This window comes from Deltaproteobacteria bacterium (assembly GCA_016178705.1).
Lineage (GTDB): Bacteria > Desulfobacterota > Binatia > HRBIN30 > JACQVA1 > JACOST01.
In genome coordinates, this window is record JACOST010000024.1 from 1 (window position 1) to 57,671 (window position 57,671).

Sequence of the window (57,671 nt, forward strand, 5' to 3'; positions counted from 1 at the left end):
GGTCGCAAAACGAGGGGAGCTGCGCATCGACGTAAAAGCAGTGGACGTGCACCATCTGCTGTGACCGGTTGGTGATCTGAATGATCGTGTCGGTAGCCGGGTGACCGTTGCCAGTCGTGTTGAGCACCTTCGGGAAGATCAAGATGGACGCCCCTTGCTCGGTCACGACATCCGCGCGCGCGATCGTGGCCATACCAAGCGCCATCGCGAACCCGCACAGGCTTGAGAGAACCGCAGTCCACTTCACCATACGCATTGCCCTCCTCCTTTCAAAAACGACCGAGACTCATCGCCGCGCTGGAGGCGCGATTCGCAACGAGCGTGACCACAGATTCGGAGATATTCGATCGAAGCGTGCAGCCCTTCATCCAACCCATTGACCCTCACCACCATCCTCTGCCCACGCTACGGCTCCCCCAGCGTGTCGGTAGCGCACAATCTCACAAAACGCCACAAGCTTCCACCCCGTCCGCTCGCATCGAAGAACGGGTCGTTGTAGACCACTTTCGCCCCCTGGTCGTCAAACGCGAAAGACATCTCCCGCGCCCCGGCCGCCGCCAAGGCGGTGCGCAGGCCGGTCTGCCACACCTCGGGACAATCGAGGAGCAGAAACCCGCCGCCGCCCGCGCCGGTGATTTTCCCCCCGGTGGCACCGTTGGCGCGCGCCAGCGCGTAGAGTTCATCGATCCGCGGCGAGCTGACCCGCGGCGACCACCGCTTCTTGATCTCCCAGTCTTCGTGCAGCAAGCGCCCGCAGTGTTCCAACTCGCCACGCACGAGGCAGTCGTGAAACTCGTCGGCCACCTGGCGCAGGCCGTCCGGCGTCCCCATCCCGTTGCTTCCCACCGTGCGCATGGCCTCGTCCATCTCGCGCAAGATCGCCTCGGAGTTGCGCGCGCTGCCGGTGAAAAACAGCAGCAAGCGCGCCTCGAACGCGCGCAGGGTCTCGCGATCAACCGGCACCGGCTCGATGCGCACGCCGGCACGCGTGAAGCGGAAGCGGTTGAGTCCACCGAAGGCGGCGGCGTACTCATCTTGCTTGCCCACCGGCTTGCCCAAGCGCTCGCTGGCGATGTGAAAGGCACGCTCGGCCAACTCGGTGCGACTCAGCGACTGCCCCAGCAGCGTGCTCAGCGCTTTGATGACGTTGACGCACACCGACGCCGACGAGCCCAAGCCCGTCCCGGGGGGCACCTCCGACGCCAAAAACAAATTCAACCCGCGCGGCGGCCGCAACTCGCGCAGCACTTGCAGCGGAATGTCCAACTCGCTCTGTCCCGCCGGTAACTCGTCGAGTCGCGCCACGTTAGTCAGCGTTTGCAAGTCGGCCGAAATCACCTGCACGTTGTCATCGTCGCGCTCGGTCAAGATCGTGTAGAAATATTTGTTGATGGTGGTGCTGATCACCATCCCTTCGTGTTGCGAATAGTACGCGGGCAGGTCGGTACCTCCACCGGCGAAGCTCACGCGCACGGGAGTTCGCACGATCAGCATGGCAGTCGGCGCGGATCGCCCGGCAACGCCGTCGTCGGTGCGGTCGACGTATGCGTGGTGGACTCCGGCGGTGGATCAACGCGCTGGCGACCGCGCTGCGCCAGCGTCCAGACGGTCTGCAGCAGTAGCTTGAGATCGAACAGCAGCGATTGCCGCTCGATGTATTGCAGATCGAAGCGCGTCTTCTCGTCGGTCGAGTCGAAGCCACGCAAGCCGTTGACCTGCGCCAGGCCGGTGATGCCGGGCGGCACCAGCAAACGCCGCCGATGCCACGCGCTGTAGCGCTCGGCGCGCTCGGGCTCTTCCGGCCGCGGGCCGACGAGACTCATCTCGCCACGTAAAACATTCAACAGTTGCGGTAGCTCGCTCACGCTGTAGCGCGCCAACCAGGTCGGCGCGCTCGCCGGCACGGCGAAGCGCAGCAACGTAAACGGCCGTCCCATCCGCCCCACCCGCGCGTGACGCTCCAGCGCCGCTTGACCCGTCCGTCGACGCAACATCAGCGCGACCGCCGACCACAGCGAACACGTCGCCACCAGCAGCAGCGCCGCCACACTCACATCCAACGCGCGCTTGGCCGCCCGTTCCCATCCCCGCATCGAGGCGCGGCGAAACGCCAGCAGCGGAATGCCTTCGATGCCATCGAGGTGCATGCTGCTGGAGTACAGCTCGTACAGATCGGGCACCAAGCGCACCTCGATGCCGGCCGTCTGACAGGCGGTGATGAACTCGCGCAGCTCTTCGTTCTGCCCGACCGGCACGGTAAGCACGATATCGCGCACCTGCTCGCGTGCGAGCACGGCCAGCGTGTCACGCAACCCCCAATGATCCGCGCTCGCGCGCGCGCCATCGCCGCTCGACTCCTGTTGCAGCGCCCCGACCACGCGATAACCCAACTCCGGATGCAGCGTGGCGGTCTTCACCAGACTCGCCGCTGCTTCGGTGTCGCCCACCACCACCATCCGACGCACGCCGATGCCCCGCCGATACGCCCACATCAACGCGCGCTTCATCCCGACGCGCACCACCACCATGGCGATGATGTTCACCAGCCACAGGTAGAGCAGCAGCAAGCGCGAGTAGAAGAACCACTTGAGCAAGTACGACAGCGCCAGGAAGAACACCATGCCGAGGGTGACCGCGGCGAAACCGGTGAACAGCAGATCGCTGACGCGCCAGCCGCGGCGCAGTTCGTAGAGCCCGAAGTACGCGAAGATGGCGACCCACGTGCCACTCACCAGCAACACCGCCTGAGCATAGGCGAGCAACCCGGGACCGGCGCCGATGTCGCCAATGCCAGGGGCGCGGTAGCGCAGCCAGTAGGCGGTGGCGAAGCAGATGAAGATGCTGAGCACGTCACCCGCAACCAGTGCACCGACGAACAGCGTCTGCCGCCACTCACGCGTGCGACCGTTCATGACGCCACCCGGCGCACCACGCCCTGTGCGCGCATCTGGCGATCAGCTTCCGCGAAGTACGCGCCCACCTCGCCGTGCTCGCGAATCCATCCCAAGAAGTCGCGGAAAATGTCGTCCAGCGTGCATCGCGGGCGCCAGCCCAACGCTTCCAGTCGCGTGATGCTCGACACGCTGTGACGATTGTCGCCCAAGCGATACTCACCCGGCAGCACCGGCTCGATGTCCGCGCCGATCGCCCGGAGCAACGCGGCGGCATACTCGCGCACGGTTGTCGCGCGGCCGCTGCCGACGTTGAACGCCTGATAGTCCGCGCGCGCGTCGTTGAGCACCAGCCAATTGGCGTCGACGACATCGGCAATGTGGACATAATCGCGCCGCTGCGCGCCGTCCTCGAAGATCACCGGCGGCTGGCCGTTGAATGCGCGCGCCGAAAAAATGCGACAGATCCCCGAATAGCCGTTGAACAATGACTGTCGCGGCCCCTGCGTGATCGAGTAGCGTAGCGCCACCGCCGGGATGTCGTGCAACTGCCCCAACCGCAGCGCGGTCAACTCTTCGGCCAGCTTCGACACCGCGTACGCATTGCACGGGTTGTGGTCTCGCTCGTCGAGCCACAACGCTTCCGCAGGCAGTCCGCACTGCGCACAGACGACATCCCACTGCCCCGCGGCCAATCGCTCGGCTTCGCGGCCGAGCGGTTGGAAGTCCCCGTGGCGCGCGCAGCGATACTGCCCTTCGCCATAGACGGCCTGCGACGAGGCGACGATGAGTTTACGAAGCGGCCAGCGTTCTTCGACGAGGATCTCGAGGATCAGCGCCGTGCTCACCGCGTTGGTCGAAAAGAACGTGCTGAAGTCCGGCATGTAGTCTTGATACGCCGCCTCGTGAAAGACCACGTCGACGCCGCGCAGCGCGGCACGCAGGGTCGGCTTATCGCGCACGTCACCTTCAACGAACTCCACCTCGCGCGACACATGACGCGGCTTTCCCAACGGATGGACGCGCGGTTGCAGGTTGTCGAGGACGCGCACGGCGTAGCCCTCAGCCAGCAGGCGATCGCTGATGTGCGAGCCGATGAAGCCCGCGCCGCCTGTCACGAGCGCGCGCATCACACCGACCCCACTTCGCTCAAGCTCACGCTGACCGAACCCCGCGCGAGCGACTGTTCGGCGGCAGCCAGCACGCGCACCACGCGCACGCCGCTGGCGCCGTCGGCAAGCGGCGCGCTGCCGGTGCGAATGGCGCGGGCGAACTCTTCGCACTCCAGACGCAGCGGCTCGTCGTTGCTGAGCAGCGGCACTTCGACCTTCGCCGGCCGGTAGAACAACGCGTGCGCGTCGTCGTCTGTGGCCCCCGCGCGGCTGTCGAAACCCTGATCGAAGATGCGTACCTTCTCCGGCACCGTGTCGTCGTACAGCATCGAGCCCCGCGTCCCCATCACGAACAGCCGGCGGGTCTTGTGCGGCGACAGCCAGCTCACATGCACGTGGCCCATGCGGCCACTGGCGAAACCGAGGTGAACGAACGCCGCATCGAGCAAGCCATCGCGCGTGAAGCTACCGGCAAACGCAGTCACCGTTTGCGGCGCCTCACCCGCCAAGAGGATCTGCATCGAGAGGTCGTGCGGCGCGAGATCCCACAGAACGTTCACCTCGCTCGTGGGCGGGCCCAAGTTGATGCGCACCGCGTCCATGTACGCGAGATCCCCGATCAGGCCGTCGGCGAGAGCGGTGCGCAGTGCGGTCACCGCCGGGTGATATTCGAACAGGTGGCCGACGCCGACGACGAGTCCCCTCTGCGCCGCGAGCGCGACAATCTCCTCGGCCTCGGCCGCGGTCATCGCCAACGGCTTCTCGATGAACACGTGCTTGCCGGCGCGCAACGCCGCCAGCGCCAGCTCATGATGCGTCGACACGGGGGTTACGACACAGACCGCGTCGATGGCGGGATCGCTCAGGATCGGCTGATGATCCTCCGACAACGTGACGTCGGGAAACTGCTCCGCCACGAAACGCCGCCGCCCGGCGCGGCGATCGGCAGCACGGAGTACGCGACACCCCTGCACCGTGTTGAAACTGCGCAGCACGTTCGGCCCCCAGTAGCCGCAACCGATCACGCCGATGCCGAGCTCGCGCATCACGTGCCCCCACGGCCGCCGACCACCACGCGCACTGTTTCCCACAGCACGCGCAGATCGGTGCGCCACGTCCGTCCGAGCGCGTAACAGATATCCATGAAGGCCATCTCGTCGGCCAGCACGTGCCCGCGGCCGCGCACCTGCCACAAGCCGGTCAGGCCCGGCCGCACCGCCAAGCGGGCGCGCTGCCACCGCTTGAGCAATTCGTACTCGTACACCAGGCACGGACGCGGCCCGATCAGCGTCATGTCGCCGACCAGCACCGAGAACAACTCCGGCAACTCATCGAGACTGTGTCGCCGCAAGACACGCCCGATCGCGGTCACGCGCGACTCATCGACAATCTTGCCCGCCACGTTGTCTCCATCAACAAACTCCGCGAAGCGTTGACGCCGCTGCGCTTCGTCTTCACCCTCCAGTCGCATCGTGCGGAACTTGTACCACGTGAACCGCCGCCCGTCTTGCCCGACCACCTCCGCCCGGTGCAGCGCGGAGCCGGACGACGACATTCTGACTAGCAGCGCGATCAACAGCAGCGCCGGCGAGAGCAGCAGCAGCCCCATGGCCGCCACGACGATGTCGAGACCACGAGTAAGTGAGCCCGGGACGCGCGCGCCCGAGAACACCACACCGGCGAGTCCGCCAATGGATTCGTTGCGCAGCAAATCACTGATCGTCGGCAGCGCGGAGGCTTCCAACCACACCGACACGCCGCGCTCGGCGCAACGTCGCGCCAGTTGCGCCAGCCGGTCGCGCGAGATTCCAGTGGCAGCCACCAGCACACGATCGACACCAGGCGGCGGGTCCATCGCGATCGAATCGGGTGCAAGCACGTCGCCCACTACCTCGAAATTTGCCGCGCGTGCCGCGCGCATGACCGCGTGCGCTGCGTCCCCCACTCCCACGATCACAACCGCGGACACCGAGTCGCTCAACCTCCGCAGGCATCCCGCACGGCGGCGATCACCGCATCACTGTGCGCTTCGGTCATGTGCGCCCACAGCGGCAGCGACACGACTTCGCGCGCGCAGCGCTCGGCCACCGGGAACGTGCCCTCGAGTAACTCCAGGTATGCGAACCCGGGCTGACGGTGCACCGGGACCGGATAGTGCACGCCTGTCGCAATCCCACGTGACGCGAGCGCATCGCGGAAGTGTTCGCGATCCGGCACGCGCACGACGTATTGATGATAGACCGACTCGCGACCCTCGGCGTGGCGAGGCAACTGGACGCGCAAGCCGGCCAGCCGCTCGTCATAGCGCTGCGCCCAACGCCGACGCGCCACGTTCCACTCATCGAGTCGGCGCAACTTGACGCGCAACACTGCCGCTTGCAGCGCGTCGAGCCGCGAGTTGCCGCCGTCGGGCAGCACGTGGGTGTACTTCTCCGTCTGCCCGTGATCGGCGAGCAAGCGGATTTGTTCGGCGACGGCGGCATCGTTGGTCGTCACTATGCCGGCGTCGCCCATCGCACCGAGATTCTTTGACGGGAACAAACTGAAGCCGGCAACGTCGCCGAGCCGACCGACACGACGCGACGCGCCCGCCACTATGCAGCGCGCGCCGACCGCTTGCGCGGCGTCTTCGATGATCCGCAGCCCGTGCTGCCCGGCCAAGCGCATCAGCCCCTGGATGTTCGCCGGCAAGCCATACAAATGGACCGGCATGATGGCGCGCAACGTCGCACCGCTGCCCTTGACCACGCGCCGGCCCCCGCGCGCTTCGGTCTGCTCGCGTACGAAGCGCTCGGCGGCAACGACATCGAGCGTGAAGTCGGCGTCGGCGATGTCGACGAATACCGGCTGCGCACCGACTTGGATGATCGCCTCGACGCTCGCGACGAACGTGAACGGTACCGTGAGCACCGCATCGCCGCGGCCGATGCGGCAGGCTTGCAGCGCCAAGCGTAACGCATCAGTGCCGTTGCCGACGCCGACCGCGAAGCGCGCTCCGCAGTAGTCCGCGAATTCTTCCTCGAAGCCCGCAACCTCCTCGCCGCCGATGAATCGCGAAGAGCGCAGTACGCCGGCGATCGCGGCGTCGATCTCAGTGCGCAATTCTTCGTACTGCGCGTGCAAGTCGGTGATGGGGACGTGCGTCATCGCCGGGCCTCTTCAATCCCACCGCGAATCTTCCGATACTGCCGGCCACACTCACACAGGGCGCGCTGGCGCACAAACCGCAACGGTGCGGCGCAACGACAGACCGAGCCACGGCTGCGTGCAGGGTTGCCGATCACCAACGTGAAGGCCGGCACCGACTTGGTGACCACGGCGCCGGCACCCACCAGCGCGTAGCGCCCGACTTCGAGTCCGCTCAGCAACGTGGCATTCGCGCCGATGCTGGCGCCCTCGCGCACCACCGTGCGGCTCGGCTCATGGTGGTACACGCGGCTGCGCGGTCGCGTGTCATTGGTAAACGCCACGTTGGGACCGATGAAGGCTGCGGATTCGATCGTGACCCCGGCCCAGATCGACACGCCATTCTTGATCACGACGCCGTCACCGATCGTCACCCCCGTTTCGACAAAGCACTGTTCGCCAATGTTGCAATCGGCGCCGATCCGCACGCCGGCCTGGACGTGGGCGAAAGCCCACACTCGTGTGCCCGCGCCGATCGTGCTCGACTCCACCAGCGCGCGCGGATGCACATACGGCGCCGCGGAGCGCGCGGCTACCAGCCCAACTCGCCGCGGTCCAGTCGGATTACGCCGGGTCGCAACTCGTTGCGCCATGTACCCCATTCAATCGTCGTGTCGATCGTCCCATCCGTCTGCCAATGCGCCGCGGCGCGGGCGCGCCACCATTGGGCGACCTCGCGCGGCAACGCGTGCCAGCACTTTGCTTGTTTGGCGACCCATTGCAAGGTGCGCGCGTAGGCGTCACGTCGCTCAGGCCGATTCAGATAGTCGGGATGCGTCAGCATCAGCGCCATGCCGCGATAGCGCTCGATCAGCTCCAGCTTCTCGATCCACAGCGCCGCCGCATCGAGCCGCAACTTCTCGAACAGCGTAAAATCCTGCGGCAACGTGTACGGCAACTCGACCAGCCGGCCGAGGAAGAACGGCCACCAACTGCACGTGCCGCCCGGCTGCGGTTCGAACGGGTCGGTGTCGAAGTATGAGGCGTCGTAGTCGACCGCAATCTCCTGCAGCCAATCGGCGCGCCGCAGCGTCGCCGGACTGCGGAAGCCGACAGCGCCACAGCGGCGAACGTATTCGTTGATGCGCGGCAGACGGGCGTCGAAGATTGCGCGCGACGCGAACAGCCGGCCATCGTGCCTGAGTCCGTGAACGCCGACCTCGAATCCGTCTTCCACCAAGCGCGCCAACTTCTCCCAATCGACCGGATACAGTTCCGGCACCACGAACCACGCCGAGCGAAAGCCGAGGTCGCGCTCGATGCGCGCGATCTCGCCGATGCGCGCAAAGCCGTCGGCACTATCCACGTCGTGGGTGAGGACGAAGGCGAACTGACGATCGCCCGGCCACAATCCGATGTACCGCAGTTCCGCGCGATCGGCCATCACCGAACTCAACGCGCGCTGATGAAATCGGATCAGACTCAGCTCGACCGGCCAGCGCGGGAAACGCGTCACATCGCAACGCCGCGCTTGCCAACGCTGCAGCGCGCGCCGCAGCGCCACGGGAATGATCGGCCGCAGCCGATAGTACGCATGACGCAGCGACGGCATCGGCGGCACGTGACGTTCGAGCAAGTAACCCTCGAACGCATCGTCGACCTCCGATCCGAACGGCCCCCCGTCGCGCACCTTCCAAAAGCCCGCGAGCGTGTTCGCGTCTTCAGGCATGGCTCAGAATCCGCGCGACAACGACCTCGACCAAGTCGCTCCGTCGTGGTGGCAGTGTACGTTGCGCTCGCGCCGCGACGATCGGCGTCGAGTTCAATTCGCTCGCGGCGCGAATACGCCGCAGCCGCCCGAGCGATTCGAGATGCGCATCGAGCACACCTGGCGTTCCTCGAAAGATGCTGATCGCCGGGACGCCGAGCAACGCGGCTTCGCGCGCCATTGTGCCGCCACCGGAAATCACCAGATCGGAGTGCCAGATCAGATTGAGCCCGTCCACTGGCCGCTCGGGAGTGCGCACGCTCGGATCTCCGCCACACACCGACGCGATCTGGGCGCGCTGCGTCGCATCGCGGGCGGTGATCACGAGTTGCGTCTCCGGATTGCGGCGCAGTGTCACCAACACATCGAAGAACAACGCATTGCCTTCATCGCTGGCGTAGTGCGCATGAAACGACGGCGGACGGATCGTCACGATCGGACGCGTCGGATCGAGGGTCAGCGCCGCGTAGATCGCGTTGTCAGGACTGAAGTCGGTGAGGTACAGCTCCTCCTTGAAGCCATCGTACGGCGTGACCTTGGTGAGATCCGCGCCGACTGGACGGAGGTACTGTTCCAACAACACGCGCGGCACCAACACTTCGCAGGCGAGCCGATGCACCAGCAACTTCGACGCGTGTTCGTAGTCGTAGCCGGTGAGACACGGAATGCGCAGCAGCGCCGCCGCCGCCAGATGCGGGCGGACGCCATGGCTGACCGCGACGTCGACCCCGCGGCCGCGCGCGAAGCGCGCAAGGGCCAGTGCCCGCGTCGCCACCGCCGCCGTGCGCGCCAACCGCGAGCCGCCGGCAACGCCGCCCACGACCGTGAACCGTTCACTCGCCGCCTCCAGCAGCGCCACCGCCTCGCCATAGTCACGAACCGTGATCAGCGTTTCGGCGCCACGCGCCCGCAAGGCTGGCAGCAGCGGCCGAAAGAACCACGCCTGTGGCGCGTTCTCGATGTCGATCCAGACTCGCAGGGCTACACCAACGGTTTCGCCGGCACGCCGGCCACCACCGCTTCATCCGGGACGTCCTTCGTCACCACCGCACCTGCGCCCACAATCGCGGCGCGACCGATCGTCACGTTGGGCAGGATGATCACGCCGGTGCCGATCCACGCGTCGTCTTTGATCTCGATGCGGCCGCGAATCGGCTTGAGGCGCTCCATCAGGCGCGAGAAGTTGGCGTCGGACGAGGTGACCAGCGTGACGCGTGGTGCGATGGCCACGCGATCGCCGATGACGAGCTTCTCCGAGAAGTCGGAGAGTTCTTCGATGACCAACAATTCCTCGCCGATGTAGACGTCACGGCCGATGCGATGACCGCACGCGCGCAGCAATGCGATGCGCAGCCGGAAGCCAGGCAACCAGCGCGCCATCCACTTGCAGAGTCGTTTAACGAAGACGCTCATCGTGGTCCGTGCTCGTGGCTCGTGGTCGTCCGAAGTTCCCATTCCGCAATCCCCAATCCGCATTCCGCAATTCCGCAACATTCCGCATTCCGCAATCCGCAATCCGCACTGGCAAACTATTTCACCACCACATCCGTCGCGCCGGTGTTGTACACGTCATCCGTGCGGGCGTTCCACTCGTTGCCATCGAGGTGCACGTCAGTGATGGCACCGGGACGCTCGGCGTCGAAGATGACGCCGTAGCGCAGGTGCGGCGGCGCGCTCTCGTCGGTCACTTGATTGGAGCGCAGGCGATGGCCGGCGCTGGTCGTGCCGATGCCGTCGATCATGAAGCGAAACGCGGCCCCCACGGGGTGACGCCCGTCCATCCAGCGGTCAGAGAGATTCAAGTTGCGGAACACGTTGTCGCTGGCGGTGAGCCGCTGCGGCACCGGCACGCCGACCATACTGAAGTCGGTCACCAACACGCCGTCGCCGCCGCAATCGCCGATCACGTTGCCGTGCAGCACCGTGTCGGTCACGTCGCCCGACAGATGAACGCCGAGACTATTCGGCGTGCGCTCGCAATCGATGCGATTGTGCGCCAGCGTCAGCGACGTGATCGGTGCGGCCCCATTGACGTATACACCGACGGGCGGCTGCGCGTGGGTCGCGGCGCCGAGGGCGATGACGTTGTCGGCAACGAGCAGGTTGCGCGTGCCCGCCCGCGTTGCGGCGCCGGACGGGCGCGGCGGCGTGATCAGGATGCAGCCGCTCGCGGTCCCATCGAACTGGCAACCATCGACGACGTTGCCGCTGACTGTGGTATTGCTCGAACTCACGGCGATGCCCGCGGCGCGACTTGCACTGACGGTGTTACCGGTGATTGTCACCGCGCGCATCTCGGTGTCCGCCAGTCCGCCGCTCGCGTTGTCACTGATGATCCCACCGGTGTCGCTGCAGGTGTTGCCGCTGATCGTTGTGCGACCGCTGTCGTGCGCGTTCTGCCCTTCGAGCGCGATGCAGGCACCACGCAGATGGCTGATGGTGTTGCCGGTGATCGTGTTCTCACTGGCGCCGCCGGCGGCCACGACGATGCCGTACATCTCGCCGTAGCCGTCGCCGACGATCAGATTGTTGGCGATGATCGTGCGAGTCTGTTGCGCGTCACCGACTGGATCGGAAAACGGCGCGTTGCGCGCCACGTTGATGGCGTTACCGACGCCGCGACCCGGGAGCAATCGGCCGTGATCATCGCTCTGCGCGCGGCCGCGGGTGCGCTCGATGCGAGAGTCCTCGATCCGCACATCGGAGCAACTCAGCGCACTGAGCCCGCCGCGCAAATTGTTGCGGATCGTCAGACCGCGCAACGTCAGCTCGTCGGTGCTCCAGGCCATGATGGAAAAATTCCTCACGTCATCGGGCGGCGGCGTGGCTGCGGTTTCGATCTGTCCGCTCATGTCCCAGGTACACCCTTCGATCGTCACATCGTGCAAGCGATGGATGCCTACGTTGTCGCCACTCCCGCCAAGAATCGCAGGGTTCACCAGCACCGCCGCCTGACTAAAGCCGTGCGTCACCCGAATCGTCGTCGGAGTCGCGCAGGCCAGCGTGACCTCGGGTCGATCGATGACGATCATCGTCGCCTGCTCGTAGTCGCCCGGCGCAATCTCAATGCGCTGGGCGGGTGACGGCAGCAGCTCGCCGTCGTCATGCAACGCGCCGAGCGTGTACGCGCTCCCCGGCGGCAGCCCATGCACCTGCAAGCGTTCGCGGTTCGGACCCGTGCTCGCAAACACAGCGAACGTCAGCCCGGACAGGTCCGGCGGCGCGACGCGCAGGCTCTGCATCGCGGCAACGTGGAGTTCTTGTTCCGCGCCTAGCATCACTAGCCGCTCGCCGGAGTAAGCCGCCACGAGAACGCGGACGATCACCGGCGGGCCCGGTCCGTTAGGATAGTAGGGCACCTCGCTGGTGCGGCGATTGAAGAACTCCGTCGGATCAATCAGCCGGACGATCGCGCCCGGCGCGAGTTCTTGCGCTTGCAGCGTCTCTGCGCCAGCGCGGCCGGCGTAGACCGTGTAGCTGCTCACCGTTGGCGTCGCCGGCGGCAGCGTGATCTCTACTACTTGATCGACCCCAACCGTCACCCCCAGCGGCGCCCCAGCAGCAACCTCCGTCCCATCAACTGCGACACCGGCGATGATCACGCTGTACTCACCAGGCTGCAGTGCCGTCACGTTCTTCGGCACCGCGCGCACCGTCGCATTCGCCGGAAGTTGCGCGATCAGCGCGCCACCCATCACGTCCATCGTCGCGTCGGGAGCTAACACGCCCGGCATCGCCGTCAGCGCCTGATTCACCGCCGCCCCGAGATCGTGGCCGGCATGGGTGCGATCGATTGCGGTCACGTTCGCCGATGCAGCGGATGCCACCTGCACCGCGAGCATTGCCGCAATCATTGCCACAATCTTGGCAATCATGTCCTGTAACGTCACGCCAACGCGCGGTATACCAAGCCGCCGACCAGTCGCGTCACTGGCAGCGGCAGGTGGCGCCACACGGCCCGCACCGCACGCAGACGCGGCGAGTCTTCCGATTCCGCACCGACCCCGACGACACGCGGAAAGTAACTATGCGGCAGCGCCACCGCCTGCGCACCCCAACTGCGCTTGAAGCGCACCAAACCGGCGTTCTCGCGCACCGTCTTTCCCAAATCGATCTCCGTCAGACCCGCCGCGTGGGCCCACTCGATCGCATTCCACAACACCAAACTGTTCGGCTGTGACGCCAATGCGCCCGGATCGCTGGCGCTGAACTTGTAGTAGAGTCGGCTTCCATGGCGCAGAAACACTGCGCTGGCGATCACGCGCCCCGCAGCCGTTGCCTGCACGACAAATCCCGCGTCGCGCGCGAAGAATTCCCGCCACAACAGTTCGAAGAAGCGCCACGGCTGCACCGGCACGCCGAGCTTGCGACGCGTCAGTTGGTGCAAGCGATAGAACTCCGCCAGCGCCGCCTCGCTACTGGCGCGCGCCGCCGTCACACCATCGCGCAACGCCCGCTTGCGTCCCCAGCGCACCGAATCGGAGAAACCGCGCACGAGATCGCACAGCGACTGATCGAGAGGCAACAGATAGAGATCGTTGTGCGTGACCGTGGTGAAGTCGGCCGGCTGAACCGTCGCGCCGCGAACCTCCACTGTGCGCCAGGCCTGTCGTTTGGCATCGCCCACAACCATCGCCAAGATGGCCGGCATCGCCTCCGGCGCCCCCACCGGCGCAGCAAGATCAGAAAACGGCAACGCAACGAAGCGCCTCCCGCGCCACGCGCTGCCAACTTCGAAACCAGGCAGCCCACCGACGACCCGTGCCCCTTCGACCGCGAGATAGTATCGCGACGGGAAGCCGTAGGTCTGCGCTAACACGCGCGCCCACGCGGTCGAGTGATAGAGCGTGGCTCCCGGCAGGGTCTCGACGTCGCGCCACCGCGGGTCACTGAGCGGATCAATGTTTTCGACCGTGATCATGCGGTCGCCAGTGCGCGTGCTCATCCCTTCACAAACTCGCGATGCCATAACTCAAACGTCAGCAGCCCAAACACCTGCCGCTCGTAGTTCTCCGCGCCCGAGTCGTGCGCGGCCAGAATGGCATCGACACCTTCAGCCGCGAAGTGCGCACGCCAGACGGCGTTCGGCGCCAGCAACGTGTCGCGCACGACGTCGCGCAACTCGTGCCGAAACCAACGTGCTGTCGGCACGCCAAAGCCCATCTTGCGCCGCTGCACGATGCGCTCCGGCAGCCACGCCGACACCGCACGCTTGTGGATGTACTTGCGCTCCATGCCCTTGAGCTTCAGTTCCGCCGGTACGCTCTCGGCCAATGCCATCAGATCGAGATCGAGAAACGGCACGCGCGCTTCGAGCGACCAGGCCATCGCCATCTTGTCGCCATAGAGCAGCAGATCGTCGGCCAGCGACAAGCGCGCGTCGATGTACATCAACTGCGACAACGGATCGAGGTGCTGCACACCGTCGCGCCAGCGCGCGATCGGCGCTATCAGTTGCTCGCGCGCCAGTCGCGGACGGTCGCCGTGCAGCTTCGCCATCATCGGCTCCGGCAGCAGCGCGTAGAGGGCCAGAAACCGCGTCGCGTCTTCCGCGTTGCCGAGCGAACGCACCGCGCGCTTCAGCCGTTGCTGCCCCGGCAAGCGCTCCACCAGCGGCGCCACCACGCCGTCACGCACAAGCGCCGGCAGGCGGCGGTACCAAGCACCGTAACGCTCGCCGAGGTAGCGATGATAGCCACCGAACGGTTCGTCGGCGCCCTGCCCGGTCAGCACCACCTTCACCACACTGCCGGCCAAGCGGGCCAACGCGAACAGCGGCACGATCGACGTGGTCGTTGTCGGCTCTTCGAGGTGGCGGACGCAGACCGGCAGCAGATCGCCAAACTCTCGCGCCGACAGCGTCACCTCGTGATGCTCGGTGCCAAGCCACTCGGCGACCTCGCGCGCCGCGCCCAATTCGCTGAGCGGTTCATCACCAGCAAAGCCGACGCAGAAGGTTTGCACGCGGGCACCGGCGCGCGCCATCAACGCGGTGATCGCTGATGAGTCAACTCCGCCGCTGAGCAGCGCGCCGACGGGGACGTCGCTGACCAGTTGCCGATTCACCGCGGTAGTGATGCGCTCGCGCAACGCGTCGACATAGTCGCTCTCGCTCGCACCGTTCTTCGCCTGCGGCACCGGCGACCAGAAGCGCTCGCAGCGCACCCCGCGACGGTCGCAGACAACGCGGTGCCCCGGTGGCACACGCCGGACGCCGCGCAGCAATGTTTGCGGCGACGGCACGAAGCGGTAGTGCAGGAACAACTCGAGCGCGTCGGCATCGACCGCCGCCGTGATCCGCCGCGATGCCAGCAGCGCCTTGATCTCTGAACCGAACACCACCTCGCCACCGGTGTCGGCGAAATACAACGGCTTAATGCCGAAGTGATCGCGCGCCAGCAGCAGCCGCTCTCGCACCTCATCCCACAGCGCGAACGCAAACATGCCGTTGAAGCGCGTGACGCACTCATCGCCCCACTCTTCGTAGCCGTGGACAATCACCTCGTTGTCGCTGCGGCTGCGAAAACGGTGGCCGTGCGACTCGAGTTCCGCGCGCAACTCGCGGAAGTTGTAAATCTCTCCGTTGCAGACGAGCCAGACGCGCTCGCTCTCGTTGGTCATCGGCTGATGCCCGCCGGCCGGATCGATGATGCTCAAGCGGCGATGACCGAGCGCCACCGGCGCGAGCACCCGGTAACCTTCATCGTCAGGTCCGCGATGCACGAGCGTGTCGGTCATCCGCCGAACGAGAGACAGGTCCGGCGGTGGCGCTTCGCCGTAGGCGAACACGCCGGCGATTCCGCACATCAGCGGTGCTCCTCGGCGCTGATGGCTGATGGCTGATCGCTGATGGCCGGATGGCGCTGAGCCGCCGCCGATTTCGGCTGCCCCGCCACCGATTCGTACACGGCGACCAGTCGCTCCGCGATGCGCGGCAGCGCCACTAGCTCCGCGCGCGCGCGGCCGTTGCTCCGGCGCGGCGGATCGAGCACAGCCTGCAACCCCACCGCCACCGCCGCCGCATCGCGGGCGACGATGGAACAGTCGGCGGTGTCGCCGATCATCTCGCGTACGTCGCCGACATCAACCGACACGATCGGCAGATTGCACGCCAGCGCTTCCTTCACCACCACCGGCCCGCCCTCCCAATACGCCGTCACCACCAACGCATCGGCGGCCGCCATGTACCACGGTACCTCGTCGTACGGCACGACCGCTTCCGGTTGCGAGTGGGTACAGACCAACTCGATCGGATCGTGACACGAACGATTCAATTGATCGACGGCGGCCCGCGCGACGGGAAAACACTTTCGCGGGAACGTAGGATTGGCGGCGAAGAAGACGTAACGCTTCGCCGGATCCCAACCGAGGCGCGCGCGCGCCGCGTCGCGATCGCGCGGCACGAACAGGCTGGTGTCGACTCCGCACGGGATGACGTGAACGTCGGCGCGATCCAGCACGTCGGCCATCTCGCGCGACACCGCGATCACCGCATCGACGGAGCGCGCCATGCGGCGGTGGATCTGCACCCACAACCGGCTCCACGCGGTCGCGTGGCCGTGGGCGTCGGGCGTGCCGAGCAAGTCGTCGCCATGAAAGGTCACCACCGACGGGCAGCGCGACTGCGCCGCGGCGACGATACCGGCATAGCCGTAGTGCGCGTGGACGACATCGTATTCATGCTGCGCGAGGTACGCACGCAGGCGCGGAATCGCGCGCGCGTACTTGCCGCGCTCGGCTCGGTGAATCACGAACGAGTCGACGGTCAGCCCCGCTTCTCTCAACGACGCGATCTGCGACTGCAACCACGGATCGAAGCCGCTCTCGTCGAGCGTGCGCGAGCCACCGATGACCAGCAGTTTCATACGCGCCGCCCCGCCACCACCGCGTCGTACACCTGCGCAACTTCGTCGGCCATGCGCGTGGCGGTGAACCGCTGTGCAACGCGCTCGCGCGCGCGCGCAGCGAGCGCCTGCCGCCGGCCCGGATCGCGCAATAGCTCGATCACGACGTTCGCCAATCCGGTCACATCGCCCGCCGCGACCGACTCGCCCGCGCCGGCCGCGATCAGTTCGGTCACGCCACCGACGCGAAAGGCCGCGACCGCAACCCCCGCTGCCATCGCTTCGAGAATCGCCAGCCCAAACGTCTCACGTTGCGAGGTCGAGACCAACACATCGAGCGTTGGATAGACTCGGTCGATATCCGCGACGGCACCGAGCATCTGCACACGGGCGCTCAAGCCCGCCGCGACCACGTCCGCCGCGACACGATCGCCTTGCGATCCATCGCCGACAATGACGAAGCGCGCGTCGGGCACGGCGGCGGCAACCTGGGACGCCATGCGCACGAAGTCGCGGCAACCTTTCTCCGGTTCGAGCCGACCGACGAAGCCGACGGTTGAGCGCAATGCGGAATGCGGAATGCGGAATGCGGAATGCGGAGTCGATAACAGGCCGTGATGGATTAGCCGTAGCTTCGCGTCTGGAATGCCGAGGGTGAGCAGTTCGCTGCGGGTGGCGTTGGAGTTGGCGATGAAGCAGTCCACGAAGCGCGACAATAGCCGATAGCTGGCGCGCTGGTCGAGTCGCCGTTGCGCCAGCGAGAGATGCTCGGTGACCACGAGCGGCACGCGCGCCAGCCCGAGCGCGAGAATCGGTGCCGCCGCCATCGTCGAATGATCGTGGACGAGCGCGAAGTCGCCCGCGCGAACCACGCGCAGCAAGCGAAGCGCACCGAGAGGATCGTAGCTGCGCCGCATACCGAGAACGTGAATCGGGATGCCTTCCGCCGCAAGCTCGTCCGCGATCGGCCCGCCGCGCGAAAGGAACGCGACGGTCTTGGTGAAGCGCTCCGGCAGCGCGCGCACGAGAGTCGCGAGGTGGCGTTCCATGCCCGCCCGCGCCCCTTGCCAGGCGAGAAAGAGGACGCGCACCCGCGCCGAGTCAGGCGGCGGCATCGGAGACGTTGACTGCACGTTGCAGCGCCCCGCCCAGCCACTTCGCTCCACGGACCGCGGCCACCAACGCGAGGTCGAGCATGCTCGCGACTGCCAGCACGCAGAATGCGCCGAGGCCGTGGTATCGGCGTGCATAGGTGAGCAGATCCTGAACAGTGAGCCAGCGCAGCCACAGCCGCGGTGCCTTGCGCGTGCTGGTCGAGCCGTGATGGCACACACGCGTCACCGGACAGTATTGGACACGCCAGCCGGCCGCCCACAGGCGATGACAGATATCGTCCTCGGTGAAGTAGAGACGGTAGCGCTCGTCGTACCAACCGATGCTCTCGATCGTGGACCGGCGCGCGAACATGCATGCGTCCGAGATCACGTCGACGTCTATCGTCTGAGTCGGACTCTTCGTCGCCGCGGGCACGCGGCGTTCGCCCCACCATAGCCACGGCTGCAGCGAACCGAGCAGATGAAAGAACCCGCGCCGACTCCACCAGTGCGGCACCTCGGTTGTGCCATCGGCGGCATCGCCGACGATGGTGCAGATCGCCGCGCCCACGTCGGGTCGCGCACGTAGCTCGGCAACCATCGTCGGCGCAGTGTCGGGTTCGAGGACGGTATCGGGATTCAGCACCAGTACGAACTCGCCGCGCGCGGCGCGCAGGGCTTGATTGTTCGCCGGCGCGAAGAACACATTGCTCGGATTGCGAATCACGCGACAGAACGGAAACGCTTCGGCCCGCAACGCGCTGTCATCGCGCGAGGCGTTGTCGACGACGATCGCTTCGACCGCAATCCCGCGCTGGCGTCCGACCGACTCGAGACACTCGGCGATGGTATCCCCCGAATTGAAGGTGACGATGCATACGGACAGCGTCGGCGCCAGGTCGGCCATTGTCATGCGCCGCTACTCGCGGCGCGCGAGAACCTGTACTGCCGCTCGATCATCGCCATCAGGAGCGTTGTCACCATCACATACGGCGCGTATGCGAACGACAGCGAACTGAGACTGAGAAATTGCACGGTGAAGCACACGTGGCAGCCGGCCAGCGCCGGACCGAGCGTGCGGCCATTGTGATCGCGCGCGCGCGTCGCCAGCCACCAGCCGCGACGCACTACCAACCAAGTGAACCACGCCACCGCGATCATCCCCACTCCGCCGAGTTCGGCGAGCACTGTCGCGACCCCGTTCTCGCCGCCGAGCAGTGTGAACTCGCCGGCGGGTGCTTCGGCGGCCATGGCCAGATCGATTGCATGCGCCTGGGTCGTGACGAAGCCGAGTCCCCAGATGAATGTGAGCGGATCGTCGGTCATCAGACCCACACGCGAGGTCAAGATGTCGACGCGTTGACCGAAAGTGCCGCCGACCTCGCTGAGATCGGCGAACGTGGAGGTGAAGCGATCGCCAAACACCTTCAACGCATCGCCGAGGTCGCGGCTGGCGACCTGGGCTTCGAACACGCTCAGCACCGCCAGCGCCACGCCAGCGCCGAAGGCGAGTTGGGCCGCGCGCCAGCGCGGGAACTGCCGGCCGCGACGCATCGCCCACCACAGCCACGCCGAACCGACGATCACCGCGAGCCAGCCGTTGCGCGACAGATCGACGAGAATCCCGACCGCGGTCACACCGAGTACGGCGGTGGTCCATCCGCGTGCGCGCCCACCAGCCGCGAGCGTGCGCGCCAGCGCGTCGAAGAACGCCAGGATGATGAGCGGAAACGCCGGCGAGTACGGCCGCGTGAATTCCTCCGCGGTGGGAAACAGTCCCGTCACCATGCCGCCCGACAACCACTCGGAGCCGGTGAAGAACACGCCGATGACAACCAGCGCCGCCGCGGCGCCGGCGGCCTGACAGCCGCGCATCACCAGTTGCAGCCGCCGCGGGTCGGTCAACACGTAGAAGGCGACGAAGAACGTTCCATAGAAGAGGTAGCGACGGCCGGCGCGAAAGCCGAGACCGAGCGGCACACCATCGCGGAGATTCGGCACGACGATGTTGAACAGCGCGAGCGCGATGATCAGCGCCACTGGCCACACGAACGGCGACCGCAAACGCGCGATGCGGAAGCGGCCGGTGGCGAGATCTTCGAGAAATGGGATCGCCAGCAACACGAACGCCAGGTCACTGACTTTGAAGAGCCCGGGGATACTGAACAGCTCAGGGTCGATGAGGCCGAGAAAATTCGTCTGGGCAAGAATCGCGAAGCCGAGCGCGAATTCCGGGCTGAGACAGATCGCGGCGAGCACGACGAGAAACAGGAGTAACAAGATCGCCGACCAGGTGCTGAAGCGGCCGACGATTCCGCCGACGATCACCGCCGCACCAATCGCCAGTGCGGCGTGTGTCAGCAGCCGCCGCCGCGGCATCACTGGTTCGAGGATCGTCATGTCGCACCGATTCCGCGCGGTCGCCACACGCGCTTGAGCGCGCGCTGTGCCAGCGTGAGATTCACTACCGGTTTCTGCACGCACGCGCCGCACACCAGCGCGGCAAAGCCCCAATCATCGAAGTGCGGATCCGGCACGTACACGCCGCCACAAATCGAGCAAGCCGAGGCGAGCGTCGGATACTCACGCTGCAAATGCTGCCAGTAGACACTTCCGATGCGCGCCGGGTTGTAGGCCGCGATGACATCGCCGGGCAGCGCCGCGCGGCAGCCTTCGCACAATCCGACGGCAACATCCGCACACGGTGCCGACGGCGTACCGCAAACGAAGCACGCCATCTGATGCGGCGTGGTTTTGATTCCCACGGCGATCGCTAGTCCACCCCACCGACGCAGCCCCGTCTGTTCTGCGTGGTGCAACGCAGCGTACCAGCGCGGGCCGACACCGAGCGCCCACCCTGGATAGATCAGATCGACAGCGCCGCAGAAGAGCAGCGTGAATCCCGCGCGCCGCAGCACGTCGCCGAGGGCAGCCGGCGCGAGCGGCTCTTCGTGCATCGTCTCATCGGGCCGGCGCGCGCGCCCGATCAATGACGCGACCGCGCGCTTCGCGTGATGAACGTAGCCATCAAACGCGCACGCGCTCGGCACTTCGACGATTGCAATCCCACCAGGTTGCAACACACGGTACGCCTCGCGGATCGCGCCGTCGGGACCTTCCGGAAAGTGCTCGACCACGCCGAGCGAGATGTAGCCGGCCAGCGAATCGTCGCGATACGGCAACGCGCGCACGTCGGCCGCGTTGAACGCGCCGGAACCCACCGCCCGCGCACGCCGCGCCCAGCGCTTTGCCGCTTCCAGTGCGGGCAGCAACCGCTCGCAGCCAATCGCGCGCAGGCCAAGACCACGCAGATAGAAGACGTAGCGACCGAGCCCGCAGCCGGCTTCGACAATGGTGCCGTGGCGCGGCAGGAACTTCAGCAACACATGGCGCAGGCCGTAGAAGTCGGCCATCGCAATTTCGCTGTCGACACTGTGGCCGCGCCAGAATTCGTCCCACTCGGCATCGGCCGGTGCGGCAACACCGCGCGGCTCCGCTCGATGCATCGCGGAGGAGGCCATTTTCACACCTGACGACGGAAGTCGCGCACCGCCGCGATCACGCGATCCTGGTCGGCGTCGGATAGATCGGGGAACAACGGCAAGGTCACCACTCGCAACCACACTTCCTCGGTAACCGGCAACGCCACGCGGTAGGGTTCGTAGAGACGGTAGAGATGGCTCGGCATGTAGTGCACGCCGGCGGCGATCTCACGCGCCCGCAGAAAATCGACCAGCCGATCCCGCCACGGCGCCCGCGCCACCTTGATCACATAGTTGTGCCACGAACTCTGCGCGTATGATTCCTCACGCGGCACTTCCACTCCATCGAGGTCCCGCAGCGCAGCGCTATAGCGTGCGGCGAGCGCCCGCCGGCGGCCGTTGGTGCGGTCGAGTTTGCGGAGCTGAACCAAGCCGATTGCCGCCGCGATATCGTTCATCTGATACTTCAACTCGACTTCAGTGACGTCGTACTCCCAGTTGTAACCCCCACTGCTCGATCGCGCCCAGGTGTCGCGGCTGATGCCGAGCCAGGTCATGCGCCGCAGACGTTCGGCCACGGCCGCGTCGCTCAGGGTGATCATCCCGCCGTCGCCGGTGGCGACGTTCTTGATCGCTTGGAAGCTGAAGCAGCCGAACGCGCCGAGCGAGCCGAGTGGCCGCTCGCGGTAGCGCCCGCCGGTGGCGTGAGCGCAATCTTCGATGAGCGGGATGCCGCGGGCGCGGGTGATCTCCAACAACTCGTCGAGCCGGCAGGAGTGCCCGCCGTAGTGCATCGCGATCACCGCGCGCGTGCGCGGCGTGATGCGCTGGGCGACATCGTGCGGATCGACGTTGAGCGTGGTCGCCTCGATGTCGACAAACGCCGGCGTCGCTTTGGCCGCCAAGATCGCGTGATTGGTGGCAACGAAGGTCATCGCCGGGGTGATCACCTCGCCACCTTCGACACCGGCGGCGCGCAGCGTGAGATACAACGCCGAGGTGCATGAGTTGACCGCCACCGCGTGCGCGACATGAGTGAACGCCGCGAACTGTTCTTCGAACTGCTTGGTCTTCGGCCCGGTGCCGACCCAGCCGGTCGCGAATGGTTCGCGCAAGGCCTCGATCTCTTCGTGGTCGAACGACGGGCGGAAGACGGGAATCATGCCGGCCTCGCCTGCGGCCAGAGTTGCCGCAATGGCGTCAGCACGATCGCCAGATCACTGCGGCGCGGCAGCAACGCATCGATCAATCGGCAACCGGACAAGCGCGTGAAGATCAGTAAATTGACTGCAATCGCCACGCCGCGCCCGATCGAAACCGCCGCGGCGATGCCCGCCAATCCATAGCGCGGCGCGAGCAGCACACTCGCCACCAACCCAACCACCAACGAGATCAGAGCCACGAGGCCGTTTAGCATGGGCCTTCCGGCTTGACCATAGAAGTAGCTCGTCGTCACATGCGCCAGCGCGTAGAGAACGACGCCGGGCAGCAGCCACAGCAACGGGACGACCGCGGGTTCGAAGGCGGCACCGAAGAGCAATCGAATCAGCGGCCGCGCCACCAGCGCGAGCACCAGCGCGAACGCGGCGCTGCTCCACAAGCTGATGCGACACCCGACGCCGGCGAGGCGGGCTGCGTCGGCGCCGGTCGCCGTCGCCATTCGCGGCAATACACCGGTGCCGATCGCCGACGGCAGATGGAAGAGCAAGTTCGTGATGCTGACCGCGACTGAATAGTAGCCAACTCCTTCCACGCCGCCGAAGAACGCCGCGACGTAGTTGTCGAAGCGCCAGTTGGCTTCACCAATCAGTTGCACGCACCACACCGCCAGACCAAATTCCAGCGAGGCGCGAAGCAACGCCGCGTTAGGCCCGCTCGACCGATCACCGCGCGTCCACCGCCACGCGAGCGTAGATGCCACCACGTGCCCCAGCCACCACGCAGCCAGCGCAGCATGAACACCGCCGACGCTGAACACCAACACCGCGGTCGCCACTGGAATCACCAGCCACAGGACCAGCCCCACCGAATTGTACTCACCGAAACGCCCTTCGCCTTGAAAAATCCCGGCGAGATTTTTCATCAGCAGACCCGCCGGCACCGTCGCAATCACCCACACCATCGGTACCGCCGATACGTCCAAAGTACCGCTCAGCCACACCAGCGCGCCGAACAGCGCCATCATCAGCGAACCGAGGACAGCGCACACTAGCGCGTTGCGGCGCAGCGCGGCGCGCGAGAACTCGCCTTTGCCGGCAACGCAGCCGTGGTACATCGGCACGCCCAAACCGCCGAACGTGATGGCGAGTCCACCGGTCAACGTGACCAGTGATACGATGCCCTTGCCCGCCGGTCCCAGCAGCCGTGCGATCAGCACCGCAGTGACCGTTCCCGCTGCGAGCTGCGCGATCTGCGAGGCGAAGGTGAGGAGCGCGGCGCTACTCACTGGCATTGGCTGCCGATCAGCTTCGAGGTCGTTCATCGGACGGGTGCGCATCAATCTTCGCCGCCGGGACGCCAGCGACGACGGTTCCGGGTGCGACATCACGCACGACCACCGCGCCCGCGCCGACGATGGCCGCGGCACCGATCGTCACACCCGGCAGCACTGTCGCGCCCGCGCCGATGTATGCGCCAGCACCGATGCGCAGCCGCGCGGTGGTGCGCGGGTAGCGATCGCTCACGGGACTGTGCCCGGCGTCGGTGTGGGTTAGCAGTATCGCTCGCATCGAAATCGTCACGCGATCTTCGATCACGATGGGAGCGCGCAAATCGAGAAACGTCTGCTTGCCAATGTGACTGTGCGCGCCGACGGTGAGATTGCGGAAGTCCGGGTCGGCGTTGTGGACGACGAGAAACATCTCGACATCCGTGTCGTCGCCGATCAGCGCACCGAACGCGCGCAGCAGCGGAATCACCGAGCGCTTGGGCGCGCGGGCAAGGAGGCGGCAGACGCCGTTCATCCCTTCCAAGCCGAACAGTACGCGGCCGTAGGCGCAGACGGCGGTATCGAACAGCTTACCCAGTTCACCTCGCATCGAGCCATTCCATATTTCGATTCGTTTCCCTTCCATAGCGCGGCGAGTATACGGATGCGCGGCCGGCTCATAAAGCCCGCTGACCAAATGATCGACCACCGCTCCCAACGCCCGTTCGCAAATGTCATTCTGAACGAAGCGAGGAATCCCTCTTCGATCGCATGGTCACTGATCCTCGGGGTTCTCGGCACCACCATCGCTCTCATCTTCGCCCACGCCGCCGCCGGCTTGATCGACGACGATGCCTACATCTTCCTGCGCTACGCGGAACATCTCGCCAACGGCGACGGGCTCGCGTTCAACGTGGGAGAGCCGAGCGCTGGCGTCACGAGTGTGCTGTGGGTGGGTGTGCTCGCCGGGGTACGCTGGCTCACCGACGCCGACCTGATCGTCATCGCTCAAACCGTCGGCGCGGTGTGTTTCGGCGGCGCGCTGGCGATCATGACCTGGACCGTCGAGGCCGATGGACAGGCGCCCGTCGCGCGTGTCGCCGGCGTAGTCGCCGCGCTCTCCCCTGTGTTCATTTGCCAAGCGATCAGCGGGATGGAGGTTGCGCTGAACATGTTGTTGGTCGCGGCCGCGATCGCCGCAATCAGTCGCGCCGGCCTGTTGGCAAGCGTCACAACCGGGCTGGCGTATCTAACGCGCCCCGACAACCTCGTGCTCGCGCCGGTGCTGCTGGCATTGCGCCCGCGCCGGCGAGCCCTCGCAACGATCGGCGCGTGCGTGATCGTGTGCGCGCTGCCGTGGGCGCTCTACTGCCATCACGTCAGCGGTTCGTTCCTGCCGCCGACGCGGATTGGCAAGCTACTCGTATTTCTACCCGGCTGGTACGGGATCACGCTCGCCGAGTTCTCTGCGCTGCCGATCGTCGCACGGCTCGCATTCACGCTGCGCGCGTTGGAACGGGTGGCCTTGCTGTTCACCGAAGGCCAGGCGCGCGTCCTGGTTCCGTGGCTCCTGCTACTCCCGTTCGGTCTCGCGCACGTGAAGCGGGCCGTACGAGCGCCGCTGGTGTTGTTGGTTTTGTCGGCAATCGCCTACGCGCTGTTCTTCCCGCTGGTGAAGCTGCGGTACTTCGTCCATCTGTTGCCCTGGTTGATCCCAATTGCGCTCGCCGCGATCACTCGACTGACGCAGCGATCGCGGCGGGTGCTCTTTGTTTTGATTCTGTTCGCGCAAGTCGCGCTCTGCTGGCGTGCGCTGCCGCGCTATCGCGACTGGGTCACGTGCGAAGGCACGAAAACGCGGGCCGGCAAATGGCTCGCCGAGCACACGGCACCCGACGCGCGGCTGGCGCTCGAACCGATCGGCGCGATCGGCTACTACAGCCATCGGTACATCGTCGACCTCGGCGGCCTCATCAGCGCCGATGTCTGGCCGGTGATCCGCAACGGTCCCGATTTCGATCCCAACGAGCTGCTCGCGTATCTAAGGATGCGCCACGCCGACTACCTCATCGACGCCGTCGACGGCCCGTGGGCGGGGCGACTCCTGCGCGCCTTGCCTGACGCCCTTCATCTCGAAGCCACCATTCGCGGCCTCGAAGGCTGCGGCGCTGTCGGCGTGTACGCGGTGCAACGCTGAGTCGAGAACCACCGGCGCCCTGTGCAAAGAACCGACTCGCCGCTTGACAACGCGGTGATCGATCTGGAACACAAACACACTCATGCAGTGTCCCCAGTGTCAGCACGAGAACCCACCAGGCGCCAAGTTCTGCCTCGAATGCGGCGCGCGGCTCGCGCTCGCGTGCGGCCAGTGCGGCGTACAGCTCCCGCCAGGTGCGAAGTTCTGTTTGGAATGTGGCGCTTCATTGGCTGCAAGCGACAAGCTGAAAGCTGAAAGCCAGACTGCCTCCGAACCCCGAACCCCTAACCCCCTTGCTCCTTCCGAAGTCGGCGAGCGCCGGCAGCTCACGGTGCTGTTCTGCGATCTCGTCGGTTCCACGGAGATCGCCGCGCAACTCGATCCGGAGGACTGGCACCGCATCTCGAAGGAGTACCAGCAGGTCGCCGCGGCGGCGGTCACCCGCTTCGGCGGTCACGTCGACAAATTTCTCGGCGACGGCCTGGTGTGTTTCTTCGGTGTGCCCGAAGCGCACGACGATGACGCCGAGCGCGCCGTGCGCGCGGGGTTGGCGATTGTCGATGCGGTGCAGACGTTGAACAAGAGCCTCCTCCCTAGCCCTCCTCCGTTGCCGGAAATGGCAACAGAGGAGGGAATCCTGATCCCCTCCTCTGCGAGCATCTCCGCGAGCGGAGGAGGGTTAGGGTGGAGGCCGATCCTCTCCGTCCGCGTCGGCATGCACACGGGATCGGCCGTTGTTGCTCACGGCGGGGGCGCGGCGCAGGACGTCTTCGGCGACACCCCGAACATCGCGGCCCGTGTGCAAGGCGCCGCTGAGCCCGACACCGTCGTGATCACGGCGGCGACCCAGCGCCTGGTGGCCGGGCTCTTCGTCGTGGAAGATCGCGGGCCACACGCGCTCAAGGGGATCGCGGCCCCCGTCGGGCTCTACCGCGTGGTCCAGGCAAGCGGTGTGCGCGGCCGCTTGGCGGCGGCAGCCGCCAGCGGTCTGACGCCGTTTGTCGGCCGCGAGCGCGAGCGGCAGACGGTGGCGGAGGCGTGGGAGCGGGCACAGGACGGCGAGGGGCAGGTGGTGCTGCTCAGCGGCGAGGCCGGGATCGGCAAGTCGCGCCTGGTGCAGGAGTTCAAGGCCAGTCTCGCGCAGACGCCGCACACCTGGATCGAGAGCGGCGGCTCGGCCTACTACGACACCACGCCGTTCCACGTCGTCGCCGATCTCCTGCGCCAGGGGTTTGGCTTTCTGGCGGATCTCTCCACCGAGGCCCGGCTCGACGCTCTCGACCGGTCGCTCGCGGCGGTGGGCCTGAAGCCGGCGGAGGCGGTGCCGGTGGTCGCACCGCTCCTCGACCTGCCGCTCCCCGAGGGCCGCTATCCGCCCCTGTTTCTCTCTCCCGAGCAGCAGCGCAAACGCTTGCTGGCGACCTTGGTGGCGTGGGTGTGCGGCGCGGCACGGCTGCAGCCGAGCGTGATCGTGATCGAGGATCTCCACTGGGTCGATCCCTCGACGCTCGAACTGCTCGGACTCATGGTCGAGCAGGGAGCGCGCGAGCAGTTGCTGTTGGTGCTGACGGCGCGACCCGAGTTCCGCGCGCCGTGGCCGCTGCGGTCGCATCACACGCAGCTCACGCTGAACCGGCTGACCAAGCGGCAGGTGCACGAGATGATCGTGCGCGTCGCCGTGCGCGTAATCCCGCCGGGGGAGATGCTGGAGGCGCTGGCTGTGCGCACTGACGGCGTGCCGCTGTTCGTAGAAGAATTGACCCGCGCCGTGCTGGAGGCGGAAGGCGCCGCCCTGATGACGCGGGAGATTCCGGTGACGCTGCAGGACACGCTCATGGCGCGGCTCGACCGGCTCGGACCGGCGAAGGAGACCGCGCAGATCGCGTCGGTGCTCGGGCGCGAGTTCTCGTATGCGCTGCTGCACACCGTCAGCGGACTCGCCGACGACCCGCTGCAAGCGGTGCTCGCGCAGCTCACCGACGCCGAGCTGATGTATGTGCGCGGACTGCCGCCCGAAGCGACATACACCTTCAAGCACGCGCTGATCCAGGACACGGCGTACGAGTCGCTGCTGAAGAGCCGGCGCCGGGAGCTGCACCGCGCGGTGGCGGAGGCATTGACGGGCCGGTTCGCCGCCCTGGCCGCGGCGCAGCCGGCGGTCGTGGCGCAGCACTGGGAGACGGCGGGCGACGCGGAGCGCGCGACGAGCGCGTGGCAGGAGGCGGGCGACCGCGCCAAGGAGCGGAGCGCCATGGTCGAGGCGGAGGGGCACTACCGGCGCGCGCTGTCGGTGCTGGCGACGCAGCCGGACACGCCCGCGCGTGCCTCGCAAGAGTTGGCGCTGCAGATCGCGCTCGATGCCGTTGTGAGTGTCACCCGCGGTTATGTGTCGGCCGAAACCGAGCCGACCAGGAAGCGAGTGCGCGAGCTGAGCGCGCAAACTGGCGATACGCGACAACTCGTGTTTTCGCTCATACTTGCATGGGCGCTGCCGATCGCGCGCGGCGAACCGCGTGCAGCCCTGGTCTTCGCTGAACAGGCACTCGCGGCGGCCCGCAACGACGGCTCCAACTTCGCGCTCGCCTGGGCACATATGGCGGTCGGGCAGACGCAATTCGAGCTCGGCGACCTCGAGTCCGCAGGCGAGCACGCCGCGGAGGCCCTGCGATTCTATCGCGAGGAAGACCATCGCGACTGGCCAACCGAGCCTGGGGCGGTGGCCCAAGCGATTCTGGCGTGGGTCTCGGCGCACAAGGGCTTTCTCGAGCGTGCCCACGGCGAGATCGAGAAGTTGCTCGGGCACGGTCAGCGACTGACGCTCGCATCGCAGGGCTGTTTCGTGCACGTGTGTGCGGCTGCCGCGCACGCATACCTCCGCGAGATCACTGGCGTCACGGTGCACGCGAATCAGAGCCTCGCCTCTGCGCTGGAAAACGATCTGCCACAATTCACCGGATGGAGCCGCATCTTCTGCGGCTGGGCGCTCGCCCTTCAAGGTAAGCGAGAAGACGGGATCGCCGAACTGCGAGAGGGTCTCGTGGGCTGCGCCGCCACAGGGACTCGCGCGACGGCGGGGCAGTACCTCGGCTGGCTCGCCGAGGCGCAGCTCCTGGCCGGGCAGGTCATCGACGGCCTGAGCACCATTGAGGAAGCGCTGACAGCGGTTCCCGAGCAACGCATACACATCCCGGAGTTGCTGCGCCTACGCGGCGAGCTGCGCGCCGCCGCCGGCGCCGATGTCGCCACCGTCGAGGCAAGTTTCAATGAATCGGTCGCCCTCGCGCGCGACATCGGCACCAAGCTCATCGAGCTGCGCGCCACCACTAGCCTGGCGCGCTTTCTCGCCCGCCACGGCCGCACGGACGAAGCGCGCGCCCGCCTCGCCCCGCTCTATGCTTGGTTCACCGAAGGCTTCGACGCGCCCGACCTGCAAGATGCCAAGGCGCTGCTGGAAGAGTTGAAATGAGTCCGTCAGAAGCGGCGCCGGTACGAGTTGCTCTACGTCGATGAGACGTGGACCTGCGCGGGAAACACCTCTGCATTGCTTGAAACCCGACCAGCCGAGTGCAGCCATACGACTCGCGCCAGGGCGTAGATTACCGAAAGAACGATGGCCACCGTAGCGGTGAGCATGGTCGCGGGCGCGAGCCGGAGAGAGTGGAACGCCACCCCGGTTTGCAGGATGTCGCCCGAGAGCATCGCCAGCAGCACCCATCGCATCGTACGTTGATCGCGCCCCTGCAACACCGCCAGCTGCATCGCGCTCATGATGAAGAGCGTCACGCCGTACCAGCGACCCATTTCGACGCTGCTCGGTGTGAGCACATGGCCAAGAAAGTGACCTGCGAACAAGGCCGGTGCGGCCATGAACACCACGCCCGCGGCGATGTTCGAGAGAGCCTCGAGGTACAATACGAAGAGAGCGATGCGGAGCCGGAGGGTCACGACAAACCGCTACGCGATTTCACCGCTGCTCGCAATGTCACGCGCACGGGACGGCCGTCGTGTGCCGTCACGCACGCGACTCCGGCTCGCGTCGGGCGCGAAGATCTTCGGCACGACGTTGGATCGCGAACGACATGGCCTCGAAGCCGTGTCGGAGACGTCCGCCGAGGAGGAGGCGCACCACGCCGCCCATCCAGCCGGAGAGCTCGAAGTGCGATTGATAACGGGAGCGTTCGCGCCCGAGCGGTTGCAGCTCGTGGCAACGACGACTGACGATGGCCCCGACCGCGCCGCCCTCGACGCCGTAGCACAGCTTCTCGCCGGGAATGTGATCGAGGACCGTCTCAGTCTGCGGCTGGGCGAACCACGGGAATACGCGGACCTGCATCGCGATCGGAGCGCCGACGCCGAGCGTCGACCGGCACCCGACGACGAACGGATTCCACTCCCCGTACGCGCGCAGGTCGGTGATGACCTCCCAGACGACGGACGCCGGCGCGTCGATCTCGATCACGTGGTCGATGACGAACGGCACCGGCGGCTCAGCTTCCCGCCCGACGACCCCACGCCTGTACCAGCCGCGGAGTGCTCACGACCGCGCGCGGGTCCCCAGCGAGTACGTACAGCTCGCGCACCACGTCGTCGACCTCTTCCCGAGATGCCAGGCGCTCGGTCACCACGGTTTCGCCGATGTTCTGCATGGTGAGCGGCGCGATCAGCTTGACGTCGTCTTCCATCCCCGCCCGCTGCACGACGTTCATGTGGATGCTCTCGCATTCCGTGTCATGTAGGAGCCCCGGCAGCCGCAGCCTGATGTCGAGAGCGCCGCCGCACGACCTGCGAGTACAGGTAGCGCCGGAACGCGGGGATGTCCAGGTGGAAGAAGTGACCGCGGAGGCCGCGCCTGCGCGGCGAGCTGCGCGCCACCACCAGCCTCGCGCGCTTCCTCGCCCGTCACGGCCGTACGGACGAAGCGCGCGCGCGACTCGCCCCGCCTTACGCCACCTTCACCGAAGGCTTCGACACGCCCGATCTGAACGACGCCAAGGTGCTGTTAGAGGAACTGCGATGAAGCGAGTCGAGGGTTCAGAGTCGAGCATCCCCGCGCTGCCCCTATCGACTCTCGATCTCCTTGAACCCTCGCGTGGTGCGGCGTAGCATCTGCCCTGCGATGAATCCTTTGGCCGTCATAGAAAGTCACCTCGCCGAAGTTCGTGCCCTCGGAGCACGACGCATCGGTGTGTTCGGCTCCTTCGCACGCGGTGAGGCACGCGACGACAGCGACGTAGACATATTCGTCGAGTTCGAGGACGAGAAGCGCACCTACAACAACTTCTTCGCCTTGCACGAACTGTTGGAAACACTACTCGGACGCCGCGTCGACTTGGTGACCGACAAAGCCCTCGTCGAGACCAAGGCACGGCTGATCCTCCCGACGGTTCGCTATGCTTCCATCCACGTCTGAGTTGTTGCGCGACATCTTGCGCGAAGCGGAGTTTCTGGAGAGCGAAGCGCGGCGGACCAACCAAGTGGCGTTCCTCGACAACGAAGTCCTCAAACGCGCCTTCGTGCGAAGCGCGGAGGTCATCGGCGAAGCCGCCAAACAAGTCCCCGAGGATACGCGCGCGCAGTTCCCGAATTTCGAGTGGAAGAAAATGGCCGGCATGCGCGATCGCCTCATTCACGGCTACGCCGGCGTGGACTACCTAATCGTCTGGGACGTCGCGGTCACCCATGCTTCGGAACTTGCCGCGAAACTCCGCCCTATCCTCAAGGGGCTGAGCGACGCATAGTCCGTCGTTCTGTTGGCGGTTGAGCGGCATCGTCAACGGCTCGTCACGGTTACGCGACTACCAACGGCTGCCTCTGAAAGACAGGCAAGACAGTCGCGTGATCCGCGGCGCGTGTATCGAAAACTCCTTTCGCACCGTAGCGCGGGCATCCGCCATCGACATCGTGCCCGCTTACGACCCGAAGTACGCCAAGAACTCCTTCGCTTCACTATTTCCCGGGTCGGCTTGGAGGACGAGATTGTAGAACTCGCGCGCTTCGCTGCCCATTTCGAGTTGGCGGTAGTTGCGCGCCAGCGCGAGTAGAATCTCGCCGCGGTGGTCGTGGACGAACGGAGTCGGCGGGTCGGCGAGTAGGCGGCGATACTGTTCGTTGGCTTTGCCGTACTCTCGACCACCTTCGTACAAACGCGCCAAACGATAGCGGTACTTCTCAGCACCTCTCACGATTCGGCACGATCCGGAAGCGACGGCGGCCATCGATTCGATAGGTCTCGAAGTCGTCGTAGTCGATGGTGAAGATTGTATTCAACGACTCCCGGCGCGCAAGGTGCACCAGCGTCGCATCGGCGAAGTCCATTGGCCGGTCATGGTAGCGCGCCATCAACGCGTCGAGCGCCGCCAGATCCGCGTCGTCGATCGTCGCGACGGTGACTGCTCCGGAGCGGACAAATCTCCATGCGGCCGCAACATCGCGTCGTTGATCGCCAATGAGATGGAACAGCTCGGCCAGAACCGCCGCCGAGGTCAGCAGCGGCAATCGAAGATACGAGAACGCGGCAACACATGCTTCATGCCATTTGTCGTCGCGGTCGAGCAGCGCGAGCAACGCGCCGGTATCGACCAGCACGCTAGCGGGCACGGCGCTCAGCCAACCGCCGCCGGATCAGTTCACGCGCCTCCTCGGAGCGACGCTGATTGCCGCTGCGGATGACCCCGAGTGTTCGCACGGCCGCCGCGTGCAAGCGCGCTTGTTCTGATCCGTCGCCGCCTGATCTCACCCGAAGATCGGCCAACCACTCATGCACGACACGATCCAGCAGACGCCCGATGGAGCTGCGTTCGCGACGGGCGGCGTGCTCGAGCGCGGCCTTGGTCTCCGGCGCAACCCGCCAACTGTACACTTCGCTCTTCGCCATGCACCACACCGTAGTGCATCCAGAGCAGCCGGTCAATTTTCCCGTGCCTCGCCGTTCCGCGGATCGTTCTTGAGCACCAGCTCGTAGCCATGGGCGGCGGACGACACCTCCCCCCTACGATCCGAAGTACGCCAAGAACTCCTTCGCTTCGCTGTTGCCCGGGTCGGCTTGGAGGACGAGGTTGTAGAACTCGCGCGCTTCGCTGCCCATTTCGAGTTGGCGGTAGTTGCGCGCCAGCGCGAGCAGGATTTCGCTGCGGTGGTCGTGGACGAATGGGGTCGGCGGGTCGGAGAGCAGGCGGCGGTACTGTTCGTTGGCTTTGCCGTACTCTCGACCACCTTCGTACAAACGCGCCAAACGATAGCGGTACTCCGACGCGCCCGGTGGCGCCACCGCGACGGCGTCGCGCACCAAACGCGCCGCGGCGGCGAAGTCGCCGCGGCGCTCGTAAATGGCGCTGAGTCCGGTGAGCACGTCGGGATCGCGACCGCCGTAGCGGCGGGCGGCGCTGAGCGCTTGCTGCGCCTTCTCCGGTTCGTTCGCGCCGAGCCAGTTGTAGCCGGCGTGTTTGAGCATCTCGGCGCGCATGAGATCATCCTCGGCCAGGATGCCGGCGCGACCGTACGCTTCCGCCGCGCCGCGCGGATCGCCGCGGAACTCGCGCACGCGCCCGAGCAATCGCGCGTCGCCGAGGCGCGCATCGTTCGACTTCAGCGCGCGGCCCAACTCGTCGTCGAGCGCTTGCGCCACGCGCGCCGAGTCGTCGAGACGGCCGGCGTCCTTGTAGGCCAGCGCAAGATAGAGGCGCACTTCCGGATCGGGCGGCAGCAACCGCTGCGGCAGATCTGGGTCCCAGATGATCGCGGTGCGCAGCAATTCGCGGCCACGTTCGGGATCGAGGGTGAGTGCTTGCTGCGTCCACTTGGCCGCGCGCGCTTGATCCACGGCCGACAGCAGCCCCCAATGCGTCAACGCCCATTCGGCCGCGACGCGGGTCCAGCCGCGATCGCGCGGCTGCAACCACACCGCGCGGTCGAAGATGTCGACCACGGCGTGGACGACTTCGACCGGGAGATAAAACCCGTAGCGCACCTCGGCGAGCCCCGACAGCGCCTCGCCGAGGTGCAGGTGCGCCGGCGCGTTGCTCGGCCGCAATTCGACCATGCGGGTAAACCCCTGCACCGCAGCCGCCCACGCATCAGCGATCTGCTGGCGCCGCGCCTCGCTGCTCAGATACGCGCGGTCGCGCATGGCGTCGTGACCAATCTGCAGCGCGAACGTAGCGGCGGCTTCGACCAACTCGACTTGCCCGCTCGCCATTCGCAACGCTGTGCCGACCTTGTGTACCTGCACCGGTCGCGGGTCCGGCGGACCGGCCAGCGGATTCACCAGCGTCGTGTTGGGGAAGATGCTCCGCACCAGCGACTCGACCCAGTAGTTGCGGACGACGATCACCATCGCCACACCCGCCGCGACGATCGCCGCGATCGCCACCGCGCGCCGCCGCAGCGGCACGACACCTTGCAGACCCAATTCGGAACCGCGATCGAGCAAGCGCACGGTGATGCCAAACGCGACGGTGAACAGCAGCCCGTTGGACGGGATGTGGAGATTGAAGTCGGTGAAGGAATGAAACAGCAGCGCGGTCATCGCCGTGATCAGACCGAGCGCGATCAGAACTTGCACGTCTTGTGCGTCGCGCACGCGCCGGCGCAGCAAGCCGATGAAGCGAACGAACAGCCAGGCAAAGCAGATGGTACCGAGCACGCCGCTCTCGACCAGCAGCTGGAAGTAGTCGTTGTGAGCGCGATCGAAGTAGGTGCGCGTACCTTCAGGTTGGTAACGCGGGAACAGCCATTCGAAGTTTCCGAGGCCAATGCCGAAGACTGGAAAGTCGCGCGCCATCACCAGCGTCTCGCGCCACAAACTCGGGCGCGAGTAGGGCGTGAGCTGCATCTCGCCACCGAAGCGCGCCATCATCTGCGGCGACTGCAACCACAGCAGAGCGAGCGCCGCGAGCGCGACGGCGCCGATTGCCACGCGTCGGAGCGTCAATTGCCGGCGCCAGGCACCGAGCGCGAGTGAGCCGACCGCGAGGCCGCCCAGCGACGACAACACGCCGCCGCGGCTCTGCGTCATGCCCATCGCCATCAGCATGATCGCGGTCGCACCGAGCAGCAGCAAACCGATCGCGCTCGCACTGCCCTGTCCGCTGCGCGGCGGCGCGGCTTCGCGACGACTCTGCGCGGAGCGCCGGCGGCGACGGCGGGCCGGAATGAAACTCAGCGCGAGTGCAATAGTGATCGGAATCGCCAACTCGAAATAGCCGGCGAGATGACCGCGGTTGACGAACGTGCCGGTGGCCGAATCAACGTAGACGGTTTTGCGCAACCAGAAGATCTGCGGATGGCGCGCCACCACTTGATAGATGCCGTAGAGCGCTTCGACGATGCCGATGGCGGCGACTACCGCGAGCCAGGCGCGGACGCGGGAGAAAAAGACGTCGCGTGATGACGAGTCGGAGCCGGCTACACGTTGCTCACCGCGCTGCCCAAGCCTCCACGGATATGCGATGAGCAAAAAAAAACCGCGCTGTAGGTCAGCATGCGCAGCAGTTCTTCGACGTCGCGATAGCGATAGATCGACAACGGGCGCCAGCGGCTCATCGCGGGCATTCGCTGCACCAGCGCGGTCAACTCAGCCACCACCGGCGCCGCGCTCGCCACCGCCGCGTCCGGTTGGTCACTCACCGAGGCGAGCGGCCCGACCTGCGGCGGCCGGCCGGCATTGTCGCGCAACGCGGCGACGATCGAATCAAGTTGGCTGAACGGCTTGTCGTCAGGCCAGCCCAGCAGGTGATCGCGATAGAGCGCGTAGGTGTTGGGGCTCAGCACTCGGAGCACTGCCGGCGGCAACGGCAGCAACTGCACCACGGCGAGCGCACCGAAGCACAGCATTGGAAGACTCCAACCGCGGAGGCGGTCGTTGGCCGCGGTGGTGCTGCCACACACCAGCGCCTTGCTGCCCCACACGATCACGAGCGCTGCGGTGAGCAGCTCCATGATCGCCTGCGCCCACGCGTGTACCGAGCCAAAGGCGAGCGGCGTGAACACCAAGAGCGCGATGACGCCGCCGTGAACGAGGGCATCGCACCGGCGGCCGAAGCGCTCGCGTTGAATGGGCGACGACGTCAAGGTTTGCAACCGAACTCTCAGGCGGGAACGATCTTCTCGCGACCGCGGGTGACGCGGCGGGTGGCGTTGCGGGTATCGACCACCAGCGCGCTGGCATCGACGATGAATTGAGAGTCGTACGAGCTATGATCAGTGGCGATCACCACAACATCGGCCCCGGCGAGTTCCGGCTTGGTTAACTCCACCGACTTCAACTGGAAGTCGTACTGTCGCGAACGCTTCAACACCGGCACGTACGGATCGTTGTAGCTGACGACGGCACCCTTCGCTTGGAGCAGCTCGATCAATTTGAGCGCGGGCGATTCGCGGGTGTCGTCGAGATCTTTCTTGTACGCGACCCCGAGCACCAACACGCGCGCGCCCCGCAAGCTGCGGCTGCGTTCGTTGAGCGCGTCCATCACCTTGGCCACGACAAACGCCGGCATCGCGTGATTGATTTCGCCCGCCAACTCGATGAAGCGCGTGGTCAGTTCGTACTGACGCGCTTTCCACGTGAGATAGAACGGATCCACCGGAATGCAGTGTCCGCCCAAACCGGGACCGGGATAGAACGGCGTGAAGCCGAACGGCTTGGTGGCGGCCGCATCGATCACCTCCCAGACGTCGATCTGCATGCGGTCGAACAGCACCTTCAACTCGTTGACCAGCGCGATGTTGACGCTGCGATAGATATTCTCCAGCAGCTTGGCGGCCTCGGCGACTTGCGTGGAGGACACCGGCACGACTCGTTCCACAACCGCGCCGTAGAGCGCCGCCGCCAGCTCGCCGCAGCGGCGCGTATGACCACCGATCAGCTTCGGGATGGTGCGCGTGTTGAAGTGCGCGTTGTTCGGGTCCTCGCGCTCGGGGGAATACGCGAGGAAGAAATCGGCGCCGGCGCGCAGCCCGCCGTGCTCCAGAATCGGCCGCACGACTTCGTCCGTCGTGCCGGGATAGGTCGTGCTCTCCAGCACCACCAGTTGCCCGGCGCGCAGATGGGCGGCGACGCTTTCGGTGGTCTTCACGACGTAGGAGAGATCCGGTTCGCGATTCTCGGTGAGCGGCGTCGGCACACACATGAGGATGGCGTCGCACTGGCGCAGCAGCGCGAAATCGAGCGTCGGATTGAACGCGGCTTTGCCGGCGGTCAGCGTGGCGGTGGTGAGCAGCGGCGCCAGCCGGCTGGGGGGCAAATGATGGATATAGCTACGGCCGCCGCGCAGGGCATCGACTTTGACGGGATCGACGTCGAACCCGTAGACCGCGCAGCCCGCCTCGGCGAAAGTTGCCGCCAGCGGAAGTCCGACGTAGCCGAGGCCGATGATGCCAACAATGCCGCGTCGACCGGTGAAGGCGGCTAACAAATCTGCCATGCGCGGGCGCTCAGATCTCAACGTCGGCGACGTGCTCGCCGTCTTGGGCGCCGTAGTACGAATAGGTGTCGCGGCTCTGGTAGTAATAGTCGCCACTGTTCACGTTCACGTTGTTGAGCACGACCCCGAGGATCTTGGCGCGCGCGTACTGCAGGCGGTCGCGCGCCCGCTGCACGACGTCCTTCGGCGTGTGTTGTCCGCGCGTCACCAGCACCACGCCATCGACCATCGTCGACAGCAACACCCCGTCGCTCACCGGCAACACCGGCGGCGAATCGATCAACACGTAATCGAAACCTTCGCGCAGCAGTGCCAGGGTCTCGCGCATTTTGACTGAGCCAACCAGCTCGGCGGGGTTCGGCGGCACCGGCCCGCTCGATATGAGGAACAGGTTTTCGATCTTGGTCGGCCGCACCGCATCGCGAAGTTCGCCCTGGCCGGTCAGCAACGTGCTCAGGCCGTGGCCGTTCTCGGTGCCGAGCACGCGATGACAGCGCGGCCTGCGCATGTCCGCATCGACCACCAGCACGCGCGCGCCGGACTGCGCCAGCGTGATCGCCGTGTTGATGGCGGTGATCGTTTTGCCCTCGCCGGCCTGGCCACTGGTGATTAGCATCAGGCGCGGCGCGTTGTCGGCGCTGGACAACAAGATGGCGGTGCGAATGGTGCGATAGGCTTCCGAAACCACCGAGCGGCCGTGATGCAGTGTGACCAGCTCGCGCGGGAGTCCGTCGTGAGCGGCGATCGCCGGAACGTGGGCGGCGGACGGTTCGCGCGGCGTCGCGCTCGACGCGAACGTCGGCACGATGCCGAGCGCCGGCACCCGCACGAACCGTTCGACCTCTTCCGGTGTCTTCAACGTGTTGTCGAGATACTCGAAAAAGAACGCCAGCGCCGTCCCCAGCGTCAGACCCGCCACCAGGCTCAGCAGCAGGTTGAGCGTGCGCTTCGGGCGCGAGGGATACAGCGGACTTTCGGCCTTGTCGACAATGGTGACGTTGGAGACCCGCAAGCTGTCGGCAACGGTCGTCTCCTTCATGCGCGCCAGCGTACTCTCGTAGAGCGCGTGACTGGTATCGACGTCGCGCTTGAGCATGTTGTAGTCGACCGAATTCTCCTTCTGATCGAGCGCGGTGTTCTTCTGCGCTTCAAGCTGGACGCGCAGCTCCTCCTCGCGCCCCTTTGCGGCCATGTAGCCCGACTCGATGCCGCCGACGACCTTCTTGATCTCAGCGTCGATGCGAGCATGTGCGGCCTCGACTTCACCCTTGAGCTGCTGCATCGTCGGGTACGCGGGTTTGAACTTTTCGCCCATCTGGGCGTACTTGGCTTCTAGTTCCGAAGCCGTTTGCTTGAGGTGTTGGATCAACGGGCTGTCGATCACCGCCGGCAACGCCTCGTAGTTGCGTGTCTTGATGAGTAAGTACTGCGACTCGTATTGGATGCGGTCGGCCTGCGCGGTGGTGAGACGCTTGTTCAAGTCGTCGAGGCGGCCGACGACGATGTTCTCGCGATTGTCGAGGGAGATGATGTGGTGCTCTTTGCGATAGCGATTGAGCGCGCCTTCGGTGGTTTCGACCTTTTGCTTCAACTCGGTGAGTTTGGTTTCGAGAAACTGCTGCGCGTCGCCGGTCGCATGATAGCGGCCCTCCATCCCTTGCTGGATGTAGGCATTGGCGTGCGCGTTGGCGATCTGCGCCGAGAGGCCGGGATCGTGCGTACTGAAGCGCACGCGCACCAGGCGCGAGTTCTTGACCGGTTCGACTTCGAATAGTTCGAGATAGAGATCGATCAAGCGCGGATCGACCCCGAGCTCTTGGCTCTCGGGCTCGCTTGCCGGCGCGGTGCTGAACCAGCCGCGCACGGCAGCCATTGCGCGTCGCAACATGCCGGGTTGGCTGCCGCTGAGGAAACGCGGATCATTTTCGAGTGCCAAGTCGCGCAGCACGCGCGCCGCCAAGGTGCGACTCTCGAGGATGCGGAACTGGGTCTGGTAATAGTCGTACTTCTCGGGGCCGAAGACGTCGGGCTGGGTCACCTCCTCGATCTTCACGACGTGCGGCGCCTGCTTCTCGATCTGCAGCGTCGCCTCGGCCGTGTAAGTGCGTTCGGTGGTGAACGTGATGAACGCCGTGGTCGTCACCACGACCAAGGTGAACAGCGCGATCACCCAACGATGCTTGAGGATCACCTGCCAGTAATCGCGCAGGTGGGTGTCGTTCGCATCGGCGAACGGAGCCATCGGAGGCGGCATCTCGTTCGGCGTGATGCGGTAGGGCGACAACTGATTCATCGATGCGGTGTCACTCATAGGATCGGCGTCGCTCACAAAATGGGGATAGTTCCGGCGACCCGGAAGACATTGGTCACCACGTAATAGAGCGCGTAAAGCGGCACCTTCAAGGCGTTGGCGGGCACGTAGACGATATCGCCGGCCTCGAGTGGAATGTCCTGTCCTCTGCCGTCCATGATTCCTTTCAAATCTGCGCTCAGCGTCATGCGCGTACCGTTGCGCTGCGTGCGCACCACCTGCACCTCGCTGGTCGCCGCCGGATAGAGCGGGCCGCCGGCGGCGGTCACCGCGCCGAGCACGCTGACGCCGCGGGTCAGCGGATAGGAACCAGGCTTCTCGACCCACCCATCGACGAGGAACTGTCCGCCTTCGGGAACGACAATCACATCACCCGCGCGCGACGGCAAGGTCAGCGCGGTCTGAGTGCCGGCGTCAAGGATGTCGCGCACATCGATGACGATTGGATCGCTGCTGGCGTCGAGCGCGTCACTGACCACAGCGCGATCGCCGACACCGAGGCGCTCGGCGCTGGCCAGCATGGCGATCTTCGCATGGTCGATGCGCTCGCCGGGCAACAGATAGATGCGACTGCCGGCGTCGCGCGCCAGTCCACCCGCCTCGGACAGCATGTCGAGGATGGTGTTCTTGTCCTTGGTAAGGCTGTACTGACCCGGCCGCAGGACCGCGCCCATGACCGAAACCTTCTGGCTGCCGTAGTCCTGCACGAAGACGTTGACCTGCGGGTTTCTGATGAACTTCGCCTCGAGGTGCTGAGTGATGTCGGCTTCGAGTTCGCGTTCAGTGAGGCCGTCGGCCTTGATCGCACCGATCAGCGGCAACGTTACGTAACCTGCGCCAGAGACGCGCACGGTGCGGTCGAGGTCCTCGGTATCGAAGACGTTGATCTCGACCAAGTCGCCGGGGCCGATGTGGTAGTCGCGGCCGATGCCGGCGGCTTCGCGTTCGCGGCGCAAGTCTTCGAGTCGTTGGCGACTGGCGCGCACGTCTTCATCGGCGGGCGTGATCACGCCGGGGCCGGTGTTCATGCCGGCCATCCAGCGCTGCTGTGGCGGCGGACAGCCGAGCAAGGCGATCGTAGCGGACACCATGAGGGCGAGGCCGATCAGGCGCGGTGTGCGGTGGAATATGTCTCTTTGATTCACGTTCTCAAGTCCGGTCACGCTGCATACTGCCCGATCCGACAGAAAAAAAACAGGGAGGCCAACTGCGCCTCCCTGTTGATTGCGGGACAAGGGGCCGGCTGAGCCGGCGCCACTCGCGACTACCGATTACACGTCTCACATGTCGGTGATGCCGTTGGCCCAACCGGGGTGGTAGGCGTCAGCGTCGGCACCAAGGTGAGCGTTGCCGTCGGTGGCGTCGTCGCCGTCGGGCTCGGTGGCACGCTGCCAGTCGGGGTCGGCGACGTCCGTGTGCCCGTCGCAGTCGGTGGTGTAGTGCTCGTAGGGGTCGCCTCCACTGGGCGTGTGCCGGTGATCGTTGCGGTTGGCCGTGTGCCGGTGATCGTTGGGGTCCCATGGCCCTCTCCCCCGGTGGGCGTCAGAGTTGCATTGCCCTCTCCGCCGCCACCGCCACCGCCGCCGCCGCTCAATCCGACGCCGAGGCCGACGCCGAGACCAACCAACGCCACGCCGCCAATCAAGTAGCAGCGATTGATTTCGTACTCGCCGATTTGCACCGGGGAGCACAACTCGCTCTCTTCGCCGCCGACTTTGCCGGGAACCGCGATCGCCGCAGCCTTGTCGTTGGCCGATAGACGCCAGTTGACGATCAGGCCCTTCTCGCCCAATTCGGCCTTTACCGTGTCGCCGCGTAGGGGGGCGGGAGCTACGACCTTCACGTTGTAGGTACCAACGGCGACACCCTCAACAGCGTACAGCCCGTTGTCTCCGCTGGTGGTGGAGAACAGCACCGAATCGGAGCCCGGCCGCAGCACGAGCACCGTGGCACCACCCACCGGCTTTCCCGCGGCGTTGACAATCTTGCCGCCCAGAGTCGCCCGGCTCGCGGCGAGCGCCGGGGCGCCCACCATGGCGCACGACACTGCAACCGCAAGCAGCCGCATCCCGAATCCAGTCCGTTGACCGTGCATTCCTATCGACATAGCCTCTCCTCCGCGAGTCGGCCGCCCAAAACCCCAAAAGCGGGCGGATGGTCTCACCTTCACTTCTGGAAGTCAAGGATTCATCAGCGAGAGTAGGGGCATTCGCTCAACTTGCGGCAGGGAACGCCGCAAACACCGCCAGCGTAAGCGTGAGCGTGATGTCAGCACTGGCGCGCACGGAAGCCTCGGTGAGTCCGTCGAGCCAACCGTGCAGCCCGACTCGAATTCCCACGATTGCCGCCCCGACGACGACCCCAACCAAAATCCCGACGGCCTGCGATAGCGAGAACAGCACGCCGAACGTGATCACGCTGGCCACGGCGAACTCGCGGAAGCTGACGGCCGGCGCGTACTTCACACGCCGGCCGTCCGTCCGAGCGGCACGCGAGCCATGCACCAACACGACGACGCTCCACGCCGCCAGCATCGGTGCATACAATAGCGCCGGCAAACGCAAGCGATCCAGCGCCACTAAGCTCCACAATTGCGCCGCAAGCATCCCCAGCATCCCGATGCAGCCAGGCAGCGTGAGAGCTGGGCCTGCCATCGATTCGAGCCCTCGTTGCCGGTTGCCGCCGACCACTGCTGCGCAGGTGCGCGCGACACCCGCCGCATAGCGTCCGCCGGTCGCGACCAGCCACACTCCGAGCACTAGCAGCGCACGTGGGAACGCGGGCACAAACTCAACCGCTGCGCGATCGCACAACGCCCAGCACGCACCAATGGCCAAGCCGACGATCGGATAGAATAGCGCTGCGGTCCCCTGACGAACGGGAGCCATGACTCCAACTGGCAGCGCGGTCAGCCACGCGATTGCCGCCAGCAGATCACGCCACGATGGGCGCTCGCCACCGAGCCACCATTCTTCTTCGCGCTCGTCGTCGCTCACGGCGCGAGCGCTTAGCGTAGGGCGATCAACGCGGCAACTCCCGTTAGTGCTCCCATCACCGCGTGTCGGCGTAAATGCGGCGCAAACGCGCCGGCGAGACGCCGCAGAAGTACAGCAAGCGCAGCCACCACATCAGTACGATGGTGCGGATCACGCCGCCCCTGACCCAGCGCCGCGACGAGGTCACAACCTTCAGCCGGATACAGGCAACGCGGCCGCAGCGCTTCAGCGTGCGGCTGAAGGCGAGATCCTCCATCAGCGGAATCAATGGAAACCCGCCCAGCTCTTCGAACACACAACGGCGGACGAATATCGCTTGATCACCGGTGGCGATACGGCTGAGGCGCGAACGCAGATTGATCAGTGCGCCAACGATTCGGAGCAACGGAGTGCTGGGCATCAGCGCGACGTCAAAGCGGCCACCGACGACAGCGTCGTTCGCGAGCGCCGCTACGACGGCGGCATCGAACCCCGCCGGCAGCAACGTGTCGGCGTGTAGAAACAGCAGCACCTCCCCAGCGGCAACCGCGGCGCCGGCGTTCATCTGCGCGGCGCGGCCACGCGGCGCGTTCAAGACACGGTCCGCAGCAGCGGCGGCAACGACACCCGTCGCGTCGGTGCTGCCACCATCGACGACGATGATCTCGCGCACCGCCGGCGCGCGGGCATGCGCCAGCGTTGCCGCAAGGGTAGCTTCTTCGTTCAGCGTCGGGACGACAATCGAGATGTCCACTTGGCGACTGGGCGAAGGGCTCGGAGGACGCGGTCCTTCACCGGCACGCGGGTGCGACCTTTTCCGCGAACAGCTCCAAGGTCTCTGGCCGATGAAAATCCCCGAACAGCATAGTGAAGAACGTCACGCCTTGTTCGCGGCGTTTGTGAAGCTGGTCGATGACCTGCTGCGGCGTACCGCGGAAGGCGGTCTTCTCGAGATCGAAGACGCGGCCGAGCGCGCGGGTGGCGAATTCCCACTTCTGCTTGAAGTCGGCGTCGTCTTTGCCGAGCACCACGACGCACTGCTCGGAAACCTCAATCTCGTTGGGATCGCGCTTGATGGTCGCGCAGTGCTCGCGCAGCACGTCGAGCTTGTGGGGCAATTCGGTGGCGACATTGTTGGGGCAGTTCCAGATGTCTGCGTGGCGTGCGACGACGCGCAGCAGGCGTTTCTCTCCGGCACCACCAATCAGGATCGGCGGATGCGGCTGCTGCGCCGGCTTCGGATTGTTCGCGGCATCCGCGACCGCGTAGTACTTGCCCTGAAACGTCGCGCGAGGTTCGCGGAACATCCGCGTGATGATCTCCAGGCCTTCGTCGAGTTGCTCGATGCGCGTGCGCACTGATGGGAATGGATAGCCGTACGCCCGATACTCTTCATCCATCCAACCGGCGCCGATACCGAAGATCAAGCGGCCGTTGCTGACGGCGTCGAGGCTCGCCGCCATCTTCGCCAACAAGGCCGGGTTGCGGTAGGAGTTGCACAACACCAGCGTGCCGATTTTCAAGCGTTCGGTGATCGCCGCGGTTGCCGCCATCACCGTCCACGCTTCGAGGTGGTCCATGTCCGGCAACCCGCGGCTCCACATATGATCGACGAAGAAGATCGAATCGTAGCCGAGGCGGTCGGCGAGTTGCGCGCGCTGCCGAATGAGCGGGAACGGAATCCCGACTTGCGGAAAGAACAGCCCGAACTTCATTGCTGGCATCGCACTCCTCCTGTCACGTCACGTGGCCGGGGACGAGTCGGCGAGATCAGCCCCAGAAGCAACCCCAGCGATCGCTATCGATCTCCTTCAGACAGCCGTCGAGTGAATCGACAAACGGCCCGTGGGCGTTGCTCTCGTACGCGGTCCACCGTCCGTTCGCACGCTTCCAATAGAGTTGCATCCGCATACCGTTGGCGCGCAACTGCGCGATCGGCATCGAGACCTCGCGACCGTTCCACTCGCTGACGTAGCGGTGCACGATCGTGACCCCCCACTGGCCGGACTTCTTCACCTCGATGGTGCCGTGTCCCTGCAATCGCGGCTCGAGCGCACGACGTACGTACGCGGCGGTGAAATCGCCCATGACTGCCTGCTCCCTATCCGATCCGTCGCGCCGCACCGCGGGCGCCGGTTGAAGTTGCGATTGGGTCAAAGCGTCGCGCATCTAAACAGAATCGTTTTCGCTTGTCGAGAAAAGTTCCGACCGGTCACAGACTCAGTTTCAACAATGCCTCGTTACTGCGCGGTGAACCCGCCGTCAATGACGAAGGCGGCGCCGGTGACGAACGCCGCCTGATCGCTGGCGAGAAACACGGCGGCCGCCGCGACCTCGTCGGCGGTACCAACGCGGCCGAGCGGCTGCAATGTAGCGAACTGCTGCATCGCCAGGTCACCCGCCGCGCGCGCCATTGGCGTGTCGATCATACCGGGGCAAATGCAGTTCACACGAATACCGTGCTGCGCATATTCCACCGCGGCGGTGCGCATGAGTTGGATCACACCACCCTTTGCCGCCGAGTAGCCCGGCGTGCGCGGCAGGCCGACGAGTCCCAAGACTGAGGCGATGCTGACGATGGCGCCCTGCCCCGCTCGCTGCATCGCCGACAGCGCATATTTCATGGTGAGGAACACACCGCGCAAGTTGACGGCAATCACATGATCGAAGTCAGCCTCGCTGCAGTCGACGGTCGTCGCACTGCCACCGCCGATACCCGCTGCGGCTACCAGCACATCGAGACGGCCGTGGCGCGACTCAGTCGCCGCGATCAACGCACGCACTTGCGCGCTGTCGGTGACATCCGTGCGGAGGAAGAACGCGTTGCCATCCGCAGCGGTGATATTCTCCACCACCGCTGCTCCATCTGGCTCTCGCACATCGCCGATCACCACCGCCGCACCTTCCGCGGCAAATCGTTCCGCGATTGCACGGCCGATTCCCGACGCCGCACCGGTGATCACGGCGACCTTGTTCTGCAGCGCACGCATCGCGCTTACGCGACAGCGGCAAGTTTCTCGATGATCGACACGCACGCATCCGCGAGTTCGCGGCCCTTCGTCGCCATATGCTCGCGGAAGAAATCCTGATGCACGGCGTGCTCGTGGAAATCGTGCGGTGTGAGGACGGCCGAGAGGATGGGAACTTCCGTTTCGAGCGACGTCTGCATGATCCCTTGCAGGACCGCTTGCGCGACGAACTCGTGGCGATAAACCCCACCGTCGATCACGAAGCCGCTCGCGCACACCGCCGCGAAGCGGCCGGTCTTGGCGAGCTTCTTGGCCATGAGCGGAATCTCGAGGCTGCCGGGCGTGGAAAAGAACTCGATGCCGGTCTCGTCGTAGCCATGCGTCGCGAGTTCCGCGACGAACGCCTGCTTGCAGCGGTCGGTAATATCGGTGTGCCAGGTGGCCTGCACGTAGGCGATCTTCTTTTCTGCAGTCATGGTCTCCTCCTTTTCCGTTCCTCACGTTCACGCGCGGCCGCAAAGGTGGCGATGCCGGCGAGGTCGAAGCTCTGCTGCTGCCTCGCGTCTGTACGACCCGCGCCGCAGTGAGTCAACGTGGTGCTTTCACCGCTGCGGTTTCACGGCGGCTGCCTGGACATCCCTCGTGGGGCGCGCTCGTGCCAACTCTCGTAGAACGTCGCGCGATTCCCGTTGACAACGGCACAGCGGTCGCGTTTATCCTGGCAGCAGAATTGGTGGGAGGAGCATCGCTCGTGAAAAAGAAAGTCGCCGTAGTTGGCGCCACCGGCATCGCCGGACAACAATTCCTGGTCGCGCTCGATCGGCACCCGTGGTTCGAGGTGGCGGCGCTCGCCGCCTCATCGCGCTCGGCCGGCAAGACGTACGCGCAAGCCATCCGCGACCCCGCCACCGGCGCCCGCCGTTGGTGGTGCAACGAGGAACCGCCCGACGCGATGATGCAACTGTCGGTGCAAGACGCCGCCGAACTGAATCTGAGAGGAATCGATCTCGTCTTCAGCGCCGTCGAGTCCGACGTTGCTCGCGAACTCGAACCGAAGTATGCCGCCACCACGCCGGTGGTGAGCAACGCCTCGGCGTTCCGCTATCACGACGACGTGCCCATTCTCGTGCCCGGTGTGAACCTCGACCACATCGGGCTGCTCGACTTGCAGCGCCGCCACCATGGTTGGAAGGGGTTCATCACGCCGCTGCCGAACTGCACCACCATCGGGATGGTGATCGCGATCAAACCGCTCTACGACGCGTTCGGCATTACACGCTGCTTCATGACGTCTATGCAAGGGCTGTCGGGTGCCGGCCGTTCGCCCGGCGTGATCGGGCTCGACATCGTCGACAACATCATCCCATATGTTCACGGCGAAGAAGAAAAGGTGTCGAAGGAGACCGGCAAGATTCTCGGCCGCCTGGTCGAGGGCGGGATCGTGGCCGCGCCGTTCCCGGTCAGCGCCACCTGTACGCGCGCGGCAGTGATCGAGGGCCACACCGAATCGGTGGTGATCGCGACCGAGCGGCCGTGCAGCGTCGACGCCGCGAAGCAAGTGATGCGGGAGTTCGGTGGCGACTTCGCGAAGCTTGCTTTGCCGTCGGCGCCGCGCAATTTGATCATCGTCCACGACGATCCCTTTCGGCCGCAGCCGCGGCTGGATCGCGATGTCGATGGCGGCATGGCCACCAGCGTCGGTCGCGTGCGCGCCGACCACGCCATCGAGAACGGCCTCAAGTTCGTCCTGGTCTCGCACAACACCAAGATGGGCGCAGCCAAGGGTTCGGTGTTGGTCGCCGAGCACTTGGCTTCCGCCGGTTACGTGTGAGGCCCTGTCCGCGGAGGCTCACCTGACGCGTTCCGAAGACATTCCCGCCGTTACGCTGCTGGAAGGCGAGCGGGTGCGCTTGCGCTCGTTTAGCCTGACGGATGTCGAAGCCGTCTTCGCCTACGCCTCCGATCCGGAGATCACGCGCTACGTCGAGTGGGATCCCCATCGCAACCGGCGCGACAGCGCGCTCTACATCCGCCGCTGCATGGAAGAACGCGACGGGTTGCGCACGTTTGCTGTCGAACTGTGCGACATCGGGCGCGTCATCGGCGCCATCGACTTGCGCCTGGTCAGTCGACTGTGGCGCGTCGGCGAGATTGGCTACACGATCGCGCGCCCCTATTGGGGACAGGGCTTGAATGTCGAAGCCAGTCGCCTGGCCATCAACTATGGCTTCCTGGTGCTGGCGATGCGCCGCATTCAGGCGATCTGCGACGTAGCCAATCGACGCTCGTACCGCACGATGGAAAAGCTCGGCATGATTCGCGACATGATTCTGTATCGCGCGCGCTTCGAGCATGGGCGTCCGATCGACCGCTATCGATATTCGATCCGGCGCCGCGAATGGGAAAACCATTCCCTCTATTGCGCGACGGGCAACGGCGCAGCGGCGGAGTCGATCCCTCAGGGTTGAGTCACCCCAATCCGCTTCGCACCTTCTTTACAAATCCCTCGCACCGGACAGCGCACGCACTCGGGTTGGCGCGCGCGGCAAATCGTCGCGCCGAGGTCCATGATCGCCTGATTGAAATCCGCAGCCTTGCCGGCTGGCGTGACCGCTTCGGCCACCAGCCACAAGCGGCGCTGCTGCCGACTCTTCGAGCCGCGGCGAGCAATGCCGAACACGCGGGCAAGGACGCGGGCAGCGTTGGTGTCGAGAATCGCCGCATCTTTTCCATACGCGATACTGAGCACGGCGCCAGCCGTGTAGCGCCCGATGCCGGGGAGTTGGCGGATGGTGTCGGCATCGTCGGGCAGGCGGCCGCCGTGCTGTCGCACCACTTGCCGCGCGGTGCGGTGCAGATTGCGTGCGCGGGCGTAGTAGCCGAGGCCGTCCCAGGCTTCGCGCACTTCGCCGGCGCCGGCATCGGCGAGTTCCTCGAAGTTCGGGTAGCGGCGCAGGAAGCGATGATAGAAGTCGCGCACGCGATCCACCTGGGTCTGTTGCAACATGATCTCGGAGACCAGAATGCGATACGGATCACGCGTACGGCGCCACGGCAAATCGCGTCCGGCGCGTTGGTACCAGCGCAGCAAGCGGCGCTGAAACGCCGCCACTTGTGGGACGGGCAAGCGCACCGATCGCAGCGGCGAGCGCGACGCAGCCATGGCGTGTCCTGCTACAAGGAAGTGCGGTGACAAGAAAGACCACACGTTGCTGTGCGCGATGCGAGGGTTTTCCTCATTGCAAGCCGGTGCTAGAAGCCGCCCCACATGACGCAAGCGGGAAGGAGCTTGTGGCGCACGCTGCTAGACCGCGAAGGCGAGGAGTCGGCGGCGGCCGACGACGTCACCATCGCCGGGTATAGGTCGGCACGCATCCGCTCGATTGCCGACCGCGTACCGCTGATGTCGCTGCTGTTCGTGTTCTTCATCGGCAGTGCCAGCCTGATCGAAGCCTGGTTTTTTCGCGGGCGCCGCCACGCACTCTTGCTGGTGCTTCCTGTCGAACTCGTAGTGTGCACGCTACAGGTCGTGAGTGCACGCCACCGCGCGGGCGCGGCCTGGCCGATCACCATCGCCGCCACCGCCGCGTTGATCAGCTGCATTGGCTGGTACTTCATCCTCACCCACGGCAGCACCGAGATGCATGCGATCGGTCTGATCCTGTTTCTTGCCGGCACGGCGGTCGTCTACCCGTGGGGCGCCCTCGGACAGTCGTGCGCCAGTGTGGCGGCGGTCGTGACCTTTGTCCTTGCACTGGTGAGCAGCACCGTCCCTTCTCTTCCGGTGGTCTACGGACTCTTCTCGCTGACAACGGCGGCACTGCTCACCACGTTGGGTGCGCACTTGCTCGATCAGCATCGCTGGCTCGCGTTTCGTCACGATGCCGAGTTGCGTCACGCCAATGAGTTGCAACGGCAGGAGGCGGAGTTTTCCAACGCGCTGCTCAATCTCACGCAAGCGTTGAACGCGGCGCTGCACGACCCGCGGGCCACTGCCGAGCAGCTCACTACCCAGTTCCATCAGGCGCTCGGCGTTGATTTCGCCGGCACCTATCTGCTCGATGAGACGCGCAACGTGTTCCGCATGGCGGCCCTCAGCGGAGGTCGCCAAGGCGACGATGTGACTGACGAGATCCGCGCCGTCGAGCTCGTGCGCGGCGCATTTCCGCTGCACGCCGTATTGGAACGCGAGGGCGTGGTTGAAATCGCCGACCGCGACACCCAGGATCTCGTCCCCCGCGCCCTGTTGGAGCGCTGGCGGATTCGCTCGATCCTCTTCGCCACCATCGCCAGCGGCCGACACTTGATCGGCGCCATCATGGGGGGCTACGGCGAACAGCGCGGGCCATTCAGTGCCGCGCAACACCGCTTGTTGCGCGGCTTTGCTCAGCACGCGGCGGCGGCATTGGAGAACGCTCGCTTGATGGAAGCCGCGCGCGCGGCGAACCAGATGAAATCCGAGTTCGTCGCCACCGTGTCCCACGAGTTGCGCACGCCCCTCAACGTCATCCTCGGCTACACCGACCTGCTGATCGACCGCACGCTGGGCGACCTCAACTCCGAGCAAGACGACGCGCTGACACGGCTGCGCGCACGCTCGCTCCACCTGCTCGACCTGATTCAGGACATCCTCGACATCAATCGTCTCGAGAGTGGGCGCGTGCCGCTGACGATCGAAGATTTCACCATCGGCGAAGTGCTCCGTAGCGTGCAAAATGCCATCCCCGCCGCGTGGCGGCTCAGCGACGTCGAACTCGACTTCGACAGTACGCACGATCACATTGTCATTCGTAGCGATCGCGCCAAAGTCGAGATGATCGTGCGCAACCTGGTCCACAACGCGCTGAAATACACCGGGCGGGGCTGCGTCAGCATCGCTGTCACCTCGCGGCCGGCGACGCGCGCACTCGATCTCGTCGTGCGCGATACCGGGCCTGGCATCCCGGAAGCCGAGCTGCCACGCATCTTCGAAATGTTTCATCAGATCAACGGCCAGTCACGGCCGCTGCAGAGCGGTGGCGTCGGGCTCGGCCTCTACATCGTGCGGCGATTGATCGAAGCGCTCGGCGGCACGATCGCGGTCCACAGTGAGATCGGCCGCGGCTCGGAATTCATCGTCTCTCTGCCGCTCGAACCGACGCCGGCCGTCACTCTCCGCGAAGCGGGCGAGTAGCGGCTATGAGACTGGCCGCGCCTGCGCGGCTAGCGGTTCAACGCTGACCGGCACACCCGTCATGCGAGTCATGTTGCCCAGCGGTTCGTAACTGCCTGGTCCGCTGCGTAACAGGCGGTTCGGATTCACGCCCGGTCGTTCCTGCGCAACGCGCATACCGCTGACGCCGGCGTGCCCCCAGCCGTGCGTCACCGCCACCACGCCGGGCATGAGATCGGGATCGCTACGCACGGGCAGTTCGATCGCATCGATATCGGTCGCGACACGCACGACCTCGCCGTCGCGAAATCCCAGCCGCGTGACATCATCGGGATGCATGAACACCCAGTTTCGCGCGCGCGCGCCGTGCTTCATCTTCTCCACGTTGTGGAACCACGAGTTGTGCATGAAGCGGTCGCGCTTGGTGATCATCCGCAACTGCTCGCGCGATTCCGACGCCAACTCGGCGAACTGTTGCGCGGCGGCGCGCAACGCGTCGGCGAACAACGGTGGGCAACAATCCACCCGCTGATCGGGAGTTTGAATGATCGCGTCGAAGAAGTGCCCCGGCTCGTGCGCGGGCAACACGACGCCGCCGGGCGCGGCTTTGAGCTGTTCGAGCGTGAGGTCACGCTTCTCCAACATGCGTTCGATACGCGCAAAGACGTGCGGTTCGTCCCCTTCGTCGAGCGGACCTTTGAAGCCCATCTCGCGGCACAGGCGTGCGAAGATCCACCACTCTTCGCGCCGCTCGCCGGCCGGCGGCACGACACGGTCGGTGTACTGCACGTGCGGCCGATGTTGCAGGCCAAGACCAGCGTAGGTCACGTCGGGGCGTTCGAACTGATCGGTGGCGGGCAACACGTAGTGCGCGAGTTCAGCGGTCGCGTTGCGATAGATGTCGACGCACACGAGCAGTTCGAGCGACTCCAGCGCGGCGTGCAGACGCCGCTCGTTCGGCATCGACAGCAACGGATTGCCCGCCACCACGAACAGCGCGCGCACCTGACCCGCTCCGGGCGTGAGGATCTCTTCGGCCAACAGCGTACCCGGCAGCGAACCACGCACGTGACGGATGCGGCCGAAGCGACTGTCGAAGAACGCCCGCGCTGGATCGGCGCGGCCCGCGCGCGGAGCGCTCGGATAGTAGCCGATCGATTCGAGGTTGCCACCGCGGCGATCGAGGTTGCCGGTGACGAACGACAACATCTGCACCAGCCAATAACAGAGCGTGCCCTGGCGTCCCATGTTAAGGCCGGTCGACATCGTCACCGACGCCCCGTCGGCGGCTTTCCAGTCGCGCGCAATTTCTCGCATCGTTGCCGCCGACACGCCGGTGACCCGCGCCACCTGTTCGGGTGCATACGGCGCGATGAACGCGCGCAGCCCTTCGATGTGTTGGCCGTGCGCCGCGATCACCGCTTCGTCGAACCCGCCGATGCGGTCGAGCTCGTGGAGCAGCGCGGCCAGAAAGTACACGTCGGTGTCGGGCTTGATTTGAATCAGCTCGCCGACGCCCGACTTCACCGACTCGATGCGACGCGGATTAACGAAGCGAATCTTGCAACCGCGCGCTTGCGCCGCGCGCAGGACGTTCATCGGATCGGCGATCGCGATGAAGCTCATGTGCGACACCGCCGGATTCGAGCCTAGGATCAGCACGTAGTTGGTGTGATCGAAGTCGGGCAGCGGATGGATCGTGCTCGATCCGTAGACGAACTCGCTGCCGGCGAATTTGTTGGAGCAGTCCTGCGTGCCGGCGCTGTAGATCTGGCGCGTGCCGAGGCCGCCGAAGAACGCACCGATGCCATCGCCGGCGAGTGCGTTGAACGCGGTCGGGTTACCGATATACGCGGCGGTCGCCGACTCGCCGTGCGCCGCGCGCAGCGCACGCAGCTTGTCGGCGATCTCGCGCATCGCCTGATCCCACGAGATGCGTTCGAAGCCGCCGGCAGTGCGCTTCAACGGATACGACAACCGATCCGGATCCTGATGAATGTCGAACGTGGCGATGCCCTTGTTGCACGCCCAGCCCTGCGAAATCGGATGCTCGCGATCAGGTTTGACGGCAATCAAGCGATCGTTCTCAACCGTCGCGACCAATCCACAGGCCGGTTCACACACGCGGCAGAAGGTTCGGATGTCAGGCATTGGCAACTCTCCCAGTCCACATACTGCCATGTCAAGGCAAGGTGTACGCGATCACGAAGTCACCGAGCTGCGAGCCTAGGCCGACATGACCGCCGGGCGCGATCACCAAGTACTGCTTGCCATCCGGGCGCAGCTTGTACGTCACCGGACCGGCGTGCAAGCCGGCCGGCAAGTCGAAACGCGCCAGCACCGCACCGCTTTGCGCGTCGTGGGCGCGCAGATGCAGTTCTCGCGTCCCGGCGTGAAACACCAGGCCGCCAGCGGTGACCAATACCGGTCCGTAGCCGAACAAGCCTTGCACGCCTTTGTCCTCGCCGCTCGGCACCTTCCACTCCAGCGTGCCGCGATCGAGATCGAGCGCGGCCAGATACCCCCAGGGCGGCTTGTTGCAGGGCACGCCATCGACCGCAAATGTGCGGCGTCCGCGAATCGGATCGGTCCAGTACCGCAGCCCCGTGCCGCGCCCAGTGAATGCCCACCACAGTCCCTCTAGTGTGTGCAGCGGACGGGTCGTGTCGGGCGCGGTCACGTTCGCCGCCGGCAGTTGTTTGAGGCGGAGGACGTGGGCGAGGTTGCCGACCGGCACGTAGAGGCGATGTGATGCGGGATCGAAGCCGGCACCCGACCAGTTCACACCACCGCCAGTCATCGGATAGAGCAGCGTACCCTGCAGGCTCGGCGGCGTGAACACACCTTCGTTGCGAAAGCTGCGCAACTCCGCCCGGCAGCGTTCCAAGCGCTTTGCATCGACGTCCCAGAGATCGCGCTCGTCGAGTTTCGACGGCAGCAGCGGCGGCGGCAGGACCGGGAACGGTTGAGTCGGCCACGCCTGCTCGCCCGGCAAGTCGGATGGCGGCACCGCGCGCTCTTCGATCGGAAACAGTGGCGCGCCGGTGTCGCGATCAAGCACGAAGACAAAGCCCGTCTTGGTCGTCTGCACGACCGCGTCGACGTCGCGCCCATCGCGCGCAATTCGCACCAACACCGGCGGCGCGGCGAGATCGTAGTCCCACAGATCGTGGTGCACCGTCTGGAAGTGCCACACGCGCTCGCCGGTGGCGGCGCGCAGTGCGACGACCGAGTCCGAAAACAAATTGGCGCCCGGGCGATCGGCCCCGTCGAAGTCGGGGCTCGGCGTACTCACCGGAAGGAAGACGAGGCCGCGAGCTAGATCGGCAGTGATCGTCGACCACACATTCGCCGCGCCAGAGTTGTGTCCACTAGCGTGCTCCCAGGTATCGCTGCCGAACGCTCCCGGATGCGGGATGGTATTGAACGTCCAGACCAGGCGGCCGCTGCGCACGTCGAAGGCGCGAACGTCACCGGGCGGCGCGACGCGGCGCAGCGTGTCGGCGATCGACGAGCCGACGATCACAACGTCGCCGACGACCGTTGGCGGCGATGTGATGTTGTACTCCCAGGCGTCGACGACGGGCGTGAGACCGGCGAGTAGATCAACCGTACCGTTGGCGCCGAAGTCCGCGCACGCATGGCCGCTCGCCGCATCGAGCGCAATCAGCCGCGCGTCGAGCGTGGCGAGGAAGACGCGGCGCGCGCACGGGGTGTCGGCCGCTGCGTCGCTCCAATAGGCGGCGCCGCGATTGATCATCATGTTGGCGAAGCGCCGATCTCGGTCGATCTTCGGATCGAACGTCCACAACTCGCGCCCGCTCTCGGGGTCGAGCGCGATCACGCGGTTGTACGGCGTGGTAAAGATGAGCCGGCCGTCGACGACAAGGGGTGTCGACTCGAACGCCGTGCCCTTGTTGGGGGCGTCGGGTAGCCAGCCGCCGTCGTAGACATCACCGTGGCGGTAGGTCCAGGCGACGCGCAGCGACGCCACGTTGGTTCGATTGATGTCGGCGAGCGGCGAGTAGCGCCCGCCACCCGGTGCACCCTCCGTCCAGCGCCATTCGACCGGGGCGAAGTCCGCGGCGATCGCCGCGCGCGACGCCGCCAGCACGATCACGGTCACGATGACGACAAGTTCGCGCATGATCGCCCAGCGGCTTGCTTCTCAGATGAAGTTCGCGATGCTCGCCAGTTGCTCGATCCATTCGTCCGGCAGCACACTGACCGTGCCACCGAACTGCTTCACGTACAGCACGATCTTGGCGGTCTCTTCCAACATCATTGCGCGCGTCGAGGCGTCGCGCAGCGTCTTGCCAACCGTGATCAATCCGTGATTCTGGAGAATCGCGCCGCGGCTTTGCTTGAGCGCTTCGGCAACCGCGTCGGCCAATTCACGCGAGCCCGGCATGAACCACGGCACGGTCACCGTGTCACGCAAGAACACGGCATCGGTGTTGATTGGCGGGAACTTCTGATTGCAAATCCCGAAAGCGGTCGCGATCGGCGCATGCGTGTGGACGGCGCCGGTTGACTCCGGGCGCACGCGGTAACACTCGCCGTGCATTTGATACTCGACCGACGGCGGCCGTTCGCCTTCGAGCACGGTGCCGTCGGCTTTGACGCGCACAAGATCCGCTTCGGTCAATCCGCCCTTGTACATGCGGCTCGGCGTGATCCAGTACGACTCGTCGTCGCTCGAACGCGCGCTGATGTTGCCACCGGTCGCGGTGAGCAAGCCCATCGCGAACAGTTCGTTGGTGATCTGAATGATTTGCTCTTTGGCTTCTGCGTCGGTGAGCATACTCGATTTCCCCCCGCGCCTCGTCTTAGAGGCTACACGTGTCTAGCCGAAAGCAGCGCCCTCGCGCCAGCCGCAACCCTAGTTGAACTGGCGTCGATCAGCCCGTATGAGTGGCGACCCATGCCGGACGCAATCCAAGTCAGCAACTCGATCGCCCCCACGCGTGTGTGGGGCACGGCGGCCACCGGGCTCAACCAGGCGATCGGCCGCGCTCGCGCGGCGATCGCCCCGCACGCTGCTCGTCTGCCCGACACAACGCTCACTGATCTCGATACGCTGCTCGCCGAGTTCGCGCGCCGGCGGGTCCGCATTGCTCTCTACGGCGAAGTGAAGGCCGGCAAGTCGACGCTGCTCAACGCGATCGCGGGGGCGGTGCTGTCGCCGGTCGCCTTCGATCCGTTGACGTCGGTGCCGGTACGCGTCACCTACGGCGTCAGCACGGCTTGGCGCGTCGGCGAACAATGGATCGAGCGGGTCAGCGATCTCGAACGCATGATGCGCGACGGCGGCACCACCGTCGACGAGGTGGTGGTGGAGACACCGCTCGATCTGCTGCAGATGGGCGGACAAGTCGATCTGCTCGACACGCCAGGCGTCGGCAGCGAAGCGCAGTTCGACGTCGTCACCGCCGACGCGCTGCGCTCGCTCGACGCGGTGGTGCTGGTGGTGCGCTATCCGGCCCTCTTCACGCAGTTCACGCGGCATCTCATGGGCGACTTGCAGACCGACATCAGCAAATTGATCGTGGTGTGGAACCTCGACGCCGCGTGTGTCGAGCTCACCGCGGACGAGCGAACGCGTCACGGCGATACCTTGCGCGCCAAGGTGGCGGGCGCGCACGATCTATTTCTAGTCGACGCGCGCGCCGCCTTGCGTGCGACGCAGGCGGGCGATGCGGCGGCGCGCGAAGCCAGCGGGCTCACGGCGCTCACCGCAGCGTTGGCGCGCTTCGCAGCGTCCACCGATCGCGATCTCGCCGCCCTGCGCGAAGCCGCCAAGCGCGTCGTGCAGCAATTGACGGCCGCCGAACTGATCCTGACCGAACGGCGCGCGACACTCGATCGCGCCCTCGCCGACGCGCGCGCACAGATGGACACCGCGCGGGCCGCAACCGACCGCGAGTCCGCCGGCGAGCGCGCGCGACGGGCCGAACTCGATACGGCACTGACGCGCATTGCGCAGGATTACGGCGCGGCAGCGGCGCAGCATGCCACCGCCCTCCGCCGCGGGCTGCGAGCCGCGCGGCGGCGTTGGGCGCGCCGCGGCGACTTCGTCGACTTGCACGCCGCCGTGCAGCGCGCGCTCGACGCTTATGCGGAAGCCGTCGCGGCGAGTAGCCGCACCGCGCACCAAGCCACTCACGCGGAGATCGCGGCGTTCGGGACAAGCGCAGCGACTGCCGCGCGCCCGCGCACCGAGTTGCCGCTCGGCGAACTCGCGCCGGACGACCGCAGCCGTCGCGCTCTCGATGGCCGCGCGCAGTGGCTGCGCCGTTCGCTGTGGCATCGCTGGTACGTGCCCGGACTCGCCGCGCTGGATGCCAGCATCACGCACGATGTCGCAACTCAGATCGCGTGGTGCGAGTCGCTCGTCGCCGCCGTGAGCGCCGCCGCCACTGCCACGCTCGCCGGCCGACTGCGCGAGATCAGCGAGCGCGCCGAGCGCGAAGAGCAGCAGATCAAGGAGACCACCAATTTCGGCGCCAACGAAGCAGAGGCCGCGCGCTTGAACGAAGATCTGCCGATTCTCACCGCCCAGATCGCCGCCATTCGGCAGATTAGTGCGGAGACGCGCGCGACCTAATGAGCGACGCCGCTGAACGCTTCGTCAACCTGAACGGTCTACGCCTCCACTATCTGGAGTGGGGCGATACCGGCGCGCCGCCGCTGTTGCTACTGCACGGCGGCTCAGCGCACGCGCACTGGTGGGACTGGTTTGCACCCACGGTCGCCGATCGCTTTCGCGTCATCGCGCTCGATCTGCGCGGCCACGGCGACAGCCAATGGGCGGACCCGCCGGCGTACGAAGTCGAGGACTACGTGCGCGACGTAGTCGCCTTCGTCGAGCGCTTCGATCTGCGCGCGCTGCGCCTGATCGG

Annotated in this window: 53 protein-coding genes (1 of these 53 running past the window's edge); 9 read left to right on the plus strand and 44 right to left on the minus strand. The window is 65.8% G+C overall.

Features of this window, described 5'->3' with window-relative positions; all coding sequences use genetic code 11:
• From HYR72_15770 to HYR72_15875, 22 genes are all read right to left on the minus strand, one after another.
• Positions 1–256, minus strand: a 256-nt coding sequence (locus tag HYR72_15770) for a hypothetical protein (GenBank protein ID MBI1816436.1), incomplete at its 3' end; no start/stop codon positions are given.
• Between the two features lie 149 nt (positions 257–405).
• Entirely contained in the window at positions 406–1,494 is a 1,089-nt protein-coding gene (locus tag HYR72_15775) for a GHMP kinase (GenBank protein MBI1816437.1), read from the minus strand.
• A complete protein-coding gene (locus tag HYR72_15780) occupies positions 1,488–2,912 on the minus strand; it encodes a sugar transferase (protein MBI1816438.1) in 1,425 nt (474 codons plus the stop codon). The genes HYR72_15775 and HYR72_15780 overlap by 7 nt, the downstream gene beginning before the upstream one ends.
• A complete protein-coding gene (locus HYR72_15785) occupies positions 2,909–4,021 on the minus strand; it encodes an NAD-dependent epimerase/dehydratase family protein (protein ID MBI1816439.1) in 1,113 nt (370 codons plus the stop codon). Before HYR72_15785 ends, HYR72_15780 begins: the two co-directional genes overlap by 4 nt.
• Positions 4,021–5,049, minus strand: coding sequence for a Gfo/Idh/MocA family oxidoreductase (locus HYR72_15790; GenBank protein ID MBI1816440.1), 1,029 nt, complete (start codon positions 5,047–5,049; stop codon positions 4,021–4,023). Before HYR72_15790 ends, HYR72_15785 begins: the two co-directional genes overlap by 1 nt.
• Positions 5,049–5,972: a sugar transferase gene (locus HYR72_15795; protein MBI1816441.1), complete on the minus strand. Its 924-nt coding sequence runs from the start codon at positions 5,970–5,972 to the stop codon at positions 5,049–5,051. The genes HYR72_15790 and HYR72_15795 overlap by 1 nt, the downstream gene beginning before the upstream one ends.
• Before the next feature lie 8 nt (positions 5,973–5,980).
• Entirely contained in the window at positions 5,981–7,150 is a 1,170-nt protein-coding gene (locus HYR72_15800; protein ID MBI1816442.1) for a DegT/DnrJ/EryC1/StrS family aminotransferase, read from the minus strand.
• Positions 7,147–7,782: an N-acetyltransferase gene (locus HYR72_15805; protein MBI1816443.1), complete on the minus strand. Its 636-nt coding sequence runs from the start codon at positions 7,780–7,782 to the stop codon at positions 7,147–7,149. Before HYR72_15805 ends, HYR72_15800 begins: the two co-directional genes overlap by 4 nt.
• Entirely contained in the window at positions 7,722–8,858 is a 1,137-nt protein-coding gene (locus tag HYR72_15810; protein ID MBI1816444.1) for a hypothetical protein, read from the minus strand. Before HYR72_15810 ends, HYR72_15805 begins: the two co-directional genes overlap by 61 nt.
• Positions 8,851–9,876: a DUF354 domain-containing protein gene (locus HYR72_15815; protein ID MBI1816445.1), complete on the minus strand. Its 1,026-nt coding sequence runs from the start codon at positions 9,874–9,876 to the stop codon at positions 8,851–8,853. Before HYR72_15815 ends, HYR72_15810 begins: the two co-directional genes overlap by 8 nt.
• Before the next feature lie 2 nt (positions 9,877–9,878).
• Entirely contained in the window at positions 9,879–10,310 is a 432-nt protein-coding gene (locus HYR72_15820) for an acyltransferase (protein ID MBI1816446.1), read from the minus strand.
• Positions 10,311–10,426: 116 nt separating this feature from the next.
• On the minus strand, positions 10,427–12,772 hold the full coding sequence (locus tag HYR72_15825) for a right-handed parallel beta-helix repeat-containing protein (GenBank protein ID MBI1816447.1): 2,346 nt from the start codon (positions 12,770–12,772) through the stop codon (positions 10,427–10,429).
• An 11-nt stretch (positions 12,773–12,783) separates the two neighbouring features.
• Positions 12,784–13,842: a GNAT family N-acetyltransferase gene (locus HYR72_15830; protein ID MBI1816448.1), complete on the minus strand. Its 1,059-nt coding sequence runs from the start codon at positions 13,840–13,842 to the stop codon at positions 12,784–12,786.
• Positions 13,839–15,704, minus strand: coding sequence for an asparagine synthase (glutamine-hydrolyzing) (asnB, locus tag HYR72_15835; GenBank protein MBI1816449.1), 1,866 nt, complete (start codon positions 15,702–15,704; stop codon positions 13,839–13,841). Before asnB ends, HYR72_15830 begins: the two co-directional genes overlap by 4 nt.
• Positions 15,704–16,762: a glycosyltransferase family 4 protein gene (locus HYR72_15840; GenBank protein MBI1816450.1), complete on the minus strand. Its 1,059-nt coding sequence runs from the start codon at positions 16,760–16,762 to the stop codon at positions 15,704–15,706. The genes asnB and HYR72_15840 overlap by 1 nt, the downstream gene beginning before the upstream one ends.
• Entirely contained in the window at positions 16,759–17,790 is a 1,032-nt protein-coding gene (locus HYR72_15845) for a glycosyltransferase (GenBank protein MBI1816451.1), read from the minus strand. The genes HYR72_15840 and HYR72_15845 overlap by 4 nt, the downstream gene beginning before the upstream one ends.
• Before the next feature lie 52 nt (positions 17,791–17,842).
• Positions 17,843–18,748 carry a glycosyltransferase family 2 protein gene (locus HYR72_15850; protein ID MBI1816452.1) on the minus strand — a complete coding sequence of 302 codons (906 nt, stop codon included), beginning with the start codon at positions 18,746–18,748 and terminating at the stop codon, positions 17,843–17,845.
• Positions 18,745–20,235, minus strand: coding sequence for a hypothetical protein (locus HYR72_15855; GenBank protein MBI1816453.1), 1,491 nt, complete (start codon positions 20,233–20,235; stop codon positions 18,745–18,747). The genes HYR72_15850 and HYR72_15855 overlap by 4 nt, the downstream gene beginning before the upstream one ends.
• A complete protein-coding gene (locus tag HYR72_15860) occupies positions 20,232–21,341 on the minus strand; it encodes a class I SAM-dependent methyltransferase (GenBank protein ID MBI1816454.1) in 1,110 nt (369 codons plus the stop codon). The genes HYR72_15855 and HYR72_15860 overlap by 4 nt, the downstream gene beginning before the upstream one ends.
• Before the next feature lie 17 nt (positions 21,342–21,358).
• On the minus strand, positions 21,359–22,480 hold the full coding sequence (locus HYR72_15865; protein ID MBI1816455.1) for a DegT/DnrJ/EryC1/StrS aminotransferase family protein: 1,122 nt from the start codon (positions 22,478–22,480) through the stop codon (positions 21,359–21,361).
• On the minus strand, positions 22,477–23,814 hold the full coding sequence (locus tag HYR72_15870) for an oligosaccharide flippase family protein (GenBank protein MBI1816456.1): 1,338 nt from the start codon (positions 23,812–23,814) through the stop codon (positions 22,477–22,479). Before HYR72_15870 ends, HYR72_15865 begins: the two co-directional genes overlap by 4 nt.
• Positions 23,780–24,355, minus strand: a complete 576-nt coding sequence (locus HYR72_15875) for an acyltransferase (protein MBI1816457.1) — start codon at positions 24,353–24,355, stop codon at positions 23,780–23,782. The genes HYR72_15870 and HYR72_15875 overlap by 35 nt, the downstream gene beginning before the upstream one ends.
• An 87-nt stretch (positions 24,356–24,442) precedes the next feature.
• Here HYR72_15875 and HYR72_15880 point away from each other — a divergent pair, with 87 nt between their 5' ends.
• Together HYR72_15880 and HYR72_15885 are read left to right on the plus strand one after the other, a co-directional pair.
• Positions 24,443–25,942, plus strand: coding sequence for a hypothetical protein (locus HYR72_15880; protein ID MBI1816458.1), 1,500 nt, complete (start codon positions 24,443–24,445; stop codon positions 25,940–25,942).
• A gap of 82 nt (positions 25,943–26,024) precedes the next feature.
• Entirely contained in the window at positions 26,025–29,408 is a 3,384-nt protein-coding gene (locus HYR72_15885) for an AAA family ATPase (protein MBI1816459.1), read from the plus strand.
• 32 nt (positions 29,409–29,440) lie between these two features.
• Here HYR72_15885 and HYR72_15890 read toward each other — a convergent pair whose 3' ends face one another.
• The 3 genes from HYR72_15890 to HYR72_15900 form a co-directional block, all read right to left on the minus strand.
• Positions 29,441–29,887 carry a hypothetical protein gene (locus HYR72_15890; GenBank protein ID MBI1816460.1) on the minus strand — a complete coding sequence of 149 codons (447 nt, stop codon included), beginning with the start codon at positions 29,885–29,887 and terminating at the stop codon, positions 29,441–29,443.
• Positions 29,888–29,954: 67 nt separating this feature from the next.
• A complete protein-coding gene (locus HYR72_15895; protein MBI1816461.1) occupies positions 29,955–30,422 on the minus strand; it encodes an SRPBCC domain-containing protein in 468 nt (155 codons plus the stop codon).
• A 7-nt stretch (positions 30,423–30,429) separates the two neighbouring features.
• Positions 30,430–30,648 carry a hypothetical protein gene (locus HYR72_15900; protein ID MBI1816462.1) on the minus strand — a complete coding sequence of 73 codons (219 nt, stop codon included), beginning with the start codon at positions 30,646–30,648 and terminating at the stop codon, positions 30,430–30,432.
• Between the two features lie 410 nt (positions 30,649–31,058).
• Between HYR72_15900 and HYR72_15905 the strand changes: the two genes are divergently transcribed.
• Positions 31,059–31,352 (plus strand): nucleotidyltransferase family protein, encoded by a 294-nt coding sequence (locus HYR72_15905; protein MBI1816463.1) that lies wholly within the window; start codon positions 31,059–31,061, stop codon positions 31,350–31,352.
• A complete protein-coding gene (locus tag HYR72_15910) occupies positions 31,333–31,680 on the plus strand; it encodes a DUF86 domain-containing protein (GenBank protein ID MBI1816464.1) in 348 nt (115 codons plus the stop codon). Before HYR72_15905 ends, HYR72_15910 begins: the two co-directional genes overlap by 20 nt.
• Positions 31,681–31,851: 171 nt before the next feature.
• Here the strand turns inward: HYR72_15910 and HYR72_15915 are convergent, their stop codons facing one another.
• The 15 genes from HYR72_15915 to HYR72_15985 all read right to left on the minus strand — a co-directional run bounded on the left by HYR72_15915 (position 31,852) and on the right by HYR72_15985 (position 46,093).
• On the minus strand, positions 31,852–32,124 hold the full coding sequence (locus HYR72_15915) for a hypothetical protein (GenBank protein ID MBI1816465.1): 273 nt from the start codon (positions 32,122–32,124) through the stop codon (positions 31,852–31,854).
• Positions 32,111–32,539: a PIN domain-containing protein gene (locus HYR72_15920; protein MBI1816466.1), complete on the minus strand. Its 429-nt coding sequence runs from the start codon at positions 32,537–32,539 to the stop codon at positions 32,111–32,113. The genes HYR72_15915 and HYR72_15920 overlap by 14 nt, the downstream gene beginning before the upstream one ends.
• A complete protein-coding gene (locus HYR72_15925) occupies positions 32,529–32,816 on the minus strand; it encodes a hypothetical protein (GenBank protein MBI1816467.1) in 288 nt (95 codons plus the stop codon). Before HYR72_15925 ends, HYR72_15920 begins: the two co-directional genes overlap by 11 nt.
• A 114-nt stretch (positions 32,817–32,930) precedes the next feature.
• Positions 32,931–35,396, minus strand: a complete 2,466-nt coding sequence (locus tag HYR72_15930) for an O-antigen ligase family protein (GenBank protein ID MBI1816468.1) — start codon at positions 35,394–35,396, stop codon at positions 32,931–32,933.
• Entirely contained in the window at positions 35,345–36,010 is a 666-nt protein-coding gene (locus HYR72_15935) for a hypothetical protein (protein MBI1816469.1), read from the minus strand. Before HYR72_15935 ends, HYR72_15930 begins: the two co-directional genes overlap by 52 nt.
• A 17-nt stretch (positions 36,011–36,027) precedes the next feature.
• A complete protein-coding gene (locus HYR72_15940) occupies positions 36,028–37,362 on the minus strand; it encodes a nucleotide sugar dehydrogenase (GenBank protein ID MBI1816470.1) in 1,335 nt (444 codons plus the stop codon).
• Between the two features lie 10 nt (positions 37,363–37,372).
• Complete coding sequence (locus tag HYR72_15945) at positions 37,373–39,673, minus strand: polysaccharide biosynthesis tyrosine autokinase (protein ID MBI1816471.1); 2,301 nt, start codon at positions 39,671–39,673, stop codon at positions 37,373–37,375.
• A gap of 14 nt (positions 39,674–39,687) precedes the next feature.
• Positions 39,688–40,836, minus strand: a complete 1,149-nt coding sequence (locus HYR72_15950) for a polysaccharide biosynthesis/export family protein (protein ID MBI1816472.1) — start codon at positions 40,834–40,836, stop codon at positions 39,688–39,690.
• 101 nt (positions 40,837–40,937) lie between these two features.
• Positions 40,938–41,780 carry a carboxypeptidase regulatory-like domain-containing protein gene (locus HYR72_15955; GenBank protein ID MBI1816473.1) on the minus strand — a complete coding sequence of 281 codons (843 nt, stop codon included), beginning with the start codon at positions 41,778–41,780 and terminating at the stop codon, positions 40,938–40,940.
• A 106-nt stretch (positions 41,781–41,886) separates the two neighbouring features.
• Positions 41,887–42,669 (minus strand): adenosylcobinamide-GDP ribazoletransferase, encoded by a 783-nt coding sequence (locus HYR72_15960; GenBank protein MBI1816474.1) that lies wholly within the window; start codon positions 42,667–42,669, stop codon positions 41,887–41,889.
• A 55-nt stretch (positions 42,670–42,724) separates the two neighbouring features.
• Positions 42,725–43,402 carry a TIGR04283 family arsenosugar biosynthesis glycosyltransferase gene (locus HYR72_15965; GenBank protein MBI1816475.1) on the minus strand — a complete coding sequence of 226 codons (678 nt, stop codon included), beginning with the start codon at positions 43,400–43,402 and terminating at the stop codon, positions 42,725–42,727.
• Between the two features lie 37 nt (positions 43,403–43,439).
• Positions 43,440–44,372 (minus strand): TIGR03560 family F420-dependent LLM class oxidoreductase, encoded by a 933-nt coding sequence (locus HYR72_15970; protein ID MBI1816476.1) that lies wholly within the window; start codon positions 44,370–44,372, stop codon positions 43,440–43,442.
• A 46-nt stretch (positions 44,373–44,418) separates the two neighbouring features.
• Complete coding sequence (locus HYR72_15975; GenBank protein ID MBI1816477.1) at positions 44,419–44,817, minus strand: DUF3024 domain-containing protein; 399 nt, start codon at positions 44,815–44,817, stop codon at positions 44,419–44,421.
• Positions 44,818–44,888: 71 nt separating this feature from the next.
• The gene (locus tag HYR72_15980) at positions 44,889–45,638 is read right to left on the minus strand and encodes an SDR family oxidoreductase (GenBank protein MBI1816478.1); all 750 of its coding nucleotides are present in this window, start codon (positions 45,636–45,638) and stop codon (positions 44,889–44,891) included.
• 5 nt (positions 45,639–45,643) lie between these two features.
• Positions 45,644–46,093, minus strand: coding sequence for a 6,7-dimethyl-8-ribityllumazine synthase (locus HYR72_15985; GenBank protein ID MBI1816479.1), 450 nt, complete (start codon positions 46,091–46,093; stop codon positions 45,644–45,646).
• A gap of 275 nt (positions 46,094–46,368) precedes the next feature.
• On the opposite strand from HYR72_15985, the gene asd reads away from it, so the two are divergent.
• Both asd and HYR72_15995 read left to right on the plus strand, forming a co-directional pair.
• Positions 46,369–47,448: an aspartate-semialdehyde dehydrogenase gene (asd, locus tag HYR72_15990; GenBank protein MBI1816480.1), complete on the plus strand. Its 1,080-nt coding sequence runs from the start codon at positions 46,369–46,371 to the stop codon at positions 47,446–47,448.
• A gap of 73 nt (positions 47,449–47,521) precedes the next feature.
• Positions 47,522–48,085 carry a GNAT family N-acetyltransferase gene (locus HYR72_15995; protein ID MBI1816481.1) on the plus strand — a complete coding sequence of 188 codons (564 nt, stop codon included), beginning with the start codon at positions 47,522–47,524 and terminating at the stop codon, positions 48,083–48,085.
• Here the strand turns inward: HYR72_15995 and HYR72_16000 are convergent.
• A complete protein-coding gene (locus HYR72_16000) occupies positions 48,076–48,708 on the minus strand; it encodes an A/G-specific adenine glycosylase (protein ID MBI1816482.1) in 633 nt (210 codons plus the stop codon). The genes HYR72_15995 and HYR72_16000 overlap by 10 nt on opposite strands.
• Before the next feature lie 177 nt (positions 48,709–48,885).
• On the opposite strand from HYR72_16000, the gene HYR72_16005 reads away from it, so the two are divergent.
• Positions 48,886–50,790, plus strand: coding sequence for a HAMP domain-containing histidine kinase (locus tag HYR72_16005; protein ID MBI1816483.1), 1,905 nt, complete (start codon positions 48,886–48,888; stop codon positions 50,788–50,790).
• A 3-nt stretch (positions 50,791–50,793) separates the two neighbouring features.
• Here the strand turns inward: HYR72_16005 and HYR72_16010 are convergent, their stop codons facing one another.
• The 3 genes from HYR72_16010 to HYR72_16020 are packed head-to-tail and all read right to left on the minus strand — an operon-like array spanning position 50,794 to position 55,573.
• Positions 50,794–52,920 (minus strand): molybdopterin-dependent oxidoreductase, encoded by a 2,127-nt coding sequence (locus HYR72_16010; GenBank protein MBI1816484.1) that lies wholly within the window; start codon positions 52,918–52,920, stop codon positions 50,794–50,796.
• Between the two features lie 31 nt (positions 52,921–52,951).
• Positions 52,952–54,916, minus strand: a complete 1,965-nt coding sequence (locus HYR72_16015; GenBank protein MBI1816485.1) for a pyrroloquinoline quinone-dependent dehydrogenase — start codon at positions 54,914–54,916, stop codon at positions 52,952–52,954.
• A 21-nt stretch (positions 54,917–54,937) separates the two neighbouring features.
• The gene (locus HYR72_16020) at positions 54,938–55,573 is read right to left on the minus strand and encodes a class II aldolase/adducin family protein (protein MBI1816486.1); all 636 of its coding nucleotides are present in this window, start codon (positions 55,571–55,573) and stop codon (positions 54,938–54,940) included.
• A 120-nt stretch (positions 55,574–55,693) separates the two neighbouring features.
• Here HYR72_16020 and HYR72_16025 point away from each other — a divergent pair, with 120 nt between their 5' ends.
• Both HYR72_16025 and HYR72_16030 read left to right on the plus strand, forming a co-directional pair.
• On the plus strand, positions 55,694–57,376 hold the full coding sequence (locus HYR72_16025; protein MBI1816487.1) for a dynamin family protein: 1,683 nt from the start codon (positions 55,694–55,696) through the stop codon (positions 57,374–57,376).
• Positions 57,376–57,671: the 5' portion of an alpha/beta hydrolase gene (locus HYR72_16030; protein ID MBI1816488.1), read on the plus strand. 535 nt of this gene lie beyond the right edge of the window; 296 of the gene's 831 nt are visible here — the first part of the coding sequence; its start codon is at positions 57,376–57,378; its stop codon lies off the right edge, out of view. Before HYR72_16025 ends, HYR72_16030 begins: the two co-directional genes overlap by 1 nt.

What these genes read in the sequence shown, in the direction of transcription:
- HYR72_15775 (MBI1816437.1), bottom strand. Translation starts at nt 1,494, where the DNA reads ATGCTGATCGTGCGAACTCCCGTGCGCGTGAGCTTCGCCGGTGGAGGT.
- HYR72_15780 (MBI1816438.1), bottom strand. Translation starts at nt 2,912, where the DNA reads ATGAACGGTCGCACGCGTGAGTGGCGGCAGACGCTGTTCGTCGGTGCA.
- HYR72_15785 (MBI1816439.1), bottom strand. Translation starts at nt 4,021, where the DNA reads ATGCGCGCGCTCGTGACAGGCGGCGCGGGCTTCATCGGCTCGCACATC.
- HYR72_15790 (MBI1816440.1), bottom strand. Translation starts at nt 5,049, where the DNA reads ATGCGCGAGCTCGGCATCGGCGTGATCGGTTGCGGCTACTGGGGGCCG.
- HYR72_15800 (MBI1816442.1), bottom strand. Translation starts at nt 7,150, where the DNA reads ATGACGCACGTCCCCATCACCGACTTGCACGCGCAGTACGAAGAATTG.
- HYR72_15805 (MBI1816443.1), bottom strand. Translation starts at nt 7,782, where the DNA reads ATGGCGCAACGAGTTGCGACCCGGCGTAATCCGACTGGACCGCGGCGA.
- HYR72_15810 (MBI1816444.1), bottom strand. Translation starts at nt 8,858, where the DNA reads ATGCCTGAAGACGCGAACACGCTCGCGGGCTTTTGGAAGGTGCGCGAC.
- HYR72_15820 (MBI1816446.1), bottom strand. Translation starts at nt 10,310, where the DNA reads ATGAGCGTCTTCGTTAAACGACTCTGCAAGTGGATGGCGCGCTGGTTG.
- HYR72_15825 (MBI1816447.1), bottom strand. Translation starts at nt 12,772, where the DNA reads ATGATTGCCAAGATTGTGGCAATGATTGCGGCAATGCTCGCGGTGCAG.
- HYR72_15830 (MBI1816448.1), bottom strand. Translation starts at nt 13,842, where the DNA reads ATGAGCACGCGCACTGGCGACCGCATGATCACGGTCGAAAACATTGAT.
- asnB (MBI1816449.1), bottom strand. Translation starts at nt 15,704, where the DNA reads ATGTGCGGAATCGCCGGCGTGTTCGCCTACGGCGAAGCGCCACCGCCG.
- HYR72_15840 (MBI1816450.1), bottom strand. Translation starts at nt 16,762, where the DNA reads ATGAAACTGCTGGTCATCGGTGGCTCGCGCACGCTCGACGAGAGCGGC.
- HYR72_15845 (MBI1816451.1), bottom strand. Translation starts at nt 17,790, where the DNA reads ATGGAACGCCACCTCGCGACTCTCGTGCGCGCGCTGCCGGAGCGCTTC.
- HYR72_15850 (MBI1816452.1), bottom strand. Translation starts at nt 18,748, where the DNA reads ATGACAATGGCCGACCTGGCGCCGACGCTGTCCGTATGCATCGTCACC.
- HYR72_15855 (MBI1816453.1), bottom strand. Translation starts at nt 20,235, where the DNA reads ATGACGATCCTCGAACCAGTGATGCCGCGGCGGCGGCTGCTGACACAC.
- HYR72_15860 (MBI1816454.1), bottom strand. Translation starts at nt 21,341, where the DNA reads ATGCATCGAGCGGAGCCGCGCGGTGTTGCCGCACCGGCCGATGCCGAG.
- HYR72_15865 (MBI1816455.1), bottom strand. Translation starts at nt 22,480, where the DNA reads ATGATTCCCGTCTTCCGCCCGTCGTTCGACCACGAAGAGATCGAGGCC.
- HYR72_15870 (MBI1816456.1), bottom strand. Translation starts at nt 23,814, where the DNA reads ATGCGCACCCGTCCGATGAACGACCTCGAAGCTGATCGGCAGCCAATG.
- HYR72_15875 (MBI1816457.1), bottom strand. Translation starts at nt 24,355, where the DNA reads ATGCGAGGTGAACTGGGTAAGCTGTTCGATACCGCCGTCTGCGCCTAC.
- HYR72_15880 (MBI1816458.1), top strand. Translation starts at nt 24,443, where the DNA reads ATGATCGACCACCGCTCCCAACGCCCGTTCGCAAATGTCATTCTGAAC.
- HYR72_15885 (MBI1816459.1), top strand. Translation starts at nt 26,025, where the DNA reads ATGCAGTGTCCCCAGTGTCAGCACGAGAACCCACCAGGCGCCAAGTTC.
- HYR72_15900 (MBI1816462.1), bottom strand. Translation starts at nt 30,648, where the DNA reads ATGAACGTCGTGCAGCGGGCGGGGATGGAAGACGACGTCAAGCTGATC.
- HYR72_15905 (MBI1816463.1), top strand. Translation starts at nt 31,059, where the DNA reads ATGAATCCTTTGGCCGTCATAGAAAGTCACCTCGCCGAAGTTCGTGCC.
- HYR72_15910 (MBI1816464.1), top strand. Translation starts at nt 31,333, where the DNA reads ATGCTTCCATCCACGTCTGAGTTGTTGCGCGACATCTTGCGCGAAGCG.
- HYR72_15925 (MBI1816467.1), bottom strand. Translation starts at nt 32,816, where the DNA reads ATGGCGAAGAGCGAAGTGTACAGTTGGCGGGTTGCGCCGGAGACCAAG.
- HYR72_15940 (MBI1816470.1), bottom strand. Translation starts at nt 37,362, where the DNA reads ATGGCAGATTTGTTAGCCGCCTTCACCGGTCGACGCGGCATTGTTGGC.
- HYR72_15945 (MBI1816471.1), bottom strand. Translation starts at nt 39,673, where the DNA reads ATGAGTGACACCGCATCGATGAATCAGTTGTCGCCCTACCGCATCACG.
- HYR72_15955 (MBI1816473.1), bottom strand. Translation starts at nt 41,780, where the DNA reads ATGTCGATAGGAATGCACGGTCAACGGACTGGATTCGGGATGCGGCTG.
- HYR72_15970 (MBI1816476.1), bottom strand. Translation starts at nt 44,372, where the DNA reads ATGCCAGCAATGAAGTTCGGGCTGTTCTTTCCGCAAGTCGGGATTCCG.
- HYR72_15975 (MBI1816477.1), bottom strand. Translation starts at nt 44,817, where the DNA reads ATGCGCGACGCTTTGACCCAATCGCAACTTCAACCGGCGCCCGCGGTG.
- HYR72_15980 (MBI1816478.1), bottom strand. Translation starts at nt 45,638, where the DNA reads ATGCGTGCGCTGCAGAACAAGGTCGCCGTGATCACCGGTGCGGCGTCG.
- HYR72_15985 (MBI1816479.1), bottom strand. Translation starts at nt 46,093, where the DNA reads ATGACTGCAGAAAAGAAGATCGCCTACGTGCAGGCCACCTGGCACACC.
- HYR72_16005 (MBI1816483.1), top strand. Translation starts at nt 48,886, where the DNA reads ATGACGCAAGCGGGAAGGAGCTTGTGGCGCACGCTGCTAGACCGCGAA.
- HYR72_16010 (MBI1816484.1), bottom strand. Translation starts at nt 52,920, where the DNA reads ATGCCTGACATCCGAACCTTCTGCCGCGTGTGTGAACCGGCCTGTGGA.
- HYR72_16015 (MBI1816485.1), bottom strand. Translation starts at nt 54,916, where the DNA reads ATGCGCGAACTTGTCGTCATCGTGACCGTGATCGTGCTGGCGGCGTCG.
- HYR72_16020 (MBI1816486.1), bottom strand. Translation starts at nt 55,573, where the DNA reads ATGCTCACCGACGCAGAAGCCAAAGAGCAAATCATTCAGATCACCAAC.
- HYR72_16025 (MBI1816487.1), top strand. Translation starts at nt 55,694, where the DNA reads ATGCCGGACGCAATCCAAGTCAGCAACTCGATCGCCCCCACGCGTGTG.